Source organism: Rhizobium quercicola (assembly GCF_021168455.1).
Taxonomy (GTDB): Bacteria; Pseudomonadota; Alphaproteobacteria; order Rhizobiales; family Rhizobiaceae; genus Ferranicluibacter; species Ferranicluibacter quercicola.
Map to the genome: position 1 here is coordinate 282,050 of NZ_JAJOZR010000006.1, position 48,311 is coordinate 330,360.

Genomic DNA, 48,311 nt, shown 5'->3' on the forward strand with positions numbered 1-48,311 from the left:
AAGCGGATCGTAGTCGGCAGGCTGTGTGAAGGGGATCCGGTTGCCGGCGTCTTCCGTCACGCAGAGCCTGTAGTTGAAGGCCATCATGCTGGTATCGGCAGAACCGAGCGGCTTCTGGCCGACATCGATCACGCCCGGCAGAAGGCCGCTGTTGCGGTTGCCGGCGACGACATAGGGATCGACCAGTATCGTCTTTCCGTCAACTTCCGGCCGCTTGAGCTTCTGGACGCCGGCAGCGCTCTCGCCATATTTGGCGCGGCTTTCCCGTCCGACGATGGTCTGCGCGCCGGATTTCAGCGTGAGATCGCCCTCGTAGCTGGCATCGACAAAAACCGTTCCGCAATAGGTCTTGCCCGAGACCATGGTGATCTCGGTCAGCGCCTTGGAGGCGCGCGCGGCCTTGAGGATGCGCTGCTGAAGCTCGACCTTGACCTTTGCCGCGGTCAGCATCGCATTGAACGTCGATTCCGCCCATTTCGATTCGAAGTAGATCCGGATGGAATCCGACGTGCCGTAATGCGCTTTCGCCTTGTTCAGAAACTCGGTCGCGATGCCGCCATAGACGTTTTTGCGGGGGGATGCGTCGGTCTTGGTCAAGCCGCTCGACATCATGCCGCCCACATGAAGCGTCGGTTCGAGCAGAATGACGCTCTTCTTCAGGCGGGCCGCCTGAATGGCCGCGGCGATCCCGCCGGGCGTTCCACCATAGACCACGACATCGGCGCGCTGGCAGGCTGCGTAAGCTTCGGCTGTACCGAAAGCCAGCAAAATGGCGAAAGCCCCGCTGACCAGTCTGATACCTGCAGCCTTGCAACCCATGACATCGCTCCCGTCGAAACCTGCGTCTCCTTAGCGATATTCGTAAGTTGTGACAATCGTAATCGCCCCGGCGTCGGCGCACACCGCCTTTGCGACAGTATCTGTTAACCGACGTGCCGCGTTGGTGATTTCCGGGTGACGCCTTCGGATCTTATCGGGCGCGGGACAGTTGAGACGAAACGATCGACACATCGAACCGGAGAACGAAATGAGCTTTATGATCATGACGCATACGGTCAAGACGCGGCCGCAGGGCCCGGCGCTTGCGGAGGCGGAGACGGGGGAGGCGGTCGACGTCTATCGCCGTCCTTATACGACCTTGCAGCTTGCCCTGCGCCAGCTTTTTCCGGGCTTCGGCAAGGATTGAAGGACCTGCCTGTCCGGAGGTGAGCGGGCAGCCTCAGCGCGATCGCATGAGCGGTAGCAGAACCCTGCCCTGGCGCTCGCTCTCGGCGCGATAGGGCGTGTCGGAGAGGATGAACTGCGAAATGCCGAGGTCCGCGTATTTCCGTAAGGATCCGGCGACGTCCTCCGCGGTGCCGACGAGCCAGGTGGTGCCGGCGCCGCCGCCGCCGTGGCGGGCGGGGGCGGTGTAGAGATTGTCGTCGAGGACCTCGCCACGCGCCACGAGGTCGTTGAGGCGCTGCTGCCCGTGGGCGACGACGGTGCGATGATCCTGCCAGTCGCCCGCCGTGCCGGCTGCCATGCGGGCGACCTTGGCCTCCGCATCGGCCCAGGCTTGCGCGCGCGTGTCGCGGATCAGCGTGGTGATCCGCAGACCGAAGGCGAGCGGCGGCAGGCCGCGGTCGAGACGGGTGCTCAGAGCCTTCAGCCGCGCGATGCGCGCGCCGATATCCGCGAGCGGCTCGCCCCAGAAGAGCTGAACGTCGGCTTCCGTCGCCGCCACCCGCTCGGCGGCGGCCGAGGCGCCGCCGAAATGCAGCCTGGGGTGACGGCGGTCGCCGCGCACGCGGATGCGCGGCTGCACGGTGGAGCGCGAGACGTGAAAATACCGGCCGGCATGGGTCACATCCTCCTCCGTCCAGAGACGGCGCACGAGCCGCATGAATTCCCGGGTTCGCGCGTAGCGCTCGTCTTGGTCGCCCTCGCTGTCGCCATAGGCGGCCAGATCGTCCTGGCCGGAGACGATGTTGATGCGGACGCGGCCGCCGCTCAGACCGTCGAGCGTGGCGGCCGAGGCCGCGAAATGGGCGGGAGACCAGTAGCCGGGACGCACGGCGATCAGCGGCTCGAACGTCGTGGTGCGCGCCACGAGCGCGGTCGCCACGGTGAAGGTATCCGGCCGGCCCCAGCCGGTGCCGATCAGCGCGCCCGTCCAGCCCGCCGCCTCCAGCCCCGTCGCCTGCGCCGTCAGGGCCTACAGACCGTCATGCCCCTTCACCGCCACATCCCCGCGATGCCCGGCCCGGGTATCGTTCGGAATATACCAGAGATATTCGCCGCCAACCCCCATCACATCCCCTTCAAGCCCAGCAACATCCCAAGGCTTCCACGACTCGCTCTTCGCTACCCATTCTTCCGACTGCCGACTGCCTATATCCGGCTCACGGCTCACGGCTCACGGCTCACCCTCCACCCCATCAAGCCCCACCGACCCCGGCCGCCCGCCATCCCGCACCAGCCGGCCGACCGCCTGTTGCAGGGCCGCGTTGAGCGGTGCGGGGATGCCGTGGAGGCGGGCGAGGCGGACGATTTCGCCGTTGAGGTAATCGACCTCGCTCGAGGTGCCGCGGGTAAAGCTCTGCCATGTCGATTGCTGTCCGCGTTCGATGCCGCTGTCTTCGGCCACAGACCAGCCGGAGATATCGACCGTGCGCTCGGAGGGCGAAGCCGGATCGAGGCCGGCGGCCTGCAACACGGCGTGGGCCTCCTCGGCCACGCGGGCCGAAAAGGCGGCGCGCGCCTCCGGCGTTGCGTCGAAGAGTTCGGCGGCGTTGATCACGTTGAAGATCAGCTTTTCCGCCTTCCACCGGATGATGTCGGCGCGGGCCTCCGTCAGGTATCCCGCCGTGGCGAGGTCGGCGGCGATCGCATGGGCGGTGTCGTCGAGCCCGTGCGGGTAGAGGCCGAGCGTGACGATGCCGAGGTTCGGGGCCCCGCCGACGACGACTTCGCCGGTCACGGTATAGCGCGCGGGGATCTTGATGCTGGCGGCATAGACGCGGGCAAAGCGCCGCAGGGCAATATCCTCGGCCGCAAGCCCGTTCTGCAGCGTCACCAGCGGCAGATCGGCGGCCAGCCCGCCGCCCTCCACCGGCTGCCACGCCCAGAAGGCGGTCGCCGCCTCCACATCCTGCGTCTTGACGGTGAGAACCAGGATGTCGTCCGGCTTCAGCGCCGGCGGCGTCGCCGTGTCCACAGCGGCAAGCCGGATCTGGCGCGTGCCGTGCGGGCGGCGATAGGTCAGGCCGTGCCGGGCGATATGGTCGATCTGCGCGCCGCGTCCGACGAGGACATAGGCGATGCCGTGGGTTTCGAACTCGGCCGCAAGGCTCGCGCCGACGGCGCCGGCGCCGATGATGATGTAGCGGGTCATGGGGGTCCGTTCGCGTCAGGCGGTCTTCAGGGCGGGGCGGGGCGTCGTGGCCGCCGCGGGGGCTTCCGCATCCTGCTTTGCCCAGCGCTCGAAGGCGCTCCGGCCGAGCAGCAAGAGTGAGGTATCCTCCTGCGGGGCGTGGACGAGCACGGACTGGATGTCGCGGAAGTGCCGCTCGAGGCCGAGATCGGCGCCAAGGCCCGGATTGCCGATGCCGCGCACGGCGATCTGCACCGCATCGCGCAGCTGCCGGCCGGCCAGCAGGCGGGCGCGGATCAGCGCCTCGGTCTCCCCGCCCCGATGGGCGAGCGCGTCGAAGATCAGCTGCCGCGCGCCTGAGACGAGCAGGTCGATCTCGCCCGACAGCGTGACGAAGCGCTCCGTGCGAGCAATGGGATGGCCGAGATTGGCGGGAACGCGCGTGTGCGCAAAGCGGATGAAGGCCTCCTGCGCGGCTTCGGCCACGCCGAGATAGAGCGCGGTGAGCGCGAGCGTCATGCCGGCATGGGCGCGGTTGTCCTGCTGGGCGACGGAGGGATCGACCAGATCGATCACGTTTTCAGCGGGAATCTCGACGTCGGTGTAGGCAACGTCGTGCGAGCCGCTGGCGCGCATGCCGAGGCTGTTCCAGTTCTCGATGACCTCGATGCCCGGCAGGCCGTTTTCCACGATGAAGGTGCCGACGCGCGCAGGCGTCTCGTCCGTATGGGCCCAGACAAGGAAGTGGGTCAGGCCATGGGCCCCGGTGACGAAGCGCTTGCGACCGGAGATCGACCAGCCGGTGGCCGTGCGCCGTGCGACGGTCGCGGGCAGGCCGCCGCGCGCCGGCGAGCCGAGCTCGGGCTCGACACGGGCGGCGTTGATGAGCAGCGGGCGATCTTTCGCCTGGGCAAGCAGCCGCCGGTAGAGATCTTCCGGCCAGTGGCCCTTGGCCGCCTGGCCCAGATGATTGAAGAGCGTCATGGCGCTGATCAGGGCGACGGAGGGATCGCCCCGGCCGAGCGCGCGAAGAATGGTGGCCGCGTCCAGAAGCGTGCCGCCCGGCCCGCCATAGCGCGTGGCCACGGTGTGTTCCAGAAGGCCGCTGCGGTGCACGGCCTGAAGACCCGCCCAGGGGAACCGGCCGGAGGCATCCGCCTCGGGCGCGGCATCCGCGACCGCGCGGACGGTGGCGTCGGGGACGGTCGGGCTGGACGCCGGCACCCCAGAGACGGAGGCTTGCGAAGCGGGGAGGGGACGATGCAGAGGAGTCGCGGACATGGGGTCGGGGCTTTCTGGCTTTGGTTTGTACGGTTTCCGGTCGATGATCGTCGGGGTCCGGTGTCGAGCAACCGTTCGCCCGCATCCGTCATCCCCCAAGCCTTGTGCGGGAGATCCGCTGTCGGACCCGCAAGGACTATGGTCCGTTCGCCGGCCGTGCAGCAGAGGCTCGGGACCGGAATGCTGCCAGCACGCGGCAATCCGCCGGAAACCGTAGAGCATCCGGCATGGCGCGCCTGTGCGGATGCGGACGATGGAAGGCGCTTGTGGCATGTCGCGAGCCGGACGCAGGGAGGCGCCCGGTTCGCGGTCCACAATGGTCAGGCTGCTGCTTTCTTGCCGCCGTCTTTGCCGGCCTGTTCGCTCGCCTCTTCCCGTGCGCGAAGACCCTCGCGCACCAGCGGCAGGACGTAGCGGCCATAATCCACCGCGTCGTTATAGTTGTCGTAGCCGCGGATCGAGATCAGGTCAGCGCCGAGATCGATATAGTCGAGGATGGAGTCCGCGATGGTCTGCGGCGAGCCGACCAGCGCCGTGGTGGCGCCGCTTGCATTGGTGGCGGTGACCGTCGGGTACCAGAGCGCCCGATCGTGCACATGGCCGCGCGCGGCGATGTCGAGCAGCCGCTGCGAGCCGACATTGGCGGGCGGCGCCGACGAGATCGGTTTGCGCGACAGGCCCTTCTCGCGATTGGCGTTCAGCTGGTCGAGCACCTTGTGGGCCTTCGCCCAGGCGAGCTCGTCCGTCTCGGCGATGATCGGGCGGAAGGTCACCCAGATGCGCGGCCGGTCGGTGCGGCCGGCCTTGGCGGCTTCCTCGTAGACCCGGTCGATCTGCTGCTTGGTCTCGGCCAGCGGCTCGCCCCAGAGGCCGAAGATGTCGCAGAGCGCGCCGCCGATGCGATAGGCCGCATCAGACGAGCCGCCGAGCGAGATCGGGATGTGTCCCTTCGTCGGGCGCACATTGCTGATGAACTGCTTGAACTGGTAATATTTTCCGTCGAAATCGAAGGGCTCGGTGGCGCTCCAGACGCGGCGCAGGATGCGGATATATTCCTCCTGCCGCGCGTAGCGTTCCTCCTTGTCGAGGAAGTCGCCCTCGCGCGCCTGCTCGTCGTCGCTGCCGCCGGCAATGAAGTGGACGACGACGCGACCGCCGCTCAGCTGGTCGAGCGTGGCGAGCGCCTTCGCCGCGACCGTGGGATAGACGGTGTTCGGCCGCAGCGCCACGATGATGTTGATGTTCTTCGTGTGCGCCAGGATCGTCGCGCCGATGGTGAAGGGATCGAAGGACGACGAGGCGTAGGGGATCAGCGTATAGTTGAAACCGTAATCGTCGAGCGTGCGCGCGTAGCGCTGCAGATAGGCCGGATCGATCGGCGCCTGCGGCTGGGGGTGAAGGTCGTTGGAGGCGTTCGGAAAGGTGACGCTGATGAATTCTGCTGGCACGAGGCTTGTCTCCCATCGGGTAGCCGGCTCTCCTACGAGGCCGGAGGATGCTGTCAGCCTATGGCGCGGGAACGGGCCGAGGAAGACAGGTCGTTCTATTTCTAGTGATTCTATAGAAAATATTCCTCAAGACGGCGCGAAGCGGCAGCGGCGGCGTCCCGACCTCACCAGGAGGCCGACCAGCCGAGGCTGGGCGCGACGGTGGCGGCGAAATCGGTGAGGATGCGCTGGTTTTCGGCAAGGCCGAAACCGGGCGGCAGGAAGAGGATGATCTCGTCGGCCGCGGCAAGGCCGGGATCGCGGAGGATCGCCTCGACCACCCGGTCGGGCGTGCCGTGAAAGACCGGCGAGATCTGCGAGCCCGGCGGCTGCACGGCCGCGGGTGCCAGCGCGCCCGTCGGCCGCGAGGCGGCGATGCCGAGCGTCCGGCGTTCGAGGTCGTAGGCGGCATAGGTGTCGAGCAGCTCCCGCGATGTCGCCGGCAGGATGGAGGCGGCGACCGTGACCGGCGGCGGCTCCGTGCCCCAGAGCACCCGCCAGCGGGCGCGGAAAGCGGCGATGCCGCGCGCCTGATAGGCGCCGAAGGCCTCGCCCGCGTCGTGATCGTGCTGGACGGTGCCGCAGACGAGGCCGATGCCCAATTCTGCCGCCTGCAGTGCGGAGACAAGGCTTGCCGAACCCTGGCGGATGCGGGCGTGGAGCGTCGGGCTGTGCGGCGTCACGCGCAGCTCGGTCCCCTCCGGCGCGCCCTCGCCGGGGCCGGCCACCCTGTGCAGCACCTCGCCGCGCACGGCGGCCAGAAACCGCGCCTGCCGGCGCTTGGCTTCCGTTCGCGCATCCGTGCCGACCGTGCCGAACACCGCGTCGAAGGCGGCGTTCGCCCCGGTGGCGATCGCCAGCTCCAGCCGGCCGTCGATCAGGAGATCGGTGGTGCCGGCGGCCTCCGCCAGCAGGATCGGATCCTGATAGCGCATGGGAATGACGGCCGAGCCGAAGGTGATGCGCCGCGCATGCTGGCCGGCCGCGGCGAAGAAGGGCAGCGGTGACGACAGATAGTGATCGAAGTGCCGCTGATAGGCCCAGCCCGACTGGTAGCCGAGCCTTTCCGCCGCCGTGTAGAGCGCGATGCCGTCGCGCAGGCCCTCTGCCGGGCCTGCCGTATCGTTGAAGGCGACGCGGGTGTTGAAGCCGATCCGCGTCTTCGGCCGGAAGCCGGTGTCGGAAGCGGGGGAAAGCGTGGTCGCGGCGGCGGCGGTCATGCGATCTGCTCTTGCCCGAGCGCGGCGACGGGCACGGCCGGTCGCGGCTGGCGGGTCCGGATCGGTGCGGCGGCACCCGAGGGGATCGATTGCAGCAGGGCCACGGTGTAGGGCTCGCGCGGGTTCTCGAAGATCTCGGCGACCGTCCCGTGCTCCACGATGCGGCCATGGCGCATGACGGAGACGGTGTGGGCGAGCTGGCGCACCAGCGCGAGATCGTGGGATACGAAGACGTAGGTGAGGCCGAGCTTCGCCTGAAGTTCGAGCAGCACCGCGACGATATCGGCCTGCACGCTGACATCGAGCGCCGAGGTGGGCTCGTCCAGCACGATCACGTCGGGCCGCAGCACAAGCGCCCGCGCGATCGCCACCCGCTGGCGCTGCCCGCCGGACAGCGCCTGCGGCCGGCGGCCGACCAGATGCGCGCCGAGCCCGACATCGACGAGGGCTGCGCGCACCCAGTCCGCCCGCTCGGCCTTCGTGCCGATCCCGAACCGGTCGAGCGGTTCGCGCACCAGCCGCTCGACCGTCCAGGACGGGTCGAGCGAGGTGAAAGGGTTCTGGTAGACGAGCTGCAGATGCCGCCAGGCGGCCTGCATCGACCGGCGCGTGCGCCCGGTGATCGTCTCGCCGGCAACCGTGATCGTGCCGCGCTCGGGCTGTTCGAGGCCGAGCAGCAGCCGGATCGTCGTGGTCTTGCCGGATCCCGACTCGCCCACCAGCGCATGCGTCGTGCCGGATGCAACCGAAAAGGAGACGTCGTTGACAGCTGTCAACTCTTTGCCGTCCACCTCGAAGGTCTTGGTGACGTTGCTGACCGTGATCTTCGGCGCTTGCCCGGCTTCGGCGAGGCGGCGCACGCCGGGATCGCGCAGCGCGGCGTAGCGATGCGGGTTCAGCGCCGGCACATCGGCATGCAGCTTTTTGGCATAGAGCGATGTGGGCGACGCGAACACCGCGGCGGTGCTGCCCGCCTCCTGCACCGCGCCGTCCTTTAGAACCACGATGCTGTCGGCCCGCTCGGCCGCGATGGCGAGATCGTGGGTGATCAAAAGGAGGCTGATATCGAGGTCGTGCTGGAGGCGGGACAGGAGATCGAGGATGCGCTTCTGGATGGTGACGTCGAGCGCCGAGGTCGGCTCGTCGGCTACCAGCAGCAGCGGCCGGGGCAGGACGGCAAGGCCGATCAGGACACGCTGGAGCATGCCGCCGGACAGCTGGTGCGGATAGCTGTCGATTACGCGCTGCGGATTGTCGAGCCCGACCTGCGCGAAGGTTTCGAGGATCAGCCCCCGGGCGGTGCGCGGGTCGCGCGCGTCGGCGAGTGCTGCGGCCTCCAGCGCCTGCGCGCCGATGGTGCGCACGGGATTGAGCGCATTGCCCGGGTCCTGCGGCACGAAGCCGATGGCCCGCCCGCGCAGGGGCCGGAAGCGGCGCTCCGGCAGGTCGAGGATCTCCTGCCCGTCGAACGAGACGCGACCGCTGGCCCGGGCCGATCCGGGAAGCAGGCGCAGCACGGTGCGGGCGATGGTGGACTTGCCGGAGCCGGACTCGCCGATCAGCGCCAGACTCTTGCCACGCCCGAGCGCGAAGCCGACGTCGGTCACGACGCGGTTCGCCCCATAGAAGACGTCGAGGTTCTCGACCTCCAGCAGCGGCGCGGATCGTTCCGCCGGGAGCGTGCGGGGAAAGGCGGTGGTCAGTCTGTCGTGCGGAGCCATCGGCTGATCCTGTTTACTGAGAGGACTGTGGCAATCGTGACGAGGGCGGGGGCGTACACCAGCCAGGGCCATTTGGGGTAATCCTTGCCGATCGAGATCAGCAGGCCCCAGTCGGAGGCGGGCGGCGGGTCGCCGTAGCCGAGGAAGGCGAGGCTGGCGATGACGAGGATCGAATCCCCGAAATGCAGGACCGCGAGCGGCAGCACCGAGCGCGAGGCATTGGGCAGCACATGGCGCAGCAGGATGTGCCCGCGCGAGCCGCCCGACAGGAAGGAGGCCTCCACGAAGGTCGCCTCCCGCGTCTTGATCACCTCCGAGCGCATGACGCGGGCAAAGACCGCGACGGCGGAGACGCCGGTCGCGATCGCCGCATTGATCGTGTCGAAGCCGATGGCCGTGACGACGATGACCGCCAGCAGGAATTTCGGGATGGCGAGCAGCACATCCACGAAGCGGGCGAGCACCGTATCGACCCAGCCGCCGAGAAAGCCGGCGACGAGGCCGACGAGGCCGCCGGCGAGGACCCCGATGACGACGGCGATGAGCGCGCTGGCGACCGAGGAGGCACTGCCGAAGACGACGCGGGAGAAGAGGTCGCGGCCGAGATGATCGGTGCCGAACCAGTGGGCGAGGCTCGGCCCCAGAAGCTTGTCGGCCGGCACGCCGGCGATCGGATCATGGCCCGTGAAAAGGCCGGGCACGAGCGACCAGGCGATGACGAGCGCGACGAAGGCGAGCGAGAGGACGACCGGGAGCGGCGGGATGGCCGCCCGCCGGCGGGCCGGCGCGAGATGAGCGGCCGTGGCGGTGGACAGGAGGGTCATGGTGCCGTTGCTCCCGCGGGGTTGGAGGCGCGCGCGTGCGGGAGCCTTGCCCCCAGCAGCTTCACGCGCGGATCGAGCAGTGGATAGACGAGATCGGCGACGAGATTGGCGAGCACGAAGACGACGGCGGCCAGCGACACCACGGCCTGCAGCACCGGCAGGTCCTGCGTGCTGACCGAGCGCTGCACGAGGCTGCCGATGCCGGTGCGGCCGAAGACGGTCTCGGTGATCAGCGACCCGCCGAGCAGCTCGCCGACGGTGAGCGCAATGACGGTGACGACGGGCAGCGAGGAGGGTTTCAGCAAATGGCGGGTGAAGAGGCGGAGCGGACGGAGCCCGCGCCCGCGCGCCACCGCGATATAGTCCTGCCCCGCCTCATGGTCGAGACTGGCGATCAGCACCTCGGCGATCTGGGCCGAAATGGGAATGGCGAGTGTGACCGCGGCAAAGAAGGTCGCCCAGGCGCTATCCGGATTGATGACCCTAAAGAGCCCGAGCTGGAAGCCGAAGAGATGGATGAGCACCAGCCCGATGACGAAATTCGGCACCGAGAGGAACAGCGCGGGAAAGGCCCGCAGAAGACCCTGCCCGTAGCGCTTCGGCAGCACCTGCGTGCCATAGGCGACGACCACCGCGAGCAGCAGCGCAAGAACGAGCGCCGATGTCGCGAGAATGAGCGTGGAGGGCAGCACCTCGGCGATCATCGTCGTCACCGGCCGGTGGGAGCGCATGGACAGCCCGAGATCGCCGGTGAGAAAATTCGCGAGCGACGACCAGAGCTGTTCGAGAACCGGCCTGTCGAGCCCCTGCGCCGCCACGATCTGCGCGATCTCCTCCTCGGAGAACCCGTTCTGGGGATTGCGCAGCACGCTGGTGATCGGGTCGCCCGGCAGGATGCTGACGACCACGAAGGTAAAGACATAGGCGAGCAGGATGACCACGGCGGCCTGGGCCAGCCGCTTTCCGGCATAGGTGAGATAGGCGCTGTTCATGGCGCGGCCCCCGTGACCGTTTCCGTCACTGCCCCACCTCGCTCTTGGTCGCGGTGTAGTAGCTGGCATAGGCGACGCCGTTATAGACCTCGCCCTTCAGCGCCGGCGACTGGACGTAGAGGCGCTGGACGATCTGCGTGCGGGGAATGAAGTAGCCCTGTTCCAGCACATAGGCCTGCAGCTTATCGAGAAGCGGTGCCCGCGCCTCGATCGTGCCGGCGCCGGCGATCCCGTCGCGCAGGTCGTTGATGACGGGGTCGCGGTCGTCGAGCGCGAACCAGTTCTCGCCATTGTTGGCATTGGTGAGGATGCCCGCCACGGTGCCGGCGTCGATGAAGCTGCGCGTGACCTCGTAGGCCGGCACGGCCGCGCCGCCGAACTTCACCTTCTCGCCGAAAGTGACCACGTCATAGGCGCGGATCGCCACCTTCCAGCCAATCTTGCCGAGCTGCTGGGCGATCAGCTCGTCGATGGATTTGGAGGCGGCGAGATACGGGTTCGAATGGAGCGTCAGCAACAGCGGCTTGCCGTCCTTGGTCCGCACGCCATCTGCGCCCTTCACCCAGCCGGCCGCGTCGAGCAGCTTTTCGGCTTTGGCCGGATCGTAGGCGAGCAGGTCGCTGTGGTCGGTCGCGCCGGGCACGTTGCTCTGGATGAAAGAGGTCGCGAGCTTCCAGTCGGGCGTATAGACCGTGTCGATGATCTCCTGCCGGTTGATGCCGGCCTGCAGCGCCTGGCGCACCTTCACATCGTCATAGGGGGCGAGCTTGGTGTTGATCGCCAGGCCGTTGACGAAGCCGAGATAGCGCGGCGTGGCGACCGTGAACCCCTCATCCTTCAGCGAGGAGAGCTCCTGCGGCGAGGCGTTGTACGCGACGTCGGCCTGGCCGGACTGGACGGAGGCGACGCGCAGCGACGGCTCGGAGACGAGCTTGTAGGTGATCGTGTCGAGGAAGGCCGGGCCGGTATGGCCGACGGCGGCCGGCCCCCAGTTGTAATCCTTGCGCTTGGCGAGCGTGACGTGATCGCCCTCCTTCCAGGATTCCACCACATAGGGACCGCTGCCCGACGTCTTGGAAAGGTCGGCCTGCTCGGAGGCCGGCAGGGCGAGCGTCTTCGGCGAAATCAGGATCGAGCCGTGATAGCCGAGCGTGGGGATGAAGCCGAGCGTCGGCTTCTTGAAGGAGACCGTCACGGTTGCCGCATCCACGGCTTCGGCATGGTCGTAGGTCTTGGGGAAAAGGCCGATCGGGTTGATGCCCTCCGCCTTGCGGCCGGCATACCAGATGTCGAGATTGGCGACGACGGCGGCCGCATCGAGGGCCGTGCCGTCGGAGAAGGTGACGCCCGGCTTCAGATGCAGCGTGAACTGCGTGGCATCGGCGTTCTGCTCCCAGCGCTCGGCGATCCAGGGGTTGACCTTGCCGTTCGCATCGACATAGAGAAGCTTGTCGGCCACATGGCCCCAGATATGGCCCTGGAAGCTCGAAATAGCGCTGTTGTTGGGGATCCAGGTGTCGCCGAGCGAATCGATGAGGAAGGTGATATCGCCCCCCTCCTTCTTCGCCTCGTCGGCCAGCGTGACGGCAGGGCCGGCCAGCGTCGTAAGGAGGGCAAGGGCCGTGACGGCCGAGGTGGCGCGCAGCAGGCGGCGGCGGGCGGGGGAGAAGCGGGTGAGGGAAAGCAGGGAGGCGCGGTCGGTCATGCGGGGTTCCTGAACAGGTTCGGGTTCTCTTAAGGCCCGCCGGCCGGCTTCGGCGCATGCGGGAGGGCAATCATTTGGCTGGCTAAAGATCCGTCGCCGGACAACAGGCGCTGCCGGCGGCGCGGCAAGGGGCAATGCCCTGCGCGCAAAGGCCGGTGGCGGTTGTTAAAACGGCCGTTCTCGGGATGGCGGGGGCTGTCGTCTCTCGGATCACAGGTCTCGGCTCTCGTTTCCGCCGCCTGCACCCGGCGACCACCCTAGACTAGGGGGATGCGGAACCGATGAGAAAGACCAGTTGTTCTTATTCGATCGAATTTATAGATTATTTTGGCCGTTTTTCCCGATGCGCTGGGATCAGCGTTTCAGGGGGGAATGCGGGTGGGGATGCGCCGAAGCGACGGCCTTTCCCGGAAGCGCGGGGTTCGGGCGTTTCCCGGGGGATCAGAGGCGGGGCGGGGAGGCGGTGGCTGCGGGCACCCTGTCGCTCCTCGTCATATCGACACCGAGGTGCGGCGCGACGTCATCGAGGATGGCTTTCACAGTGAGATCGCGGTGCCGAGCGCATCCTTGTCCGCCGTTGCCGAAAGGCGGCCGGCATCCTTGTAGAATTGATACGTCGTGGCGTGAATCGTCAGAAACGTGATCGGCGAGAACCTTGCCTTGAAAGGGTTGGCCTCGGGCAGCAGACCTTGCAAGGCGTCCAGTCGGTGCGCATCCTTTCCCTACGGCCTGATCCCTTCGGATGTCAGGGGGCAAGCAGGATTTGTTCGGCGGCTTGCTGGGCGAGATCGGCATCGTTCCTGTTTCCAATCGCCGAAAGCGCCTCGGCGGCTGCGATGTCTTCATGCGCCAGTCTCAGCGCGTTGGCGATATGCAGGGTGAGCACACGGCTCACGACGCTGTAATCGCGTGAGCTAAAACGAGAAATTCAGAGTTCACTTCATCAGATCTTTTTTGGGGCACCGTTGCGTGGGCGAGGGCACCACGGCTGCAAGATATGTCGCGTATCCTGACTTTTGCAGCTTTGGAGGGTTAATCTCACTCAACGAGAAAATTGAGGGCTTCAGGAGATAATGAAATAGTCGCGGGAAGTTGCAACCAGACTTCAGAGCATAGAGCGTTGCTCTATGCGAACCAGGTCGCCGAGGATAACCCTCAATTCTGGCCAAGGTGTTTCATTATAATTCAGACCAGCATCCTCCATCATTACGAGGCAATGCAATTTTGCGATCACTTCAACCAGCTCAAAGGGTTCGGCCAGTTGAAGCACCCGCGCCAGAATTTTTTCCCGTTCCAAGAGCTCGCGTTCACAAGCAAGGGCAGCGCTGTAGCCAACTTTGCCGTCGGCGGCCTTCCACTTTTTTCGAAGACGCCGTAGTCTTGAGCGCGCCTCTCTAACTTGTTGTGCGCTGACGTGCAGTTTCAGACGTTCGATCTCGGAAAACGACGTCACGCTAACTGGCTTCTCCCGGCCTGTCACCGCGAGTGTTACCAGCGGAAAACTGCCGGCCTCTGTAAGGACCTGCCTTTCAAGCTTCTGTTGACGCTTTGTTGCCTGCTCTCGCTGTCGATGAAACAGAAGCCAGCTCTGCCACAGCTCCGCAGCTGGCGTAGGACCTGGCTCTCGGCCTTGCCGCTTCTTGCGCAGTTCTGCGCTACGAACGGCTAGCAGGGTCGTTGCGGCCGACATGAGGTTTTTTCGGGTGAACGCGTTGCGACGCGTCTGCGACACACGGTGACCGCTGACTTTTCCCGAGCAAATAGAAGGCAAAGTTCTGCTATTGTCAGAATCACCCATGATCCGAGCATCCAAAAGCTAGGTTGTGGTGCGGTCGGGTATCGTGGTGCAAACACGTCAACCTGGCCGACAATGTTGGGGTCGAAGATAAACGACGTCTTTTACAAAGTCAATAAACGGCGTCGTTTATAAAGGTGAATTATCGTATGGGACGGCCGCCGCTCTATTTCAAAGAACTGAAGATCCGCCTCTCGTCGGAAACGTTGGAGCGGATCCGAGCAATGGTCGGAAATTATAGGACCGCATCATTCATTCGAGAGGCGATCGAGAACGAGCTGAAAAGGCGAGAGGGACTACCGCAGACCGACGAGCCCTCAGATCCCAAAAGGCCTAACGACTAACACATTAGCTGCTTTTACAACCTTTGCGCCCACGGCACAGATTGCTCGCCATCGTGTAAGCGGTGGTGATCGAACTGGCCGGATCGTGGTTCGCAACATCAAGCCGGGTGTTTGCTTGCAGCCAACGGCTCATGGTACGCGCGGCGCAGCTTATCGTTGCCGAGACGGTCTTCGGTCACCATCTCGGTCGGAGATCATGGTCCCTATGATCGGACCCGGCTCCATATCCCCGAATGCGGGAGCGTCGTTCAGCGCGGCTGGGAAACAAGAAGGGTTGTGCGCGGAGCCTCTCTTATCCTTGCTCGCGCCCGGCAACCATGTCTTCGCCATCGCCTGCAAACCGCATCGGCTCGAAAATCCGCACCGGCGGCGGTGGACCGTCGAGGCGGGTTGCTTGCACCCGGGTCAGCTGTCCCGTCGAGCCCTGTGCCAGTTGCGAGGTGCCGATGTCGCGGGTGAGGATGTTGGGGTTGCCGTGGATGCAGGTGGCGGTTTCCGCCGTGGGGTCGTCCGGCTCGAACCAGGCGCCGGTCGCCAGTTGCAGGACGCCGGGGCGGAGGGCCTCGCTGAGCACGGCGGCGGCAAGGCAGCTGCCGCGGGCGTTGGAGAGGCGCACGACGTCGCCGTCCCGAATGCCGCGCGCGGCGGCGTCGTCCGGGTGGATGCGCAGGGCCTCGCGACCGTCGATCTTGGCCGCGCGGCTGACGGCACCGTAGTCGAGCTGGCTGTGCAGGCGCTGCTGCGGCTGGTTGCAGACGAGGTACAGCGAGGCGGGGTCTGCGGCCGCGGGCTCTGCGTGCGGCGGGTACCAGCGCGGGTGGCCGCGGCAATCCGCATAGCCGAAGCTGTCGATCACGTCGGAAAAGATCTCGATCCGGCCGGAGGGCGTGGCGAGCGGGAAGGCGTCCGGGTTCTCGCGAAAGGCGCGGGCCGGGCCGCCCGTGTCGGGCTTGAGCGGCAGCACGAGTTCGCCGCGCGCCCAGAAGGTATCGAAATCGGGCGCCTCATGGCCGCCAGCGACGAGCGCCTTGCGCGTCGTCTCGTAGAGCAAAGCGAGCCAGTCGCGGGCGCTGCGGTTTTCGGTGAAGGCCTCCTCCGTGCCGAGCCGGCGGGCAAGGCCCGAGAAGATGGCATAGTCGTCGCGCGCCTCGCCCACGGGGTCGATCAGCTGCTTCATGGCGATCATCAGCGGATCGCCCGAGGCCGCACCGATGTCGTCGCGCTCGAGCGTCGTCGTCGCCGGTAGGACGATATCGGCATGGCGGGCCGATGCGGTCCAGGCTGTCTCGTGCACGATGATGGTTTCCGGCCGGCGGAACGCGGCGCGAAGTCGGTTGAGATCCTGGTGATGGTGGAAGGGATTGCCGCCCGCCCAGTAGACGAGCCTGATCTCCGGATAGCGCCGCGCCTGCCCGTTATAGGCGTAAGGCGCGCCGGGCTGCAGCAGCATGTCGGCGATGCGCGCGACGGGGATGAAGTCGGCCACCGGGTTGCGGAACTGGTCGAGCGTCGGCAGGGGCACGGCCAGATCGTGCTTGCCGGTATTGCCGAGCGCGCCCAGCGAATAGGAATAGCCGCCGCCGTCGAGCCCCATCTGCCCGAGCATGGCGGCGAGAACGATGCCCATCCAGACCGGCTGTTCGCCATGGTCGGCGCGCTGCAGCGAATGGCTGACGGTGACGAGCGTTCGCAACTGCGCCATGTCGCGGGCAAGCGTGCGGATCGTCTGCGCATCGATGCCGCAGAGGGCGGCGGCCCATTCGGCGGTCTTCGCCACGCCGTCGGACGCCCCGGTGAGATAAGCTTCGAAGTCGGGGAAGCCGACCGTGTAGCGTTCGAGAAAGGCGCTGTCGTGCAGGTGCTCGGTGGCAAGGACATGGGCGAGGCCGAGCATCAGCGCGACATCCGTGCCCGGCACGATCGACAGCCACTCGCCGTTTGCTTCCGGCGGAAAATCGTCCCGCAGCGGGCTGACGAGGATGAAGCGGCAGCCGCGCGCGCTGGCGCCGGCGATCCTGTCGCGCACGATATGGGCGCTGTTGCCGCCGCCATGGACATCGGCATTCTTGATGGCCATGCCGCCGAAGGCGACGACCAGCCCGGAGCTGCGTGCGATCGCATCCCAGGTGACGCTCTTGCGCTCCACGTGATCATAAGGCCCGAGCACATGCGGCATGATGACCATGGCGGCGCCCGAGCTGTAGGTGTTGACCGATTTCACATAGCCGCCGAGCGTGTTCAGGAAACGGTGCACCTGGCTCTGCGCATGGTGGAAGCGACCGGCGCTCGCCCAGCCATAGGACCCGCCGAACACCGCCTGCGGGCCATGAGTGCCGTAGACGCGGGAAAGTTCGTCCGCCACCAGCGCCAGCGCCGTGTCCCATTCCACCTCCACGAAGTCGTCCGCGCCGCGCGCGGCGGCGTTGCCGGGCCGGCCCTCCAGCCAGCCGCGCCGCACGGCCGGGCGGCGGATGCGCATGGGGCTGTCGGCGCTGGCCGGCAGGTTGCCGAGGAGCGGCGAGGGATGCGGATCGCCGGCATGCGGGCGGATGTCGAGGACGCCATCGAGGAGCCGGCCGGAAAAGGCGCCCCAGTGGGAGCTGTGTGGCCTGAAGGGCGTCATGGGCGGCATCCTCTCAGCGTGCGGACGGAAAAGCGTCGTCGGGCAGGATCTTGCCGGGGTTCATGATGCCCTTCGGGTCGATGGCCGCCTTGATGACGCCCATGAGATCGACGGCGTCCCCGTGCTCGCGGCGGAGATAGCCGATCTTGCCGGTACCGACGCCGTGCTCGCCGGTGGCGGTGCCGCCAACGGCAATCGCATGGTGGACCATCGCCGTGTTGATGGCGGCGACCTCGGCGAGTTCGGCCTTGTCATGCGGGTCGACCGCGAAGACGACGTGATAATTGCCATCGCCGACATGGCCGAGAATGGCGGCGGGGACGCTGCAATCCGCAAGCAGAGCGCGCGTCATCAGGATGCAGCCGGCAAGCTCCGACACCGGCACGCAGACATCCGACGACCAGCCCTTGGCGTTCGGGCGCTGGGAGACGACGGCATAGAACGCGTTGTGCCGCGCCTTCCACAGGCGGTTGCGCTCTTCCGGCGTGCTGGCGAAGGCGAAGTTCAGCCCGCCATTCTCCTCGACGATGGCGGCGACCATTTCCACCTGCTCGGCGACGGTGGCCGGCGAGCCGTGGAACTCGAAGGCGAGCGTATCCTCGACGTCGAGCGACAGGCTGGAATAGCGATTGACGGCGTCGATCAGGCCGCGGTCCATCAGCTCCATGCGCGCAACGGGAATGCCGAGCTGCACCACGGAAATGGCGGCCGCGACGGCCTGTTCGACCGTGGGGAAGGAGCAGAGCGCGGCCGAGATCGTTTCCGGCAGGCCATAGAGCCGCAGCGTCACCTCGGTGATGATGCCGAGCGTGCCCTCCGAGCCGACGAAAAGGCGGGTGAGATCGTAGCCGGCCGAGGATTTTCGCGCCCGGCCACCGGTGCGGATGATCTCGCCGCTCGGCAGAACCACGGTCAGCGACAGCACGTTCTCGCGCATGGTGCCATAGCGCACGGCATTGGTGCCGGAGGCGCGGGTGGCCGCCATGCCGCCGAGCGAGGCATTGGCGCCGGGGTCGATGGGGAAGAAGAGACCGGTGTCGCGCAGATGCGTATTCAGCTGCTCGCGCGTAACGCCCGCCTCCACGGTGGCGTCCAGATCCTGCGCTCCGACGCGCAGGATGCGCGTCATGCGCGAAAGGTCGATGGAGATGCCGCCCTGCAGCGCGGCGAGGTGACCTTCGAGCGAGGTGCCCGTGCCATAGGCGATGACCGGGACGCCGGCCTGCGAACACAGGCGGACGATGTCGGACACCTCCTGTGTCGTTTCCGCAAAGACCACCGCATCCGGAATGGCCGGCGTGTGGTGGGATTCGCCGCGGCCGTGCTGCTCGCGCAGGGCCTGCGATGCGGAGAACCGGTCCGCAAACCGCGTCTTCAGCGTTTCGAGAAGGGCGGCCCGCGGCGCCCCCTGGTCCAGGGGCTGCGGGGAGAGAGCGGGGGAAGAGGACATGAGAGACTCCGTAACATCATGGCGATCGCCAGCCACCTGCGATCATCTGGTAGCGATCATCTGCCAACGATCGTCTGGCTGCGATCGGCCGTCGGCCATCAGGCGATCGGCGTTTCGCCGTTCAGGTGGCGCTCGAGAAAGGGCAGGCTGTCCTGGCCCCAGTAGAGCTCGTTCTCGAAGCGGTAGGTCGGCAGGCCGAAGACGCCGGCCGCCGCCGCGACCTCCCGGTTCGATGCCCAGATGGCGCGGATCTCCTCCGACTGCGCATGCTGTTCGAGCGCGGCGCCGTCCAGTCCCACAGCATCGGCCAGGGCGATGCGCACCTCGGGCTTGCCGATGTCCTCGGCACGGCTCCAGAAGGCTTCCTGCAGGGCGGCGGTCATCGCCAGCCAGTCCTTGTTCGCCTCGAAGGCGGCGATCACCAGCAGGCCGGCCGGGGTCGGGTCGGACAGGGCGGCGCGGTTCTCGAAGGTCAGCGTCTTGCCGCGATGCGCCGCCCAACGCTTCAGGTCCTTCGTCCAGTAGGTCCGGCGCGGCTCGGGCCGGTTGCGCGAATAGATGCCGCCATTGTCCTCGATGAGGGGGATGAGATAGGGGCGGATGGTGGCGCCATGGCGCTCGGCCAGATCGCGGAAGGGGGCAAGGCCGATGAAGGCGAAGGGGGAGCCGATGCCGTAGAAGTAATCGATGGTCTTGGTCATGCGCGCTTTCTTTCAGGGTGTTGGGTAGCCCGGACGACACCGGGCGTTCGGGCGGCGTCGAAGACGGAGAGCGCGCAGTCGCGTGCGACGAGCACGGCCCGGGGATCGCGTCCGACGGCGACGGTGGAGAGGGCGCCCTCATAGAGAAGCGCGAGATGGGCGGCGGGCGCGTCCGGCGCGGCGGCGACGGGCGCGAGAACCGTGCGGAAGATATCGCCGACGGCGGCCTTGTGGGTGCGCGCGATCGTGGTGACGCGCTCGGACTCGCCGTGCTCCGCCACGGCAAGGGCGAAGGCGCAGCCACGGAACTCCGGGCTGTCGGCCTTTTCATGCAGCCGCAGGAAGATCGCCTCCAGCTGATCGCGCGGGGCGCCGACCGTGCCGAGCACCTCGTTGAGCGAGCGCAGCACGCGCTCGTGCCGATCCTGCAGATAGGCGGCGACCAGATGATCCTTCGACGGGAAATGCCGGTAGAGCGTCGCCTTGGCGACATTGGCCTCCTCGATGATCCGGTCGATGCCGACGGCGCGGATGCCCTCCCGGTAGAAGAGCGTGCTGGCGGAGGCGAGGATCTGGTGGGCGATGGATGGTTTCATGGAGACGCCTTGTGCGGTTTTGGCCCTGACGCGCAGGTCGGGAGAACGGCCGTCGGGAGAAAGACAAGTCTTTCTGGACGAGGACGGCCTACCCCTTGCGATGGGATGCGGGACGGCCTTTCAACGATGTGGCCTCACGTCCGGCCCTTCCACGGCACCAGCACCGCTTCCAGCAGCCGCGTGGCGGCGGCGAAGGTGAAGGCGCAGGCGGCGATGATGAAGATGCCGACGAAGACGACGTCGGTGGCGAGGAACTGGGCGGCCGACATGATCATGAAGCCGATGCCGCGCGTGGAGGCGATCAGCTCGGCGGCGACCAGCGTACCCCAGCCGATGCCGAGCGCGATGCGGATGCCGGTGAGGATTTCGGGAAGGGCCGAGGGAAAGACGATGTCGGTGAAGAGCTGGAACCGGCTGGCGCCGAGCGACCGCGCCGCATGGATGCGCTCGATGGGCAGCGCCCGCACGCCGGCCTGCGCCGAGAGGCAGATGGGCGCGAACATGGCGAGCGTCAGGAGCGTGATCTTCGACGTTTCGCCGATGCCGAGCCAGATGATCATCAGCGGCAGATAGGAGAGCGGTGGCAGAGGCCAGTAAAACTCGATCGGCGTGTCGAGCACGCCCTTGGCGACGCGGTTGACGCCCATCACCAAGCCGATCGGGATGGCGAGGCTGATGGCGATGGCGGCGGCCGTGAGGATGCGGAACAGGCTGGCGAACAGATGCTCGCCCAGCGATGCGCCCGCATAGCCGTCGCGATAGATGTTGGCGAACTGCGTCACCACCTCGGCCGGTGCCGGAAGAAAGAGGGGGGAGACGAGGCCGAAGCGCGACGTCGCCCACCAAGCGCCGAGAATGACGGCGGCGGTGACGAGGCTGATGGCGGCCGTCGGCCGGCCGGCAATGCCGAAGCTCGTCATTTCCACGGTGCGGACGGGGCGGGGGAGGGAGGCTGACGGGGCGGGAGCCTGCAGCTGGTCCGGGCGGAGGACGATATCGTGCGCGATCTCGCTCATGCGGCGTCTCTTCTCACTGTGTCGGTGGCGTGCAGCAGGGCGCGGATTTCCTCGCGCAGCTCGGCGAAGTCGGGCGCCGTCTTGACCGCGCGGGCGTCGCCGCTCTCCGCGAACTGGCGCATGAACGGCGGATCGAACCGCCCGACGATGCGGCCCGGGCGCGGCGACATGACGAGCACCTGCGTGCCCAGAAACAGCGCCTCCTCGATGGAATGGGTGATGAAGAAGATGCGCTTGCCCGTGCGCTTCCACACCGACACCAGCAGCTCCTGCATCTGTTCGCGCGTCAGGCTGTCGAGCGCGCCGAACGGCTCGTCCATCAGGAGAACCTCGGGCTCGGTGGCGAGCGCCCGGGCGATGCCGACGCGCTGGCGCATGCCGCCCGACAGCTCGTAAGGGTAGGCGGCCGAGAAATCCGCAAGGCCGACGAGACGCAGCAGCTCCTCCACCCGGTCCCGCCGCTCAGCCTTCGGCACGCCGGCGAACGTGAGGCCGAGACCGACATTGTCGGCAACGGTCTTCCAGGGCAGCAGCGTGTCCTTCTGGAAGACGACGCCCCGGTCTGCCCCGGGGCCCGAGACCGGCCGGCCATTGAGCATGATCGTGCCCTCCGACAGCGGCAGGAAACCGGCGATGGCATTGAGAATGGTGGACTTGCCGCAACCCGAAGCGCCAAGCGCCACGACGAAGCCGCTGTCGGGAATATCGAAGGACACCCGGTCCAGCGCCTGAACGGTTCGGCCGTCGCGCGTGGCGAAATACACGCTGGCCTGATCGACTGTAAGCATAGGATGATCTCATGCAGGCGACGCCAGCGCGGAAAGCGCCGGCGTCTGGGATGTTTCGGCGACAGACCCGTTGTCCGGATCTATCACCTCAAGACGCGATCAGTTGCTGGCGCTGGCCAGCGCGTCCGGCGTGACGAAGGCCGCGTAGCTCGGCAGGACCTGCGAGACCTTGCCCTGATCTTTCAGGAACTGGGCCGTATCCTTCAGGATCTTAGCAGCACCCGAGGCCTCGCCGCCGCCGAGCCAGGCGGCCGAGGCCTGCACGTCGGGGGTCAGGAGATTGAGGTTTTTGAGCGCTGCCGCATGCTGCTCCGCCGTGCCGCCGAGGATTTTCGCAAGCGCCTTGGCATTCTCGCTCTCGGGTCCCCAGGCAGCCTTGTCGGCGGCAAAGGAGGCGTAATAGGTGTTGATCACGCCGGCATAGTCGCGCAGGAATTTCGGATTCTCGCTGGCGAAAGCGGAGGCCGCGACCCAGGCGGAGAAGGTGGGCGCGCCACGCTCCGCCACATCCTTCGAGGTGATCAGCACCTTGCCGGTCTTCTTCAGCTCGGTCAGCGCCGGATCCCAGACAAAGCCGCCGTCGATATCGCCGCGCGTGAAGCTGGCGACGATTTCCGGCTGCGGGATGGCGAAGACCTGGACATCCTGTTCGGACAGGCCGAGCGACGCGATGAGCGCGAGCAGCTGGTAATGGTCGGTGGAGACGGGGGCTGCGGCCAGCTTCTTGCCCTTCAGGTCGTCGAGGCTTTCGATGCCCGCGCAGTTGCGCACGACGAGCGCCTCGTCGATGCCGGAGATGGAGGAGAGATAGAAGGCCTTCACGTCGAGGCCGCGCGACGTGGCCGCGGCAAACGGGCTGGAGCCGACATAGCCGACCTGCACATCGCCCGAGGCGATGGCCGCGAAGATCTCGGCGCCCGAATTGAACTTGCGGAAATCGATGTCGTAGCCGGTCGCCTTGGCGAAGTCGCCATTGGCGATGGCGACCGAGGACGGCAGCGCGTCCGTCTGGTAGCCGACGACGACCTTCTTGTCGGCTGCAGCCGCAATGGACGCGAGCGAGAGACTGGCAAGACCGACCGCCGCGGCCGCGAGAAAGGATTTGAACGTCATATGTGCCCCCTTCGCGCGGAAGATCTGATCCGCGCCTGATGTTCGATGTCTTGAGGATGCGCGAGCGGGGCCGGTTGCGACAGCAATAATCTACCAAATTACTTGGGTAACGGGCAAGGACGTGCTCTGTTTGCGCAGACAAACGCAGCACGCGGATGGGGCGGCCGATGTCGCCCCGCAAAGGGAGCATGTCGTTTCCTCGGGTGCGCAGGCGTCCAGCCCGTGATCTTCTGACGCTGTCCAATGGAGGTGCCGCGGAGGAGCGGCAGGCATGAAGACGGCTTCATGCCGCCGCCATGGAGGGCCAGGCTTGCGCAGATGCGGCCGACGGAGCGCTCGATCCCCGACGCGCGTCCGTCGCCGCAGCCTGCGGCACAATGGAGATGGAGGAGAAGGACATGAGCAAGAACAGAGGCGTGGTGTACCTGAAGCCGGGCAAGGTCGAGGTGCGCGATATCGACGATCCGAAGCTCGAGGCGCCGGATGGCCGCCGCATCGAGCACGGGGTGATCCTCAAGGTCATCTCCACCAATATCTGCGGCTCCGACCAGCACATGGTGCGTGGCCGCACCACCGCCCTGCCGGGCCTCGTGCTCGGCCACGAGATCACCGGCGAGGTCATCGAGAAAGGCATCGACGTTGAGATGCTGGCGGTCGGCGATATCGTCTCGGTGCCCTTCAACGTCGCCTGCGGCCGCTGCCGCTGCTGCAAGAGCCAAGACACCGGCGTGTGCCTGACGGTCAACCCGTCGCGCGCCGGCGGCGCCTATGGCTATGTCGACATGGGCGGCTGGATCGGCGGGCAGGCGCGCTATGTCACCATTCCCTATGCCGACTTCAACCTGTTGAAATTCCCCGACCGCGACCGGGCCATGTCGAAGATCCGCGACCTCACCATGCTCTCCGACATTCTGCCGACGGGTTTTCACGGCGCGGTGAAGGCGGGCGTCGGCGTGGGGTCCACCGTCTATGTCGCGGGCGCCGGCCCAGTGGGGCTTGCGGCCGCCGCCTCCGCCCGCATTCTGGGGGCGGCCGTCGTCATGATCGGCGATTTCAACAAGGAGCGCCTGGCGCATGCCGCAAAGGTCGGCTTCGAGCCGGTGGACCTGTCGAAGAGCGACCGGCTGGGTGACATGATCGCGCAGGTGATCGGCACGGACGAGGTTGACAGCGCCATCGACGCGGTCGGCTTCGAGGCGCGCGGCCATGCCGGCGGCGAACAGCCGGCGATCGTGCTCAACCAGATGATGGAGATCACCCGTGCTGCCGGATCGATCGGCATTCCCGGCCTCTACGTGACGGAAGACCCCGGCGCCGTGGACGATGCCGCCCGGCGCGGCAGCCTGTCGCTCCGTTTCGGCCTCGGCTGGGCCAAGGCCCAATCCTTCCACACCGGCCAGACGCCGGTGCTGAAGTACAACCGTCAGCTCATGCAAGCCATCCTCCACGACCGCCTCCCCATCGCCGACATCGTCAATGCCAAGATCATTCCGCTCGATGATGCGGCCGAGGGCTATGAGAGCTTCGATCAGGGGGCAGCGACAAAGTATGTGCTGGATCCGCACGGGGGTTTGGGCGCTGCGGCCTAGGCGGGTTGATGGAAGGAGCTGACCTCTTTTCTAGGTATCCGTTCTTCCGAACTCGTCATCGAGGCGAACCGTGTCGTCGTCGGAGAGATAGGATCCCGTCTGGACCTCGATGAGCTCCAGTGGGATCTTGCCCGGGTTGGCCAACCGATGGGTCACGCCCTGCGGCACATAGATGGACTCGTTTTCGTTGAGAAGCCGCGTCTCGTCGCCCAGCGTCACCTCCGCCGTCCCTTTCACGACCACCCAGTGCTCCGAGCGGTGGAAGTGCTTCTGCAGCGAGATCTTGCGACCGGGTGCGATCGACAACCGCTTGACTTCAAAGCGCTCGCCGCTGAGTACAGACGAGACCGAGCCCCACGGCTTGTAGGAAGTCGGGTGAACCTCCGTCAGGCTGCGTGTCGCCTCCGAGCGTGCGAGTGCCTTGACGATCTGACTGACGTTCTGGCTGTCGGCAAGACGGCCGACGTAGACTGCATCCTCGCTGGCGATGACGGCGATGTCGTCGAGCCCGTGCACCGAGACGTGAATGTCGCGCGAAAGAACCAAAGAATTGCGGGTATCCGAAACGCTCGCCTTCTGTCCGGTGACGTTGCCCGCCACATCCTTCTCGCCCGCGGCCCAGACCGAGTCCCAGCTCCCGAGATCCGACCAAGGGAAAGACGAGGGAACGACGGCCGCATGCGCAGTGCGCTCGAACACCGCATAATCGACCGAAATATCCGGCGCCTGCGCAAAGGATGCCGCATCCAGCCGTTCGAAATCCAAATCCCGCAGGGAGCCTTCAACAGCCGCACGCGCATGCGCATGCACGTCCGGCGCAAATCTTGCGAGATCCTCCAGGAACAGGCGGATCGGCAGCATAAACATGCCGGAGTTCCAAAGATAGCGGCCGGTCGCCAGCAGTGCCTCCGCCTTCAAACGGTTCGGCTTCTCCACGAAACGGGCAACCGTCTTTGCGCCGCCGGCCAGCGCGTCACCCGTCTCGATGTAACCATAACCTGTCGCAGGCTCGGTCGGGGTTATGCCGAAGGTCACCAGCATGCCCGTGGCGGCCGTTTCGCGAGCGAGTAGGATGCAGTCAGTATAGGTCGCGTTCGCCTCGATCTCATGATCGGACGCAAGCACCTGAACGATAGCTTCGTCCCCATGGTCACGGGCGACAACGAACGCTGCGGCGGCGAGCGCCGGCGCCGTATTGCGCGCAACCGGCTCCAGGAGAATCGAGGAGAGAGGGGCGCCGATGGCTTGCGCTTGCTCCGCCACAATGAACCGGAATTCGGCATTCGTCACGATCACGGCGGGTTCATAGATTTCCGAATCCGAGACACGCTGCAGCGTCTTCTGAAACAGCGAATGCTCGCTGAGGAACTGCAGGAATTGCTTGGGCGCCGTCGAACGGGACAAAGGCCAAAGGCGAGTTCCCTTGCCACCTGCCGTGATCACCGGAACGATTTTTCTCGTAAGCATCTCGATATACCTTCATTGCAAAGGGGAGCAGTCTTCCCAAGCCAAACCATCTTTGACAATGCGCGATCTGAAGGAAACGCGAATGCCGTTCTCTTTTGCCGATTGAATGTCCGACGGTCGATGCATTCGATCGGCGACCGGCCAACAAGCGACGCAACAATAGTTCTACTGCGCCGTGATATCATTTAACCTTCAGCGTCGAATGATCGCCGAAAAAATCTGAAACCATCGTGATCAGGGCCTCCACAGTGAAGTTCCGCCGTCCAAGTCGAAACTAGCATTACTTAAGCAACCCTTGCGGTGTTTTCTTGTACGGCAGCAAATTTCGTCTTAATTTGCTCTGATCTGATCTGTCCTGGATCGCCGCAACGACTCGACCGCGAAGATCTCCGCACATTTTCCTCGTCATTATCACCTCCCGGATCACCTCCCAGCAAATCGCCTGCAGCAGTGGATTAGACAGAACAGATCGCGCGAACGCTCGACCCGACTTATCAAAAATGCCCTAGCACGACGAGATAGGCAAACGAACCGGCTTTTGGCCAGCTTGGCATGGGCAGTAGCAGCTAGCGTTTCCTCACCCAGCGGTTATGCTATGCTGGAAAATTATGGAGATTATATAATGAAGCGGCAGATATCCATTTGTGACACCTCGTTCACGGTTGAAGATACTGGGACAGGGTTTTGGGATAACTTGTCCAACGGTATATGGGAATATGACACGCTTCAAACCATCAAGCAGCTGGTTGGGCCAAGGAGCCTCTTCATTGACGTAGGGGCCTGGATTGGCCCTATCACTTTGCTTGCGGCATCATGCGGCGCTAATGTCGTATCCTTCGAGCCAGACCCGGCCGCCTATGAGGAACTCCAAAACAACCTCGCAGCAAACCAGCCTGCGTTCGAAAATGTGATTACCATCAACTCAGCAATTGGCAGTGCTGCGGAGGAGATTACCCTCTACACAAGAAGAGCAGGCAACAGCGAGACTAGTATCTTCCAAACTCATGAGAGGTTTGGTGAAAACGTCGAGTGCACAGAATCGTTCAAAGTCAAGATGCTCGACCTTCGTTCTGAAATAGCCAACAGATATCGCGCTGAACGGCACGACAACATCATCGTGAAAATTGACGTGGAAGGTGCGGAATTTCACTTTTTTGCTGATGTTGCACCGTATCTGGCTTCTATTGGCGCTACAATACTACTTTCAACTCATTCCTTCAACATTGTTGAGAGGACAGAAGAGGCCACGACCCTTTCGAGGATAAAGGCTAAAAGTACCGTCGTTGAAGCAGCTCTTGTGTTTGACTGGTTTGTACGTGACGGAGACTCGCTTACACAAGTCGATAAAAAAGAGAGCATTGCTCATAGTTTTGCAAATATAGATAAAGCCGACAACTATATCCTAAGGCGGGATCAATCCTTGAAGGTTTATGTTGAAAATGGTGAGCCGAGTATTTTGCAAGACCCTGTTCTCGGATTTCCATTCTCACATTTACCAGAGGTGATGCCGGCGACTTCTGCTGAAGAAGCTGACTTTATATTTGCCTTTTTTCCATGTCCTTATACAATTGAAGCTAATGATACTGCTCGTATGATACGGGAAACGGACAGTTATCGGAATTATCGCGAAAAATACGTTTGGCAAAGCCTCTGCGATTTCCCGGATTTTTCCCGCTCAGACCCCGCTGGTCATAAACTGGTTCTCTCGCCGCTTCCTGCAAAAAATTTAAACATTCGTTACAACGTACACCCTATGCCGATCCATCCCTGCGAGGGCGATTACCAAATTCAAATGGATCGAGAACATACGGAAGATTGTAGATCGTTAGCCAAGATTTACGACTTTGCGTTCCTGGGATCGGTCGACGACTTTCCTGTCACCGGCGGTTTCTTTGGCGGACGAGCCTGGTTGCGCCAACTCGAAGCGGAAGGACTCCCAAACTTCTTTCTAAGATCCGCTAAGGGTTGGGCATTTTCCGAGGACTGGGCAGATCGTCACCGTGAATGGATGAAGCGGGTTGGCGAAGCTAAATATGGTTTCGCACCTGCGGATTCGTCAAACTCACCGCGCTTGTTTTGGACTATGCAGGTTGGGACCGTCCCGATCATTACTGACTATGAGCACTTACCCTTTGATGACGTTGTGGACTGGTCGTCACTTGCCGTCGTTGTACCCTCCTCTCAGAAGCTGACTTTCGACTATCGATCGCTTCCCACATCTGGGCCGGACTATGATCTGAAGAGAGAACGAGTCATCAAGTTTTGGGAAGAGTACTGCTTTTATCCGAATGCTGCACGGAAGCTCGTTAACCGTATTCGTTCGTCCATTACCCATGTAGCGGCACAATAGTCTGATGGCGCGGACAGCTGATTCAAGAATACGCCGATATTCGGTTGGATGTTTGATCCCGGACTTTGATGGTCCAATCTAGTCCACGGAATAGGGGGGGTACTATGGGCCAGGTTTTGCATGGGAGCGCCACGACGATAGAGGCAGTCCGTCGAGCAATACGAAGTCGTCAAGAGAGCCTGAGGTCGCTTTCCAGACGGTACGGGATTGATCAGAAGACTGTCGCCAAATGGAAGAAGAGAGCGTCTCTGGCTGATCTGCCAACAGGGCCGCACTTGACAGTTCTCTCGATGGAGCAGGAAGCGGTCATTGTCACTTTCCGCAGGCACACAATGATTTTTTTTCGATGATTACCTCTACGCGCTCCAGTCGACGATCCAGAACCTGACACGCTCATCCTTGCATCGATGCCTTCAGCGCCATGGTATTTCTCGGCTCCCCACTGTCGTAGGCAACAAGCGTCCGAAGAAGAAGTTCATGAGCTACCCTATCGCTATCTCCACGTCGATAGTGCTGCGGTGCATACGACACAAGGCAGTCTCTATCTCTTTGTAGCCATAGCTAGACCGTCTAAATTTGCCGTTGTTAATTTGGTCGAGAAGGCAACCCGACGCGTCGCCGGGAACGTCCTACATGCTCTGGCCACGGCTGTACCGTACAAGATCCATACCGTGCTTACTGACAATGGAACCCATTTCACCGACCCTAATGGCGATGGTTGGACACCTGAAGACATGAAAGGCATGCGCAGGGATAACGTGCCCTTGCGGCCTGAAAGCGTTCCGCAAAGAGAATTGGACACGTCTATTTACCGGCGGCCGTGGAGTTGATGGGTGGGCATAGCCGTTTTCCGGGTGAACCGGGCGAGGAAAGCCTGTCGTTTTTAACAATGATTTTCGCCTTGACGGCTTGCATTCCGGCCTTTCGGCCACGCGTGCGTCATGCGGCCTGCGGTTTTCCGGTCAGCCAGACATAGCGAAGCATATTGTAGGCGATATTGGCCATGCCGATCTTCACCCTCGCTCTACTGATGCCGATGGTTCGGATAAAGAGCTTCATCTTGTCCTTCTGCCTTGCGAAGACATGCTCGACGGCAGAGCGCACTTTCGAACGGCGGCCGTTGGCCCGCGACATCGCTTCCGGCATGGGCTTGCCCTTCGGCTTCCTCTGATGGATGTCCGACTTCAGGCCGTTGTCCTGCAGCCATTCCTCATTGGTCTTCGAACGATAGGCGCTGTCGGCCCAGACCGTCGATGCCGTATTGTCCTTGGCGACGACGTTCCGGAGTTGGGCGCCGTCATGGGCGCTCGCACTCGTCACCGTCCATCCCCGGATGAAGCCGTGTGCCCGGTCGATGCCCGCATGGTTTTTGTAACCGAACATCGGAATAGCAATGTCATGCTGCTTCGTCGCGGCTGATGTCGGCGTTTCTGTGGGCTGCTTGGCCTTGGAATACTTCACCGTCCAGCGCGCGTCGCGGTCCTTCTGCGCGAGCTTGGCGGGCTTGTCTTTCCACTCCGACGGGATTTCGCCAGCCTTGATCGCTGCCTTCTCGTCCTGGTTATTGTGCTGCTTGGGAGCCTGAATGATCGTCGCGTCAACGATCTGCCCACCCTTGGCCAAATAGCCAGATCGCGAGAGATGTTTGTCGAAACGGGCGAACAGATTGTCGATGGCACCGCCTCGAACAAGGCTTTCGCGGAACAGCCAGATCGTCTTGGCATCCGGCACCTTCTCAGACAAGGACAGTCCCAGGAACCGCATGAAGGACAGACGGTCCTGAATGACGAACTCGGCCTGGTCGTCGGAGAGGTTGTAGAGTGCCTGCAGCACCAATATCTTGAACATCAGCACCGACGGGAAAGCAGGGCGCCCACCCTTCAATCCATCCGACCGCTTCAGCGCTTTCGCCAACGGCTTCTCGAACACCGGCCAGGGAATGATCGCGTTGAGCTTCTCCAGCGGATCGCCCACCGCGCTCAACCGCTGATAACGTTCGTCCAGATCCCAAAACCCAGGCTGTCCCCGCATCATCCGCTCCCTGCAAATCACACAGGCCGATTGAATCAGAAAATAAACAAAAGGGGGAGGTTTTTAGAGGCGTCCAATTGAGAATTGCGATTCTGCCATCGCCCATTCTCTCGCGGTATCTTCCACTCTTTCTCTAATCTATTTAAGACGAGGTAGAGCAGTTTGGTCGCCGCGTCGTCGCTCGAAAAATGACCTCTTGCTCGCACAGCGCGACGCAGCTTGGCATTCACGGCTTCGATGGCGTTGGTGGTGCAGATGATCCTGCGCACGTCCTTGGGAAAGACAAAAACGGGAATGACCTCCCGCCAGGCGCGCCGTCAAATCTGGGCGACCGCCGGGAATTTCAGGCCCCAGAAGCCATCCTCGAACGTCGTCGGGGCTGTCTCCGCCGACTTATCGACATAATCGTCTTCCTCAGGTTGACAACCAATATCCCCCCTCCGACCATCGAAAAGAGTATCGACGATGATGAAACGCCGCTGGTTTTCCGGGGTGCGCCCCTGAAGACCGGCGGCCGCAGCACTTGAAGAAGATCGAAGCGGCACTTTTGGGGAGTATTTCTCCGGTACCGACAACTTCTGATATCAGTGCCTATCGAGTCCGGCAAGCCTACTGCGCGAAGGGTAATATCTCGTTTTGCGCAAAAATACATTTCTTCGAGGGTCTACCAAATTTGCTAATTTCCTATCCGTCTCCACGTCTGGTAAGAATCAAGCGAAAACTTTGAACCAGTGGGATCAGGCCAGATCGAACCTGCTCCCGCGCAGCCGCCGATTATCATTCCTACCTATCGGGACGCCGTGTACCACCTCTGACATATTCTACCGTCGCCTTGAGGCCATCTTCAATATTGACGAGGGGACGCCACCCAGTTTCTGCTAATATAAGCCGCGTATCTAGAAGGCTGACGGGAACATCTACCGCCCGCGGAGGGAGCCGGTTGATTTGAAGACCGCTCCCTCCCAAGCAGCGATCAATCATCTTAATAACGGCGTTAATGCTTACCCCGACGCCGCTGCCAACGTTGAAAGCGGGCACATTGCCATCGTATTTCAAGCATTCATGAAAAGCGTTTGCGACGTCAGTAATGTACACAAAATCACGAATATGTTCGCCGTCCCCAAATATGTTGAACGGCTCACCCGACATCGCAGAATTTAGCGCATAGGCTATGACACCCTGCCCCCCGGCCATCTTCTGACCCGGGCCAAAAGGATTAGCAATCCTCAATGAAACACATTTCATGCCGTATAATTTTTGAAACAGCTCCATATAGTGCTCGATCGTCAATTTACCGAGCCCATATATTCCCTCCGGTCTGGGCTGATAGTTTTCGTTCGTTGGGACCTCTGAGGCCTTTCCGTAAATTGTGCCACCGGATGACGCGAAAATAAAGCGGTTAACCGACTGCATTCTGCAAGCCTCGAGAGCAACCAACGCTAATGCTGGACCTGATGTGAAGTCCATGTACGGTTCCGTGTCGGCTCGTGCTGGAGAAGCTCCGCTTGCTAGATAAATAACCGCAGACTGCCCGTGGCACGTACGGGCAACAGCTTTCAGATCAGCAGCATCGGCTTGAACCCAGTCCAACTCGACGTTGCCTAGATTCTCCGGTTTTGGAGATCTGCTTAGACCCGTGAGACGGTACCCAAGCTCGCTCAACCGCACACAAACGGCCTTTCCAAGAAATCCACTTGCACCAATTACCAGAACGCGTTCTCTCATGAATACTCTTTTGTTAGTGACAGCGGGCTCGTAGAAAGTGCTTTGTCATTTGAAGCTCTGACCGTTCAATTGTCCACAATAGAATAGTATTAAAACGCCCGTGTGTTTGCGTATATCTCAATCGCGCTGCTGATCGCAGCCTGGTATTTTCGACCGATAAATTCCCCTGAAAAATCTTCGCGGACTCGCGCCGCAGCCTCGTTTGCATTCAGCCTGTCCTCATCTATATTGTCAATGACAGCGGCAACTCGCTCGTAGATCTCATGAGCCGCGGCGTCGACGGGCAGAGCCTCGGAACCTTGATAATCATAGATAACTCGCCCAATGTCGCCAACATCGGTCGATACAACGCTTACGCCGACGCTCATTGCTTCCAGCATAGCAAGGGGCACGCCTTCGTATTCGGATGTGATAACAAGTACGTCGACGGCGATATAAAATTCTTCCAATAACGGGATATTTTCGATGCGCTTTATATTCGCGAGTTGATTGCGTGTAATCTGCTCATCGATCAGCTCCGACAAATGTCCTTGCCCAACCATAACGAACTGGATGTTACTCCCGTTCTGTTGCGCTATCGTAGCGACGTCGACAAATATCTGAGGCCGTTTTTGATCCGCCAACCGGCCTACATAAGCAACTACTGGTCGATCAGAATCGAGGCCGAAACGTTCGAGAGACCGCTCCCTGCTGATGTGAGGAAGGTTTTTTTCGATCCGAGCAGAATCGATCGGATGGTAGATGAGTCGTATCTTTTCGCTCGGGACATTCAATCGGCTTGTAAACGCATCTTCTATGCGTGAATTAACCGCAATAAACAAGTCGGAAGCCAGTACACCCGGATGGTCGAACCATTCGATCCATCCAAACTTGTCATCGTAGCATTGATGATCGATAATAGCACAGTCCTTGAAAAGGCGCCTGATGCGAGCAGCGTGCTTCATCTGCCACATGCTACCGTTTGTGATCAGAAGTGCCTTCGGCTGATATAGCGCCTTCAGCCACGCCAGGGCCGAGAGCCTCGAGGTTTCATGGCAGGATTCCGCGAGATCAAAAACGGACTCGCATTGCTCCAACACACGCGACAACCAACTGCCCTGCGATTCGAGAATAACTTCTGTGCAAACAACAACGTAAGCGAACTGGTCCTTTGTCTGACGCATGATTTCAATCAGTACGTTCTCTGCTCCACCAACCGCAAGCACGCTCGGCAGAACAAAAACAACTGGTCGGGTATCGTCTTCGTTCAAACCTGCAAGTCTCGATGGCGATACACGCTGCCCATAATCAAACGTCCTGTGCGTCATATCCATCCTGGCGTCAGGATCTCTTGAAACGATCACGTCCTGACCGGATTGACTGATCACGGCGGTACGAAAAACGCTAGATAACGATACGCTGTCGCCCGTCGGCTGACGTGGCAGCCGCATTATCCTGCCTAACATCGGCGAGCTGTAATCGCCGCTGAGGATACGCGCAGCAGACGCGCGCTTGATGAACGAGATATCGCGCATATTAGGGGTACTGAACGTTGTATGATTCAGGTTCGAGGCCAGCATAAAGAAGTCGTAGCCCCCCATCGCCGAGGCGAGAAACAGATTACGAAGTTCATTGTTGCCGACGATACTGACTGAGCTGGTCGGGGAATAGATAAAATCAATGCTTTCATCGATTTCTGCCAAACTCGAGACCATTTTACTTCCGGGAAACAAGGTCAGGAAGCGATCGATTTCCGTACTCTTCGGATAATCGCTGATCACCAATGCTATACGAGCATCATTTGACAGGTAGCGGTTGCCCGAGAGAGCAACATTGACCTCGGAGGCACAGCGATGACGTTGCACGTAGGTCAGAAATTCATTCGTCTCGATAATGCTCGCGAACATTCTGCGAGCCTCGTCCTTAACCCTATGTGTGCTCTCGGATATCGTATTTCCACTGTGGATGCGGTAGTTGCACCACATCGTCGGGCTGTAAACAACTCTCCCGTTGAGCGTTGCGCGTATGATAAAGTCCCAGTCGTGGATATATCTGTAAGCCCGAAAACCGTCCAGTTTTTCAAAGAATACCTTCTTAATCACAAGGTTGCTTGTCGTTGCAATAAAATTCTGATTTAGGAGAGCTAGAAAATACTCGTTGTTTGCGGCAACCTTTTCAGGTGTCCACCCAATTGGCAAGCTATATTCTACGTCATAGAAAGCAGATTTTTTTCCTAGCTCCCTATCGTCTGAATCTACAATAGCGCAATTTCCGAATACGACATCCGCGTTGGTGGCTTTCGCGAACTGGGCAAAATTTCGAAATCTGCCCGGTGAGAAGCTGTCATCAGAGTTCAATATCGCAATCCACTCGTTCCGCGATGCGCGGCACAACTGATTTATGCGATGGTGCGCTCCGATGTTTTTTGGCGGGTTGTCCGTCAAATTGCGGATCTTTTCGGGAAACGCGCTGGCGTAACTTTCGATTATTTCACGCGTCCTATCACTAGAACCATCATCGGCTACCAAGACTTCAGTAATCAACGGATCGGTTAGGCAAGATCGTATCGCGTCGCCGATATAGTTTTGATGATTGTAAGCTGGAATTACGATAGATATCATATAACTAACCTCATGTGCTCAATCAAATAAAACCGAAGCCAGGAACATTTCCTATCGCCTCAGATTCAATTGATCGACCCATTCTCGTACGGAAATCTTCTAGAAGATGCCGATAGGCTGTCGACTGCGCAGAGGGATTCTCCGTCTGTAACATCAAATAGCCATCCATGTAAGCCAGTTGAAAAATAGCGTTGAGAAAGTCGGAATGCCAGTTCTGACTGCCGAGCCCGTAATGCTTATCTATTATTATCGCCCAAGATTTGAGCCCCTCCACAACTGTCGAGTAGTGTTGTGCTAGCAACAGACCTTCGCTGCCACTCCGGGGTGCACTTAAAATATCGGCAAGCGCCGGCCCTAGCAGCGCATTTTTTAACTCGGGGTGTATTTTAAATAGAACGTCCATCATGTAACCGCAGGAAACCTGTCGTTTCAAAAAGCCCGCGACATCGTAATGGTGGTGATGTTCTACCACCGCGCTTGGTGTGTAGAATACACCAAAGTTGGGATAACGCTTGCTCATCCGGTAGGCGAATTCGCCGTCCTCGAAGCCGTACAAAGTAAATTTGTCGGAAAATCCCTCAGACATCCAATCGTCCACCATGGTCGTCTTAACGGAGGCGTTAGCTGTATAAAAGCACCACGGAGAATATTTCTGCCACGGCTTCATGAACCGGTAGCCGAATTGCTGCTGTCCTTCACCTTGGATTAGGCTCATTGTAAAGTTTGGCAGTGAAAATCTGTTATCAGGCCAGATAACCTTACCTAGAACAGCATGTCCGGGACTATTGTCGATCTGATGAGCCTTGAAGTGTGCTTGAAACAGATGCTTGTTGACGGCGCGTGTGTCGTCGCCAAGAAACACCACAAGGTCACCACGGGCCATCGTTGCTCCGGTATTCCGCGCCATGCCGGGCCCTCTATTGCCTGTTTTCTCATACTTCAGCTTTGGAAAGCTCTTCTGGAGCAACATCAAAACATCGCTTGTTTCGTCTACCGACCCGTCATCAACAACAATCAATTCGATTGGGTGCTCTCCAACGACACCCAGCAGATTCTCAGCCGTTTCTCTAATCAGTCCAGCCCGGTTGAAGGTGGGAATAACAATCGACATCACCACCTCCGAACTGACGAACGAATGAACATTATGCGGAACCTGTTCTTTCGACGATTGTCGCTCGATGACGAAGTCGATAGGCTCGCCGAGCTCTACGTTATCTGCGCTATACCTTACGCAAATGGAATGCATTTGCCCGTCATGGAAATGAGGGGGGACTTCGTATTCAAACGCACACTCCGGGAGGCCAGCAGCTGCGAGATCCATTCGGAATCCATTTGCTAGTACTTCGGATGATCTGATGCCGTCGATTTCGACAGCAATTACGAACGGATCAGCATTATCGTCCGTGATCCAGCCGTGCAGGACTCCGTTAACTAGCCCGTCAACATTTCCTCGTACGTTCTGCATTAAGTCCTCGCTAATATTTTTGCTGCTCGTAACCCGCTCGCTGGTGAACTCTCTACCAAATGAAGATGCCCAATAGCAATCGGGGCAGCTGATTGCTCTTTCACCCCCCATATCATACGAGTTTCCATGGTGCGAGTTCCGCGACTTACGGCGCTGAATCAATTCGACGCGGTCACACTAAGTTCTCCTCTGCGGTGTTCGCGGATGATCCGAGACCCAGTGTCCCTACAGTGTCTGGAGTGTCTCGGGTAATGTGCACAACGCTTCGCGGACTGTGAACTGCCCTCCATTTCGACCGGACAGTCGGCATAAGCAGAAAGGCTCAAGCACAGGCTTGAGGACAGGCTTATGTCTAACGAGTATCGACACGTTGAATTGCTGACGGGTGATGTTCGCCGCAGGCGGTGGACAACTGAGCAGAAGCTGGCAATCATTGAGCAAAGTTTCGGACCTGGCGAGACGGTGTCTTCCACCGCTCGCCGTCATGGCGTTGCGCCCAATCTGCTTTATCGGTGGCGCAGGCTCTTGAGCGAGGGAGGTGCTGCAGCCGTGGATTCTGACGAGCCGGTTGTCGGCAATTCGGAAGTGAAGAAGCTGGAGGATCGGGTCCGCGAGCTGGAGCGCATGCTCGGGCGCAAGACGATGGAGGTCGAAATACTCCGCGAAGCCTTATCCAAAGCAGACTCAAAAAAACGGATATCGCGGCCGATCTTGTTGCCGAAGGACGGTTCCCGATGAAGGCCGTGGCAGATACGCTGGACGTCTCTCGTTCCAACCTCATCGAGCGGCTGAAAGGCAAATCAAAGCCGCGTGCGCCATACCACAAGGTCGAGGATGCAGAGCTTCTGCCCGCCATTCGCAGGCTAGTGGATCAGAGGCCAACCTATGGCTATCGGCGGATTGCCGCGCTCCTCAATCGCGAAAGGCGAGCCGCCGATAAGCCTGTCGTCAACGCCAAACGGGTCCATCGCATCATGGGCAACCACGCCATGCTGCTGGAGAAGCATACGGCCGTTCGCAAAGGCCGCCTCCACGACGGCAAGGTGATGGTGATGCGCTCGAATCTGCGCTGGTGCTCGGACGGTCTGGAGTTCAGTTGCTGGAATGGCGAGGTCATCCGTCTCGCCTTCATCATCGACGCCTTCGACCGGGAGATCATCGCCTGGACGGCGGTCGCCAACGCGGGCATCTCCGGCTCTGACGTGCGCGACATGATGCTGGAGGCGGTCGAGAAGCGGTTCCGCGCAACCCGAGCCCCACAAGCCATCGAGCATCTCTCGGACAATGGTTCTGCTTACACCGCGAGGGACACAAGGCTATTTTTAAGCGGCAAGGAGACCCCATCTGGCGCGGCTGATGCTGAGCAGGGTATTTCGGGCATACGAGTTCTCTGAATGTGAGGATCTATGTCTAGACCTACGGCTAGCGTTGGGTTGATGCGAATGATCGAAGCGGTGCCCGATCGCCTTGACGGGTCGCCGCGACAGTTGCGGCGTTTCTGGTCCGACGAATTCAAGGCCACAGCGGTTGAGCAGGCCTGTCAGCCCGGTGTGAACGTGTCGGCAGTCGCGCGGCAGATCGGGATCCTGCCGTCTCAACTCTACCGCTGGCGCAGAGAATTGTTGGGCAGCGATGAGCCTAAACAGGCAGCAGCGGCATTTGATCCGCAGAGCGTCGCACCTGACCCTGACCCCGTCGTCGAAATCGTCATTGGCGGTATCGTTGTGCGAGCCGGCCGCCATGTCGAAGAAGCGCATCTGCAGTTTGTCATCCGAGCGGTTCGCTCGGCATGATCCCCGCAGGTGTAAAGGTCTTCCTCGCCAGTCATCCCATTGACTTCCGCAAAGGGCCGGACAGCTTGCTGTCGCTGGTGCGTGATGCCGGCAGTGATCCGTTCAACGGCTCGCTCTATGTCTTCCGGGCCAAACGGGCCGACCGGATCAAGATCGTCTGGTGGACTGGATCCGGGGTCTGCCTTTACTCGAAGCGGCTGGAGAAGGCGCAGTTCTGCTGGCCTCGGATCGGCCACAACCGGGTGCAGCTCAATCATGCCCAGCTTATGGCGCTGGTTAACGGCATGGACTGGAAACGGGTTCGCTCCGTGGCGGTAAAGCCGCCGGAGATCGTTGGGTAAAGGCCTGCGGCGAAGTGAATCAGCCGCCTGAGAGGGCAGGAAAACCGGAACGAAATATGCTCTGGTAGGCCTTATGACGCCGCCCGATCTGCAGCTCCCGGATGATGTAGAGACCCTGAAAGCCATGCTCCTTGCCATGGCCGAGAAGGCAGCGCGCGTCGATGCTCTCGAGAGCGAGGTCGCAGATCTGAAGGCCAGAAACGCCGATGCTGATGGACGCATCGAGCGACTGACCCAGATCCTGAAAGCCTTCGATCGTGCCCGCTTTGGCCGGCGATCGGAAAAGCTTGGCTCTCCAGGCATCGATGATGAGCAGCAGGCTTTTGTCTTCGAGGAAATCGAGACTGGCATTGCGGCGATCCGAGCCAAGGTGAACAAGGGTGCCGCCCATACCGAAAAGCGTCCACCGCGACCGCGCAAGGGCTTTGCTCTTCATCTGGAGCGGGTCGAAGTGATGATCGAGCCGGATGAATTGCCCGAGCATGTCGGCAAACAGAAGGTGCTGATCGGAGAAGACGTCTCGGAGCGGCTGGACGTCGTGCCGGCGAAGTTCCGCGTCATCGTCACCCGCCGACCGAAGTATGCCTTCAAAAACGAAGATGGCGTCATTCAGGCAGATGCACCCACGCACATCATCGAGGGCGGCATTCCGACGGAAGCGCTTCTCGCCCAGATCGCGGTCTAGAAGTATGCCGATGGCCTTCCGCTCTACCGGCAGGAGGCAATCTATGCACGCGACAAGGTCGAGCTTGACCGGAAGCTGATGGCTCAATGGATGGGCAAGCTCGGCTTCGAGCTCAAGATTCTGGCCGACTACATCTTGGCCGAGATCAAAAAGGCTGAGCGTATCTTCGCTGATGAGACGACGTTGCCCACACTCGCGCCCGGATCTGGATCGGCCAAGACGGCCTGGCTATGGGCTTATGCACGGGATGACAGACCCTTCGCTGGCAGTGGCCCGCCGATGGTCGCCTATCGCTTCGAGGATAGCCGCGCGGACGATCGTGTCGCCCGGCATCTGAGTGGCTATCGCGGTATCCTTCAGGTGGACGGTCATGGTGCCTATAACAAGCTTGCCAGATCTGACGGCGGCAATGACGGCGTGATACTGGCCGGCTGCTGGTCCCATAGCAGGCGCAAGTTCTACGAGCTCCACGCCTCGGACAGCTCCAAAATCGCCACAGGAACGGTGGAGCTGATGGCGAAGCTCTGGCAGGTGGAAGAAACGGCCCGCGGTCAATGCCCTGACGCCCGTGTCGCGGCGCGCCAGGCGACATCTGCTGCGGTTGTCATGGAGCTCGTCGCCCTCTGGCAGAAGACTCTGCTGCGGATCTCCGGCAAGTCGAAGCTGGCCGAGGCGATCCGCTATGCCACCTCGCGTCGCTCCATCTTTGAACGCTTTCTCACCGACGGCCGCATCGAGATCGACACGGATGTTGTTGAACAGTCCCTTTCTCAGCCTTTTTGTGGTTCAGGTGGCCTGTCTCTCCAGGCTTCTACCATGGCTGCGTAGGCTGCCTCCGCCTGTGCAACGAGCTCCATCTCTCGATGGCGGATTTCCTTGATCCAGTAATCGCGGGCGGGACCAGCTGGCCCATGTGCTTTGGCTGCCCCGGCACGCAGTTCGAGCTTGCGCATCTTCATGGCAACAAAGGCGGGCCGAGCCCATCTGTAGGGAGCTTCCTTGGTCAGCAACTGCCAGATCAGATTCGCAATCTTGCGCGCCGTTGCGACCGCCGCGACGTTGAGGCCTTTGCGGTCCTTGATCCGGAGAAAGAAGGCCCGCAGCGGCCCCGGAACCGACGCGGCCGACCAGGCAGCTTCAATCAGCATCGTTCTGGCAATCGCATTTCCCTGTTTCGAGATGCGGCCATGGATTGCCCCCGCGATCGCCGGACTGGCGCACCCGCGGGGTCAAGCCGAAGTAGCTCGCAAGCCGGTCGGGCGTCTGGAACCGGGAGATGTCCCCAATGGCGGCTATCACCGCCGTGGCAACCACGGAATTTATTCCGGCGATCGTCATCAGCTTGCGCGTGCGAGTGTCGTCGAGCGCAATTCGCGCCATGGCGCCATCCAGCTTTTCAAGCTTGCCCTTCAGCCAGTCCAGTTCATCGAGATGGCGGGCAAGGAGGTCGCGCTCTGCCTTGGGCAACGGGGCCGTCGAGAGCCAGTCCCTGCCGCCTTTTCCGAACAGATGTCCCGAGTATTTCGGCACGAGATTGGCGTGAAGAACGGCCTGGACCCGGCTCTTCACCCGTCGCACTGATCGCACGAGCGCCGCGCGCTCCGAGACGAGACGACGCAGGTTCAGGGTATCGTCATCCGCGGCCCAGACCTCTGGCAAAAAGCCGGCGGCATGAAGCTGCGCTAGAATCCTCGCGTCGACTTTGTCGGTCTTCACGCGCGCGTGCGCGATGGCCTTCACCTGAAGCGGGTTCGCGATAACGACCTTGGCCACGAAAGGCGTCAGCAACCTTACGATGGCCGAGGTGTTCCCGGTCGCTTCGAGTATAACTTCGTCATCTTTTCGAAGCTTCTGCCCAAAGGCCACCACAGCGTCGTAATCCAGTTCCACCCGGAATTCTTCTGTGATCTTGCCCCGGTCAAGAACCGCGACCTGCGCAAAACTTCGATGCACATCCATTCCGATCGACCGCATTCAAATTCCTCCATGTTGTTAATGGGGGAGTGCGCGGGCTGTGCGACATCTACGGATACGCGCTCGCAGCGCAGACGGGATAGTCGCAGGGGCGGCCAGATAACAACGCGAGCTCGCAGCTCAAAGTCAATTCGGCCTGCCCGCTTCTTCGCACTCCGACGCCCCTGTCCCGACACGACAATTCTAACATGACAGGATAGAATCTGCCGAGCGTTCGTGGGGCGCCGATAGCAACATGCCCGATAACAACATAGCCGAGCGCGCAATCAGGCCCCAGACAATTAAGCGAAAAAAAACTTTCTTCGCTGGCAGTGACGGCGGCGGAAGCACCTGGGCGACAATCGCCACGCTCCTTCAGACGGCGAAGATGAAAAACGTTGATCCGCAGGCCTGGCTCACCTAGACCCTCGAGCGCATCGCCAAAGGCTGGCCCAGCAGCGATCTCGATGCACTCATGCCGTGGAATTACACGCGCTGAACGGTCTCAGCTCGCCGCTTACGGCTATTTGCCCAGGCGCTCAATCTGACGTCTTGCTTCACGCCGGTGGCCAGTCCGCAGTCGAACGGAATGTCAGAAGCCTGCGTCAAAACCCTGAAGCGGGGAATATATCCGCATCGCAGCACTACCGGACGCAGAAACAGCGCTACGACTCATCGACGGATGGATCGAGGACTACAACGAAATCCATCCCCATTCCGCGCTCAAGATAGCTTCCCCTCGGCAGTTCATCAGGGCTAAATCAAACTAGCCGACATGTCCGGTGAAACGGGGTGCACTCCACCTTATCTATGTCGGAGGCGCGCACTCGGATTCCGCGCGGTTGGCTCCCGTCGTGCGGCAAATCTTGGATAAAGGGGTAGCCTGTTCGACCCAAACACGCTGACCAGTTGGTCGCGACAATCGACAACGCCAGGGTAAAAAGCAAGCTCAGAGCGAAAGAGCGACACGGCACACGTAAACCATACAGATAATCGTGGCGGTCTGCCTTCAGACCGGCCACGCCAGCAATGCTCGGAGAAATCGAAAAGACGCACCGTCTTACGACAAGGAAATTGTTCTCTAGCGAGTGAACGAACGTCAGGCATTTGACTAGGTATTCTCACCCCGCTTTCGATGTGGCAAAGGAATTTCACGGAAATTGCAACTCGCTGTCCGCGCCTCTTCGGCGGCTAGATTTGGGCAGTTCGATATGCAATAAGCGCTGGCAACTTCGCTGGTTGAACTAAGGGCTCAATATGAAAAGCAATATCTCTGTCGTGGTAACATCCATCAACCCGCCGACGAAAGCGCTCAAGGACATTGCGACAGATGGGCGGGATTTTTACTCGAAGTTCATCGTGATTGGCGACACCAAGAGCCCTGCCGACTTCTCGTTGAATGGTTGCGAATACTATTCCGTGGATGACCAAACAGCTCTCGAGCACAAACTAGCGCGCATTGCCCCGACGAAACATTACGCTCGGAAAAACATTGGCTACCTCGAGGCTATCGCTCGGGGAGCTGAAATAATTGTTGAAACAGACGATGACAACATACCCCTTCCAGAATTTTGGGCGCCTCGTGAGCGTAAATTCAACTCGGCGCTGGCCACCGGGGGAAGATGGTACAACGCCTACAATTATTTTTCCGACGGACCCATCTGGCCGCGCGGTCTCCCGCTTGAGGATGTAAAGGCAGCCAGGCAGACCAATTTCAACTTTACTGAGGGAGCAGTCGACAGTCCCATCCAGCAAGGATTGGCAGATGACGATCCCGATGTCGATGCAGTATATCGCTTCCTGTTTGAGCTCCCGGTCAAATTCGACAAGGGTAAAATAGTAGCGCTCGAAAAGGGCGTTTGGTGCCCCTTCAATAGTCAGAACACGACCTGGTGGCGTGATGCGTTTCCGCTAATGTACCTGCCGTTCAACTGCTCTTGGCGTGTATGCGATATCTGGAGAAGCTTGATTGCGCAACGTATCGGATGGGAATGTGGATGGAAGCTCTCGTTCCATAGTGCATCAGTGTACCAGGATAGAAATGCGCATGATCTACTTCGAGATTTCGCAGAGGAAGTACCTGGTTATTTGAACAATAATATTATTGTCGATAAACTGATTGCTTTGAATCTACTGCCAGGCAAAGACAATTTACTAGAGAATCTTCGCCGATGCTACCTCATGCTTATCGAGGAAGGACTTGTGGGTCGAGACGAACAAGCTCTCCTCGAGGCTTGGTCACATGACATTGCTTCTCTGACTTAGTGGTTCGGCTATCATGACGGTTGCACTTGTCACTGGCGCGTCGGGAATGCTCGGATCGGCGCTCGTTCAGAAACTAAAGCGTTTAAAAACGTATGACGTCATTTCTGTCGCGCGGGCTGACGTTGATTTGCTTAAGGCTGAAGACGTAAGGGCGTTTTTCGAAGACGTTAAGCCGAAGATCGTATTCCATTGCGCAGCCAAGGTCGCCGGGTTGGGTGGTAACAGTGCCTTTCCCGCCGAATTTTTTGATGAGAACGTCCTCATAAACACGCACGTTGTTCAGGCTTCCAGGTTAGCCGGGGCTAGCAAGTTTGTAGCTGTTTCCACGGCTGCGATATATTCCGATACCGCCCCGCTACCCATGAAAGAGTCAGATATATGGGAAGGTCCACCTCATAGCTCAGAAATTGCATATGGGGTTGCAAAGCGAGCGATGCTGACACAGCTTCAATCTTACAAGACGCAGTATGGACTGGATTACGGTTACGCGGTCCTAACAAATTTATACGGCCCGAACGACACGTTTAACATGAACTACGGCCATGTCGTTCCTTCACTCATGTGCAAATTTAGAGAAGCAATAAGTCGTACTAAAAATATAGAGGTCTGGGGTGACGGAACGCCACAGAGGGATTTTCTCCATGTGGACGACGCCGCCGAGGCGCTGATTCACATAGGTGAACGTGGTGATGGCGCGTTTAACGTCGCCAGTGGATCGACCGTTACGATTCGGGAGCTTGTGGAAATGTTAGCCGGCATCGTAGAATTCAACGGCGAGATCGTATGGAATCGAGATAAGCCGAACGGTCAACTATTACGGCAATATGATCTGTCCTCCATCCACTCCTTAGGTTTCACGCCTCAGGTTTCGCTTCCAAAGGGACTAAAAAGCACTTGGGATTGGTACATTAACGGAACTAAAGAGTAAAGGGATCAACTCGTATGAAGAAAGCCATTATAACGGGCGTTACAGGGCAGGATGGCGCATACTTGACGTCGTTACTGCTGTCCAAGGGGTACGAAGTACACGGAGTCAAGCGTCGGTCATCCTCATTCAATACTGCCCGAATTGATCACATGTACGTGGACCCTCATTCTGCCTCGGCACAGTTGGTCCTCCATTATGGTGACCTGACTGACTCCGCCAATCTTATTCGGCTGGTGCAGCAGATCCAACCCGATGAAATTTACAATTTAGCCGCGCAAAGCCATGTACATGTGAGCTTCGAAACGCCCGAATATACCGCTAACTCCGATGCAATTGGCACTTTGAGGCTTCTTGAAGCGATCCGAATACTTAAGCTCGAAGAAAAAACGAAGTTTTATCAGGCCTCAACATCCGAGCTGTATGGTAAGGTTCAGGCGGTCCCGCAGAGCGAGACAACGCCATTTTACCCTCGCAGTCCCTACGCTGCTGCAAAATTGTACGCTTACTGGATAACCGTCAATTATCGCGAGTCCTATGGAATTTTCGCATCGAACGGAATTCTCTTCAATCACGAGTCTCCGCTCCGTGGCGAGACGTTCGTCACGCGTAAGATCACGAGGGCAGTCGCGGCGTATGCTCATGGACGGCAAAGTTGCTTGTTTCTTGGTAACTTAGATGCTCAGCGCGATTGGGGTCATGCGCGAGACTATGTCGACGGAATGTATCGCATAATGCAGCACAGCGAGGCGTCCGATTTCGTGCTCGCTACCGGCGAAATGCATACTGTCCGCGAATTCGTCGAGTTGGCATTTGGCCACATAGGGATATCGCTAGAATGGCGCGGCGAAGGATTAGACGAAGTCGGCGTGCGCATAGATAATGGAGACATCGTCGTGCGGCTGGACCCGCAGTACATTCGACCTGCAGAGGTCGATCTGCTTCTCGGCGACCCTTCAAAAGCAAAGAGGGAATTAGGCTGGACGCATACCACAAACTTTACTGATCTTGTCAGAGAGATGATGGAAGCCGACCTCAACGATGTTATGCCGAAAGTCTAGATCGAAAAATGGTTAATCATCTCGTAGTAGAATGTATCGGTGGCTTGACTAACCGTCTAATGGCTCTGACATCGGGAATGAGGTTAGCAAGCTATTACAACCTCGGTTTCAAGGTGTGCTGGGAAGCAGCGACTGAATGTGGCGCCGAGTTTTCGGAGCTATTTGACAACGACTTCGAGCTCGTAGCGGCTTCCGAGCGGGAAAACTACGCCAACGGCGCTAGTATTGGTTTCGGAAGCGCGGGCTGGAACAAGGACCCTGTACTTCCAAAGCCCACTGAAGGCGAAAACTTTTGGCTAACAACACATGGCATAATCACACATTCTGACGAGGCAAGAAACAGAAGCTTCTTTCCAGACTCAGGCGTTATCTTTGACGTTGGGCGTTATATGCGAATACTGCGCCCGTCTACTCCGGTGCTCGCATCGGCAAACCGGGTGAACTTTACCCCTCAGAGCACTGCTACCCTACATATACGTCGGCCCTACAGTCGAGCCGTCAAGATCTCGGACGGTGCCCATGCCAATGAACAAAGGCTGTACGGCTCTATAACGGACGACTATTTCTGTGGCGTCATCGAAAAAATGCTTGTTGCTGACGAGGGATTGCAGATCCTTCTTTGCACCAATTCCGACGATACCCAAGACTGCATAAAGTCACGCTTTTCTGATAAAGTTACAGCGTACGGTAAATCCTCGGATGCCTTAGACACAAGTCAGTCATCGTCTGCGAGAGATGCACTTGTCGATTTGATTCTCATGTCCCGTACCTTTGGTATTGTTCGGCAAGTGGATACGCATTTCGGGCTTTACGCTAGCCTTACTAACTTGACACCCAATCTGGTGATTATCAGACAAGAAGAAGGTGAGGCTGAACTTGGTTTCCTTCGATACGGAGAAAACCAAGCTGTTGAGTTCGATCGCTCTTCTAATGCATTGGTGCGGTTCTGCGACAAAGAGACAAATTTGCTACGCTACTGATCGCAATACTGACATAGAGTACAAATTTGTGAGGTCGCCGTTGACGAAATTCAGGTGTCACTTTCCTCTGGATCTTCGGCAACGGCGGCTAGCACGTTTACCTTATTCGGGGTCATATCCGCATGATCCTGATTAGTTTGGGCATTCCTGCGGCCAGAACGGAATCACAATCTCGGCGTATGCATTGTCTCTAATGTAATGTTTGCGACTCGAACCGAGCAGCGAAGCGGTGCGTAGGTTCGCGGGCAATCGGCATAGACGAAAATCGTGGCCGGCGAGGGCGCAGGGCAGACGTGAATGGTGTTCTGCGTCTCGCGTGTGTGGAAAACATGGACTAGCGTACCGTCTCCTAGAGCGCGTCTTGTTTAATCCGGGTCATATCCGGCAGCCCTGAAGTAGTTTGCACATTCGGCGGGAACAAAGAGCGGGACGAGGCTACCGACCGTGTCCCATAAAGCGTCGACCGTCCTTTCGGCCCGTGCCCGCAGCAGCGCCTTGAGCTTTGCGAAGGCGTTTTCGATGGGGTTGAAATCTGGACTGTATGGCGGGAGGTAGAGCAGGTTTGCGCCTGCTGCCTCGATTGCGTTGCGAATGCCGGCGGCTTTATGGGCAGGCAGATTGTCCATGATGACGACGTCGCCGGGATGGAGTGTGGGCACCAGCACCTGTTCGACATAGGCAAGAAAGACGATGCTATTCATGGCGCCGTCGTTGACGAAGGGCGCGGTCATACCGGTCAGCCGAAGCGCTCCGGTGAAGGTCGTCGTCTTCCAATGACCATGCGGCACACCGGCCCGGCAGCGCTCACCGCGCGGTGCTCTTCCACGCAGGCGGGCCAACTTTGTCGAGAGGCCGGTTTCGTCAATGAACACCAGCTTTGCCGGATCGAGATCGAGTTGGCCGTCGAACCAGTCTCGGCGACGCTTCAGGATGTCGGGGCGGTCCTGCTCCAGTGCATGTGCGGACTTTTTTTGAACGTCCAGCCCCGACGGCAGAGCCAGGCGCTCAAGGCGCTGCGGCTGATCCGCACTGACTGCTCGCCCACGAGCCGCTCCACCATCTCGTTCAACGTAATGTCCTTGCGCTCCTCAGTAAGCGCTGTCCTGACCCCACCTTCCGGATCGGCGTTTGATTGACGATGTTCAGCCTCGAAAGAGGGCTTGGATATATGTCGATTTCAGAGCTTACGCTTAAATCCAAGGATGAGCCGGTACGCCAGTTCGAGGTGTTCACTGGCAATGGCCGTCGTCGGGAATGGACCGACGATCAGAAGGCGCAGATCGTTGCGGAGAGCTGCGACCCGGGCGTGACGGTGTGCTCTGTGGCGCGGCGGCATGGGTTGACGCCTCAGCAATTGTTCACATGGCGACGGCTCGCCCGAAAGCCAGCTGGGGTTCTTTCTGTGCCGGCGGAGGAGCCGATGTTTGCACCAGCGGTCATCGTGACACCCGAGACGTCGGAGCCGAAGAAGGCGCGGCAGGCACGTTTGCCAAGAAGAACTTCTCCGGAGTCGGCTATTGAATTAAAGATTGATGGAGCCACGCTGCGCATTGCCTCGGGCACCGATGCCGCAACCATTGCTGTCGTCATCCAGGCGTTGAAGGCTCAATCGTGATTGGGCCGTCCGGTGCGGTGAAGGTAATGATCGCCACCAAGCCTGTAGACTTCCGCAAAGGCGCGGAAGGATTGGCGGCACTGGTGAAGGCTGAGATGGGTGCTGACCCGTTTTCCGGCATGATCTATGTATTCCGAGCCAAACGCACGGACCGGATCAAGCTGATCTTCTGGGACGGCAGCGGCGTGTGCCTGGTCGCCAAACGACTTGAGGATGGCGAGTTCCATTGGCCTCGAATGCAGGACGGCGCGATGCATCTGACATCCGCCCAGTTCTCGGCTCTGTTCGAAGGATTGGACTGGAAACGCGTGGCAGCGCCGAGCCAAACGCGCACGCCTGTTAAGGCCGGATGACGGCCGCGACCAATTGAATCAGCCGCATTCAACCTCTCGTTCCGAGCGGCAAAATATGCTGTTCTCAACCTATGACGATGACGGCAGACGAGCTTCCGGATG

34 protein-coding genes and 9 pseudogenes (1 of these 43 cut by a window edge) are annotated in these 48,311 nt (G+C 60.6%); 16 read left to right on the forward strand and 27 right to left on the reverse strand.

Translation table 11 applies throughout. The features are described from left to right. Positions 1-819, reverse strand: partial view of an FAD-dependent oxidoreductase gene (locus LRX75_RS11445; RefSeq protein WP_231814446.1) — the 5' portion only. 771 nt of this gene lie to the left of the window's left edge; the window shows 819 of its 1,590 coding nt (coding positions 1-819); the start codon lies at positions 817-819; its stop codon lies beyond the left edge, outside the window. A gap of 208 nt (positions 820-1,027) precedes the next feature. On the opposite strand from LRX75_RS11445, the gene LRX75_RS11450 reads away from it, so the two are divergent. Continuing rightward, positions 1,028-1,186, forward strand: coding sequence for a hypothetical protein (locus LRX75_RS11450; RefSeq protein WP_162743173.1), 159 nt, complete (start codon positions 1,028-1,030; stop codon positions 1,184-1,186). 33 nt (positions 1,187-1,219) lie between these two features. Here LRX75_RS11450 and LRX75_RS11455 read toward each other — a convergent pair. The 18 genes and pseudogenes from LRX75_RS11455 to tauA all read right to left on the reverse strand — a co-directional run bounded on the left by LRX75_RS11455 (position 1,220) and on the right by tauA (position 23,011). Next, positions 1,220-2,293 (reverse strand): annotated as a pseudogene (locus tag LRX75_RS11455) (LLM class flavin-dependent oxidoreductase). A 105-nt stretch (positions 2,294-2,398) separates the two neighbouring features. Then, entirely contained in the window at positions 2,399-3,376 is a 978-nt protein-coding gene (locus tag LRX75_RS11460; protein WP_231814448.1) for a ketopantoate reductase family protein, read from the reverse strand. A 15-nt stretch (positions 3,377-3,391) separates the two neighbouring features. Next, positions 3,392-4,636, reverse strand: coding sequence for an acyl-CoA dehydrogenase family protein (locus LRX75_RS11465; protein ID WP_231814450.1), 1,245 nt, complete (start codon positions 4,634-4,636; stop codon positions 3,392-3,394). A 320-nt stretch (positions 4,637-4,956) separates the two neighbouring features. Beyond that, positions 4,957-6,084, reverse strand: a complete 1,128-nt coding sequence (locus LRX75_RS11470; RefSeq protein ID WP_231814451.1) for an LLM class flavin-dependent oxidoreductase — start codon at positions 6,082-6,084, stop codon at positions 4,957-4,959. 164 nt (positions 6,085-6,248) lie between these two features. Continuing rightward, positions 6,249-7,343, reverse strand: a complete 1,095-nt coding sequence (locus LRX75_RS11475; protein WP_231814453.1) for an LLM class flavin-dependent oxidoreductase — start codon at positions 7,341-7,343, stop codon at positions 6,249-6,251. Further along, positions 7,340-9,064 carry a dipeptide ABC transporter ATP-binding protein gene (locus LRX75_RS11480; RefSeq protein ID WP_231814455.1) on the reverse strand — a complete coding sequence of 575 codons (1,725 nt, stop codon included), beginning with the start codon at positions 9,062-9,064 and terminating at the stop codon, positions 7,340-7,342. Before LRX75_RS11480 ends, LRX75_RS11475 begins: the two co-directional genes overlap by 4 nt. After that, positions 9,043-9,888: an ABC transporter permease gene (locus LRX75_RS11485; RefSeq protein WP_231814456.1), complete on the reverse strand. Its 846-nt coding sequence runs from the start codon at positions 9,886-9,888 to the stop codon at positions 9,043-9,045. Before LRX75_RS11485 ends, LRX75_RS11480 begins: the two co-directional genes overlap by 22 nt. Beyond that, positions 9,885-10,880, reverse strand: coding sequence for an ABC transporter permease (locus LRX75_RS11490; RefSeq protein ID WP_113152633.1), 996 nt, complete (start codon positions 10,878-10,880; stop codon positions 9,885-9,887). Before LRX75_RS11490 ends, LRX75_RS11485 begins: the two co-directional genes overlap by 4 nt. 25 nt (positions 10,881-10,905) lie before the next feature. Next, a complete protein-coding gene (locus tag LRX75_RS11495; RefSeq protein WP_231814458.1) occupies positions 10,906-12,585 on the reverse strand; it encodes an ABC transporter substrate-binding protein in 1,680 nt (559 codons plus the stop codon). Between the two features lie 745 nt (positions 12,586-13,330). Further along, a complete protein-coding gene (locus LRX75_RS11500) occupies positions 13,331-13,480 on the reverse strand; it encodes a hypothetical protein (protein WP_231814460.1) in 150 nt (49 codons plus the stop codon). Positions 13,481-13,690: 210 nt separating this feature from the next. After that, on the reverse strand, positions 13,691-14,383 hold the full coding sequence (locus LRX75_RS11505) for a hypothetical protein (RefSeq protein ID WP_231814462.1): 693 nt from the start codon (positions 14,381-14,383) through the stop codon (positions 13,691-13,693). A 633-nt stretch (positions 14,384-15,016) separates the two neighbouring features. Then, on the reverse strand, positions 15,017-17,347 hold the full coding sequence (locus LRX75_RS11510) for a molybdopterin guanine dinucleotide-containing S/N-oxide reductase (RefSeq protein ID WP_231814464.1): 2,331 nt from the start codon (positions 17,345-17,347) through the stop codon (positions 15,017-15,019). Between the two features lie 13 nt (positions 17,348-17,360). Continuing rightward, positions 17,361-18,797, reverse strand: a complete 1,437-nt coding sequence (locus LRX75_RS11515) for an FAD-binding oxidoreductase (protein WP_231814466.1) — start codon at positions 18,795-18,797, stop codon at positions 17,361-17,363. 98 nt (positions 18,798-18,895) lie between these two features. Then, positions 18,896-19,498 (reverse strand): 2-hydroxychromene-2-carboxylate isomerase, encoded by a 603-nt coding sequence (locus LRX75_RS11520; RefSeq protein WP_231814468.1) that lies wholly within the window; start codon positions 19,496-19,498, stop codon positions 18,896-18,898. Continuing rightward, a complete protein-coding gene (locus LRX75_RS11525; protein WP_231814470.1) occupies positions 19,495-20,094 on the reverse strand; it encodes a TetR/AcrR family transcriptional regulator in 600 nt (199 codons plus the stop codon). Before LRX75_RS11525 ends, LRX75_RS11520 begins: the two co-directional genes overlap by 4 nt. Before the next feature lie 134 nt (positions 20,095-20,228). Next, positions 20,229-21,014 (reverse strand): ABC transporter permease subunit, encoded by a 786-nt coding sequence (locus LRX75_RS11530; protein WP_231814535.1) that lies wholly within the window; start codon positions 21,012-21,014, stop codon positions 20,229-20,231. 92 nt (positions 21,015-21,106) lie between these two features. Next, positions 21,107-21,898: a taurine ABC transporter ATP-binding protein gene (locus LRX75_RS11535; protein ID WP_231814472.1), complete on the reverse strand. Its 792-nt coding sequence runs from the start codon at positions 21,896-21,898 to the stop codon at positions 21,107-21,109. Positions 21,899-21,997: 99 nt separating this feature from the next. Continuing rightward, entirely contained in the window at positions 21,998-23,011 is a 1,014-nt protein-coding gene (gene tauA / locus LRX75_RS11540; RefSeq protein WP_231814474.1) for a taurine ABC transporter substrate-binding protein, read from the reverse strand. A 398-nt stretch (positions 23,012-23,409) separates the two neighbouring features. Here tauA and fdhA point away from each other — a divergent pair, with 398 nt between their 5' ends. After that, the gene (fdhA, locus tag LRX75_RS11545) at positions 23,410-24,600 is read left to right on the forward strand and encodes a formaldehyde dehydrogenase, glutathione-independent (protein ID WP_231814476.1); all 1,191 of its coding nucleotides are present in this window, start codon (positions 23,410-23,412) and stop codon (positions 24,598-24,600) included. A gap of 30 nt (positions 24,601-24,630) precedes the next feature. Here the strand turns inward: fdhA and LRX75_RS11550 are convergent, their stop codons facing one another. After that, positions 24,631-26,067, reverse strand: a complete 1,437-nt coding sequence (locus LRX75_RS11550; RefSeq protein WP_231814478.1) for a mannose-1-phosphate guanylyltransferase/mannose-6-phosphate isomerase — start codon at positions 26,065-26,067, stop codon at positions 24,631-24,633. A gap of 622 nt (positions 26,068-26,689) precedes the next feature. Between LRX75_RS11550 and LRX75_RS11555 the strand changes: the two genes are divergently transcribed. Both LRX75_RS11555 and LRX75_RS11560 read left to right on the forward strand, forming a co-directional pair. Next, the gene (locus LRX75_RS11555) at positions 26,690-28,417 is read left to right on the forward strand and encodes an FkbM family methyltransferase (RefSeq protein WP_231814480.1); all 1,728 of its coding nucleotides are present in this window, start codon (positions 26,690-26,692) and stop codon (positions 28,415-28,417) included. A gap of 104 nt (positions 28,418-28,521) precedes the next feature. After that, positions 28,522-29,121, forward strand: a pseudogene (locus LRX75_RS11560) (transposase family protein); the annotation flags it as partial. Positions 29,122-29,356: 235 nt separating this feature from the next. On the opposite strand, the gene LRX75_RS11565 reads toward LRX75_RS11560, so the two are convergent. The 5 genes and pseudogenes from LRX75_RS11565 to LRX75_RS11585 form a co-directional block, all read right to left on the reverse strand. Beyond that, complete coding sequence (locus LRX75_RS11565; protein ID WP_231814537.1) at positions 29,357-30,448, reverse strand: IS5 family transposase; 1,092 nt, start codon at positions 30,446-30,448, stop codon at positions 29,357-29,359. 63 nt (positions 30,449-30,511) lie between these two features. Next, positions 30,512-30,840 (reverse strand): annotated as a pseudogene (locus tag LRX75_RS11570) (transposase); the annotation flags it as partial. 391 nt (positions 30,841-31,231) lie between these two features. Beyond that, the gene (locus LRX75_RS11575; protein ID WP_231814482.1) at positions 31,232-32,173 is read right to left on the reverse strand and encodes an NAD-dependent epimerase/dehydratase family protein; all 942 of its coding nucleotides are present in this window, start codon (positions 32,171-32,173) and stop codon (positions 31,232-31,234) included. Positions 32,174-32,262: 89 nt separating this feature from the next. Beyond that, entirely contained in the window at positions 32,263-34,773 is a 2,511-nt protein-coding gene (locus tag LRX75_RS11580; protein WP_231814483.1) for a glycosyltransferase, read from the reverse strand. 22 nt (positions 34,774-34,795) lie between these two features. After that, a complete protein-coding gene (locus LRX75_RS11585; RefSeq protein WP_231814485.1) occupies positions 34,796-36,238 on the reverse strand; it encodes a glycosyltransferase family 2 protein in 1,443 nt (480 codons plus the stop codon). Between the two features lie 348 nt (positions 36,239-36,586). Between LRX75_RS11585 and LRX75_RS11590 the strand changes: the two are divergent. The 4 genes and pseudogenes from LRX75_RS11590 to tnpC all read left to right on the forward strand — a co-directional run. Beyond that, positions 36,587-37,560 (forward strand): annotated as a pseudogene (locus LRX75_RS11590) (IS3 family transposase); the annotation flags it as partial. Between the two features lie 120 nt (positions 37,561-37,680). Further along, positions 37,681-38,031 carry a transposase gene (locus tag LRX75_RS11595; protein WP_231814487.1) on the forward strand — a complete coding sequence of 117 codons (351 nt, stop codon included), beginning with the start codon at positions 37,681-37,683 and terminating at the stop codon, positions 38,029-38,031. After that, a complete protein-coding gene (gene tnpB / locus LRX75_RS11600) occupies positions 38,028-38,372 on the forward strand; it encodes an IS66 family insertion sequence element accessory protein TnpB (RefSeq protein ID WP_231814489.1) in 345 nt (114 codons plus the stop codon). Before LRX75_RS11595 ends, tnpB (LRX75_RS11600) begins: the two co-directional genes overlap by 4 nt. 73 nt (positions 38,373-38,445) lie before the next feature. Further along, positions 38,446-39,879: pseudogene (gene tnpC / locus LRX75_RS11605) on the forward strand (IS66 family transposase); the annotation flags it as partial. On the opposite strand, the pseudogene LRX75_RS11610 reads toward tnpC, so the two are convergent. Next, a pseudogene (locus LRX75_RS11610) lies at positions 39,828-41,016 on the reverse strand (IS110-like element ISAtu7 family transposase). The pseudogenes tnpC and LRX75_RS11610 overlap by 52 nt on opposite strands. A 256-nt stretch (positions 41,017-41,272) precedes the next feature. Between LRX75_RS11610 and LRX75_RS11615 the strand changes: the two are divergent. The 6 genes and pseudogenes from LRX75_RS11615 to LRX75_RS11640 all read left to right on the forward strand — a co-directional run. After that, positions 41,273-41,509, forward strand: a pseudogene (locus tag LRX75_RS11615) (transposase domain-containing protein); the annotation flags it as partial. 9 nt (positions 41,510-41,518) lie between these two features. After that, positions 41,519-41,780: pseudogene (locus tag LRX75_RS11620) on the forward strand (integrase core domain-containing protein); the annotation flags it as partial. A gap of 487 nt (positions 41,781-42,267) precedes the next feature. Next, positions 42,268-43,275, forward strand: a complete 1,008-nt coding sequence (locus tag LRX75_RS11625) for an STELLO glycosyltransferase family protein (protein WP_231814491.1) — start codon at positions 42,268-42,270, stop codon at positions 43,273-43,275. A gap of 13 nt (positions 43,276-43,288) precedes the next feature. Then, positions 43,289-44,203: a GDP-L-fucose synthase family protein gene (locus LRX75_RS11630; protein WP_231814493.1), complete on the forward strand. Its 915-nt coding sequence runs from the start codon at positions 43,289-43,291 to the stop codon at positions 44,201-44,203. Positions 44,204-44,217: 14 nt separating this feature from the next. Beyond that, positions 44,218-45,261 carry a GDP-mannose 4,6-dehydratase gene (gene gmd / locus LRX75_RS11635; RefSeq protein WP_231814495.1) on the forward strand — a complete coding sequence of 348 codons (1,044 nt, stop codon included), beginning with the start codon at positions 44,218-44,220 and terminating at the stop codon, positions 45,259-45,261. Between the two features lie 59 nt (positions 45,262-45,320). Beyond that, positions 45,321-46,241, forward strand: coding sequence for an O-fucosyltransferase family protein (locus LRX75_RS11640; protein ID WP_231814497.1), 921 nt, complete (start codon positions 45,321-45,323; stop codon positions 46,239-46,241). 365 nt (positions 46,242-46,606) lie between these two features. Here the strand turns inward: LRX75_RS11640 and LRX75_RS11645 are convergent. Continuing rightward, a pseudogene (locus tag LRX75_RS11645) lies at positions 46,607-47,340 on the reverse strand (IS630 family transposase); the annotation flags it as partial. A 39-nt stretch (positions 47,341-47,379) separates the two neighbouring features. On the opposite strand from LRX75_RS11645, the gene tnpA reads away from it, so the two are divergent. Together tnpA and tnpB (LRX75_RS11655) are read left to right on the forward strand one after the other, a co-directional pair. Next, complete coding sequence (gene tnpA / locus LRX75_RS11650; RefSeq protein ID WP_231814498.1) at positions 47,380-47,856, forward strand: IS66-like element accessory protein TnpA; 477 nt, start codon at positions 47,380-47,382, stop codon at positions 47,854-47,856. Continuing rightward, the gene (tnpB, locus tag LRX75_RS11655; protein ID WP_231814499.1) at positions 47,853-48,209 is read left to right on the forward strand and encodes an IS66 family insertion sequence element accessory protein TnpB; all 357 of its coding nucleotides are present in this window, start codon (positions 47,853-47,855) and stop codon (positions 48,207-48,209) included. The genes tnpA and tnpB (LRX75_RS11655) overlap by 4 nt, the downstream gene beginning before the upstream one ends. The last annotated feature ends 102 nt before the right edge of the window (positions 48,210-48,311 follow it).

What these genes read in the sequence shown, in the direction of transcription:
- LRX75_RS11450 (WP_162743173.1), top strand. Translation starts at nt 1,028, where the DNA reads ATGAGCTTTATGATCATGACGCATACGGTCAAGACGCGGCCGCAGGGC.
- LRX75_RS11460 (WP_231814448.1), bottom strand. Translation starts at nt 3,376, where the DNA reads ATGACCCGCTACATCATCATCGGCGCCGGCGCCGTCGGCGCGAGCCTT.
- LRX75_RS11465 (WP_231814450.1), bottom strand. Translation starts at nt 4,636, where the DNA reads ATGTCCGCGACTCCTCTGCATCGTCCCCTCCCCGCTTCGCAAGCCTCC.
- LRX75_RS11475 (WP_231814453.1), bottom strand. Translation starts at nt 7,343, where the DNA reads ATGACCGCCGCCGCCGCGACCACGCTTTCCCCCGCTTCCGACACCGGC.
- LRX75_RS11480 (WP_231814455.1), bottom strand. Translation starts at nt 9,064, where the DNA reads ATGGCTCCGCACGACAGACTGACCACCGCCTTTCCCCGCACGCTCCCG.
- LRX75_RS11485 (WP_231814456.1), bottom strand. Translation starts at nt 9,888, where the DNA reads ATGACCCTCCTGTCCACCGCCACGGCCGCTCATCTCGCGCCGGCCCGC.
- LRX75_RS11490 (WP_113152633.1), bottom strand. Translation starts at nt 10,880, where the DNA reads ATGAACAGCGCCTATCTCACCTATGCCGGAAAGCGGCTGGCCCAGGCC.
- LRX75_RS11495 (WP_231814458.1), bottom strand. Translation starts at nt 12,585, where the DNA reads ATGACCGACCGCGCCTCCCTGCTTTCCCTCACCCGCTTCTCCCCCGCC.
- LRX75_RS11505 (WP_231814462.1), bottom strand. Translation starts at nt 14,383, where the DNA reads ATGGGTGATTCTGACAATAGCAGAACTTTGCCTTCTATTTGCTCGGGA.
- LRX75_RS11510 (WP_231814464.1), bottom strand. Translation starts at nt 17,347, where the DNA reads ATGACGCCCTTCAGGCCACACAGCTCCCACTGGGGCGCCTTTTCCGGC.
- LRX75_RS11515 (WP_231814466.1), bottom strand. Translation starts at nt 18,797, where the DNA reads ATGTCCTCTTCCCCCGCTCTCTCCCCGCAGCCCCTGGACCAGGGGGCG.
- LRX75_RS11520 (WP_231814468.1), bottom strand. Translation starts at nt 19,498, where the DNA reads ATGACCAAGACCATCGATTACTTCTACGGCATCGGCTCCCCCTTCGCC.
- LRX75_RS11525 (WP_231814470.1), bottom strand. Translation starts at nt 20,094, where the DNA reads ATGAAACCATCCATCGCCCACCAGATCCTCGCCTCCGCCAGCACGCTC.
- LRX75_RS11530 (WP_231814535.1), bottom strand. Translation starts at nt 21,014, where the DNA reads ATGACGAGCTTCGGCATTGCCGGCCGGCCGACGGCCGCCATCAGCCTC.
- LRX75_RS11535 (WP_231814472.1), bottom strand. Translation starts at nt 21,898, where the DNA reads ATGCTTACAGTCGATCAGGCCAGCGTGTATTTCGCCACGCGCGACGGC.
- tauA (WP_231814474.1), bottom strand. Translation starts at nt 23,011, where the DNA reads ATGACGTTCAAATCCTTTCTCGCGGCCGCGGCGGTCGGTCTTGCCAGT.
- fdhA (WP_231814476.1), top strand. Translation starts at nt 23,410, where the DNA reads ATGAGCAAGAACAGAGGCGTGGTGTACCTGAAGCCGGGCAAGGTCGAG.
- LRX75_RS11550 (WP_231814478.1), bottom strand. Translation starts at nt 26,067, where the DNA reads ATGCTTACGAGAAAAATCGTTCCGGTGATCACGGCAGGTGGCAAGGGA.
- LRX75_RS11555 (WP_231814480.1), top strand. Translation starts at nt 26,690, where the DNA reads ATGAAGCGGCAGATATCCATTTGTGACACCTCGTTCACGGTTGAAGAT.
- LRX75_RS11565 (WP_231814537.1), bottom strand. Translation starts at nt 30,448, where the DNA reads ATGCGGGGACAGCCTGGGTTTTGGGATCTGGACGAACGTTATCAGCGG.
- LRX75_RS11575 (WP_231814482.1), bottom strand. Translation starts at nt 32,173, where the DNA reads ATGAGAGAACGCGTTCTGGTAATTGGTGCAAGTGGATTTCTTGGAAAG.
- LRX75_RS11580 (WP_231814483.1), bottom strand. Translation starts at nt 34,773, where the DNA reads ATGATATCTATCGTAATTCCAGCTTACAATCATCAAAACTATATCGGC.
- LRX75_RS11585 (WP_231814485.1), bottom strand. Translation starts at nt 36,238, where the DNA reads ATGCAGAACGTACGAGGAAATGTTGACGGGCTAGTTAACGGAGTCCTG.
- LRX75_RS11595 (WP_231814487.1), top strand. Translation starts at nt 37,681, where the DNA reads ATGATCGAAGCGGTGCCCGATCGCCTTGACGGGTCGCCGCGACAGTTG.
- tnpB (WP_231814489.1), top strand. Translation starts at nt 38,028, where the DNA reads ATGATCCCCGCAGGTGTAAAGGTCTTCCTCGCCAGTCATCCCATTGAC.
- LRX75_RS11625 (WP_231814491.1), top strand. Translation starts at nt 42,268, where the DNA reads ATGAAAAGCAATATCTCTGTCGTGGTAACATCCATCAACCCGCCGACG.
- LRX75_RS11630 (WP_231814493.1), top strand. Translation starts at nt 43,289, where the DNA reads ATGACGGTTGCACTTGTCACTGGCGCGTCGGGAATGCTCGGATCGGCG.
- gmd (WP_231814495.1), top strand. Translation starts at nt 44,218, where the DNA reads ATGAAGAAAGCCATTATAACGGGCGTTACAGGGCAGGATGGCGCATAC.
- LRX75_RS11640 (WP_231814497.1), top strand. Translation starts at nt 45,321, where the DNA reads ATGGCTCTGACATCGGGAATGAGGTTAGCAAGCTATTACAACCTCGGT.
- tnpA (WP_231814498.1), top strand. Translation starts at nt 47,380, where the DNA reads ATGTTCAGCCTCGAAAGAGGGCTTGGATATATGTCGATTTCAGAGCTT.